Raw genomic sequence first — 57,671 nt, 5'->3', positions numbered from 1 at the left:
TCATCATCACCTTCAGTCTCAGTCGCGTTCTTGGCTTCAGTCTGCGCTTTTGACGTCTTCTCGCCATCGTCAGATTCGGGCACACCATCGATATCGTCGGCGCTTTCGCCTTCCTCTGCGAGACGTGCGATGACCGCATTCACCTTCACATTCTCGGTCCCTTCAGGCACGAGGATCTTGGCGAGCGTGCCTTCATCGACAGCTTCGACTTCCATCGTCGCTTTGTCCGTCTCAATTTCAGCGATGACGTCGCCTGACGAGATTTCGTCGCCTTCTTTCTTGAGCCAGCGCGCGAGCGTGCCCTCTTCCATTGTCGGCGACAGGGCCGGCATCAGAATATCAATAGCCATCAGGCCGACTCCACTTCTCGCAACACATCTGTCCAGAGTTCTTCCGGATCCGGCTCAGGACTATCCAAGGAGAAATCCGCAGCGTCCTTCACGAGTTCCTTGATCTCCTTGTCGAGATCCTTGAGCTCTTCCTCGGTGGCAATTTCCTGTTCGAGGATACGTCCTTTGAGACCATCAATCGGGTCATGATGGGTGCGGATATCGTCAACTTCTTCACGCTTGCGGTACTTTGCCGGGTCGGACATGGAATGGCCGCGATAGCGATAGGTCTTCATTTCGAGGATGTATGGCCCTTTGCCGGACCGCGCATATTTCACGGCCTTCTCGCCAGCCGCTTTCACGGCATAGACGTCCATGCCGTCGACTTCCTCGCCTTCTATCTCGAAGGAAATACCGCGCTTGAATAGCTCGGTTTCGGCCGATGCGCGGGCAACGCTCGTGCCCATCGCATACTGGTTGTTCTCGATCACATAGACGACGGGCAAGTCCCACAAGGACGCCATGTTGAAGCTCTCATAGACCTGCCCCTGATTGGCCGCGCCGTCGCCGAAATAAGTCACGCAGATATTGTCGGTACCGCGATATTTGTTGGAGAAGCCAAGACCCGTACCGATGGGCACCTGCGCGCCAACGATGCCGTGTCCGCCGAAAAAATTCTTCTCCCGCGAGAACATGTGCATCGAGCCGCCCTTGCCCTTTGAGTAGCCGTCCTTACGGCCGGTCAGCTCCGCCATGACGCCTTTCGGGTCCATGTCGCAGGCGAGCATATGTCCGTGGTCGCGGTAGCCGGTGACGATCTGGTCGCCTTCTTTCAGGCAGGCCTGCATGCCAGTAACGACGGCTTCCTGACCGATATAGAGGTGACAGAACCCGGCAATCTTGCCCATGCCGTAAAGTTGACCGGCCCGTTCCTCAAAACGGCGGATCAACAGCATGTCGCGATAGTATTTCAGCGCTTCGTCACGCTGCAGCTTTGGTGGAGATTTGGAAGTCTTGCTTCTGGACGGCGTTTTGGCCATGAGGCCTCCCTTTATCAAGCCTCCTTTATGTACCCCGAAGGTAGCCTTCGTCCAGTTTTAGCACCTATGTCAAAATGCAGCCCCGGAGCTGTCATTTATGATAATAATCTCATCGGCGTAGACCAGATTAAGGTCTTCACGCGCCATGATTTCAACGAGATCCGGATCGACCCGGCCCGGCGTCAGGCGCGCAATGTCCCGGCGCAGCACGTCATTCGCTGCCGTGATGGCATCAAGCTCCGCCTGCTTCTCTGACAGTTCCTGTTGCAGATCGGTCCAGCGCCCAAGGCCCTGCTCACCCGCAAAGGCGTGATACGCAAAGTATGCGATCAGCGCGGAGATGCCTGCTGCTGCATATTTGGGGGTCATAAAAGAAACCTCTGCCGACAAGCGAATCGGCAGAGGAATCCATTTGGGTAAATTTACTCTTAATGGGCGCGTGGCTGCCCTAGGCGTTGATCAACGTACGCCCTGCATAGAGCGCGGCCGCACCCAGCTCTTCCTCAATGCGGATCAACTGATTGTACTTGGCCAGACGGTCAGAACGCGACAGTGACCCGGTCTTGATCTGTCCACAGTTTACCGCAACGGCGAGGTCAGCAATCGTATAGTCCTCGGTCTCGCCGGAACGGTGAGACATGACCGCGGTGTAGGCGTGGCGATGCGCCAGCTCAACCGCATCGAGTGTTTCAGACAGCGTGCCGATCTGGTTGACCTTGACGAGGATCGAGTTCGCAGCGCTGCGCTCCAGGCCTTGGGCAAGGCGCTCTGGATTCGTGACAAAGAGGTCATCACCGACGAGCTGGCACTTGTCACCGACCGTCTCGGTCAGGATGCCCCAGCCTTCCCAGTCATCCTCGGCCATGCCGTCTTCAATGGAAATGATCGGATAGCGATCAACGAGGTCTTCGAGGTAGCGCGCCATCCCAGCCGCATCGAGCGTCTTGTTTTCGCCCTTCAGAATGTACTTGCCGTCCTTGTAGAACTCGGTCGAGGCGGCATCGAGCGCGAGCGCAACTTCGTCGCCCGGCGTGTAGCCCGCTTTTTCGATAGCCTTCATGATGTAATCGATAGCCGCTTCGGTAGAGGAGATATCCGGCGCGAAACCGCCCTCATCACCCACAGCAGTGTTAAAGCCGTCAGCGTGCAGCAACTTCTTCAGGGACTGGAACACCTCCGAACCGACCTGGACGGCATGCGCGATGCTTTCGGCCGCGACCGGCATGATCATGAATTCCTGGATGTCGATCGGATTGTTCGCGTGCTCACCGCCATTGATGATGTTCATCATCGGGGTTGGCAGGATACGTGCGTTCGAACCACCGATATAGCGGTAGAGTGGCAGGCCGCAGCTTTCGGCGGCTGCCTTTGCAACGGCCATAGAGACGCCAAGAATGGCGTTCGCGCCGAGGCGCTTCTTGTTGTCAGTGCCGTCGAGTTCGATCATCAGTCCGTCAATCAGGCGCTGCTCTGTCGCGTCGAGGCCAACCAGTTCGTCATTGATCTCGCCATTGACGGCATCGACCGCCTGGTTGACGCCCTTGCCGCCATATTCCTTGCCGCCATCGCGAAGCTCATGGGCCTCATAAGCGCCGGTAGAGGCACCGGATGGAACGGCGGCGCGGCCCGTGGAGCCGTCATCCAGTGTCACATCGACTTCGACTGTCGGGTTGCCGCGGCTATCGAGGATCTGGCGGGCATAGATATCGACGATTTCGCTCATTGGGGCGCACTCTCTCTTACGTCTTCAGCAGATATGACAACGCCCCCGGTCTCCCAGGGGCGCCATGTCGGTTACTTTGTGTCACCACGCAGCGCAAGACTGCGCGTGGCGTTAGTCCTTTGGCTCAAGGATCTGGCGGCCGCGATAGACACCGGTCTTCAGATCGATGTGGTGCGGACGACGAAGCTCGCCGGAATCAGCGTCTTCGATGAAGGTCGGGGCGGACAGACGGTCGTGCGCACGGCGCATGTTGCGCTTGGACGGCGTCGTTTTTCGCTTAGGGACTGCCATTTTGTCGTTCCAGTTTGTGTGTAGTGGGAACACTACGTGAAAATCAAACCGCGCGTATATCCGCGCGACTCGCCAAATGCAACCCGTCAGACAAGACGCGACTGCACTTTGGCTGCCTCGATAAAGCTCGCGAAAAGCGGGTGAGGTTCAAACGGGCGCGACTTCAGTTCCGGGTGGAACTGCACGCCGATGAACCATGGGTGATCGTCGAGCTCGATAATCTCCGGGAGCAGACCGTCTGGCGACATGCCGGAAAACCGAACCCCCGTCCCCTTCATGCGATCAATATAGGAGCGGTTCACCTCATAACGGTGACGGTGACGCTCTGAAATCTCTGTCGTGCCATAGATCTCGGCGACCTTGCTACCGGGCTCCAACAGGGCTGGGTAGGCGCCAAGACGCATTGTGCCGCCCTTGTCAGTGCTCTCATCGCGCGTGATCTTCTGATTGCCCTTGGTCCACTCTTCGATGAGGCCCACGACAGGTTCATCGGTTGGCCCGAATTCAGTGGTAGACGCGTCCTTGATCTCAGCGAGATGGCGCGCCGCCTCAACGACGGAAAGCTGCATCCCGTAGCAGATGCCGAAGCATGGGATATTTTTCTCCCGCGCGAACCGCGCCGCTCGCATCTTGCCGTGCGCGCCGCGTTCGCCGAACCCACCGGGCAGCAGAACGCCATGCACGCCATCAAGGATATCAAGCGGGTGATGCTCATCATCAAACTGCTCGGAATCGATCATCCGGACCTGGACCCGCACCTTGTTTGCCAGACCGCCGTGAACCAGCGCTTCTGACACGGACTTATAGGCGTCAGGCACATCCGTGTATTTGCCGACGAGGCCGATGCAGACTTCTCCATCCGGATTGTGGATGGTGTTGGCGATACCGTTCCAGCGAGAGAGATCCGGCAGAGGCGCGTCATTGATCCTGAAGTGCCACAAGACTTCAGTATCGAGCCCTTCGGCGTGGTAAGCTGCCGGAACGTCATAGATATGGCCAACATCGCGGGCTTCGATCACGCTTGATGGGCGTACATTACAGAAGCTGGCGATCTTGCCCTTCTCGTTTTCGGGAATCGGCCGGTCACACCGGCAAAGCAGAATCTGTGGCTGGATGCCGATGGAGCGCAGCTCCTTGACCGAGTGCTGCGTCGGCTTTGTCTTCATCTCGCCGGCCGCTGGAATGTAAGGCAGCAGGGTCAGGTGAATGAAACAGGTGCGCTCGGGGCCTAGCTCCTGTCCTACCTGACGGATCGCTTCAAAAAATGGCAGACCCTCAATGTCCCCCACTGTGCCGCCAATCTCACAGAGGACGAAGTCAACGCCCTCGCCCGGATCGGAAAGGATGAAATCCTTGATGGCATCCGTTACGTGGGGAATGACCTGGATGGTCGCGCCGAGAAAGTCGCCGCGGCGTTCTTTCTCAATGATGGACTGGTAGATGCGACCGGTCGTGATGTTGTCTGACTGACGAGCTGACACGCCTGTGAAGCGTTCATAGTGGCCAAGGTCGAGATCAGTTTCGGCGCCGTCATCTGTCACGAAGACCTCGCCATGCTGGCGCGGCGACATCGTCCCCGGGTCAACGTTCAGGTACGGATCAAGCTTTCGCAACCGGACCTTATAGCCGCGCGCCTGCAGCAGCGCGCCCATGGCTGCCGAAGCAATACCTTTACCCAGCGAGGAAACCACGCCGCCTGTGATGAAAATGTAGCGGATCATGGGAAGTCAGTTTGCCCGATTCGCGTCACGGCGCACACGCGCAATGACGTTGCTTTGCGTTAGGGCTGCGTCGGCGCGTCAGCCGTATCTTCGCCCTGCTCTGTTTCGACGCCACTTGGCTCCCTGATGTCAGCCGGAACGTCAGCGGCGAGCGGGTCACTCGTATCCCGTTCCGTTTCTGGAAGCACCGGCTCAGCGTCCTGCTGAGACGGCATGGCGACCGGATCGTCATCCAGAAGCGGCGACGTCGGATCGTCGAGATCAAACCCACCGGCGTCTGAGCCGCCAAACTCATCATCCAGCGCCCGCTCTACATCGGTGCGTTGGTCACCAAGATTACGAGTCGTGATCGTGGTCAGCACCAGACTCGTAATGAAGAATATCGCACCAAAGATAATCGTCGTTCGAACAAGTGCGCCAGCTGCGCCGCGTCCTGACATCAGGCCACCGCCGCCTCCTCCGCCGCCACCGCCTACACCAAGAGCGCCGCCTTCGGAGCGCTGCATGAGTACGACACCGACCAGCACGAGGCTTGCCAGAATGTGAATGACGAGAATAACGGTCATGGATCGTCCCTGAATATCTCAATCGCGCCCGATAGGCTTTTCAGACGCCAAGGCCAAGCCCTGAAGCTCACTTTGCGCTGACACAAGCGCCGTAGATGGCCAGAAAGTCATCGGCTTTCAAGCTTGCTCCGCCAATGAGGCCCCCATCGACATTGCTGACAGCCAGAAGTTCAGCAGCATTGCCAGGTTTCATGGAGCCACCATAGAGAATTGGTGTCTCATCAGCCTGACCCGGAAAGCGCCCTCCAAGAATCTCGCGAATCTTGTTGTGCACTTCCTCAACCTGATCGACGGACGCGACCTTGCCCGTGCCGATTGCCCAGACAGGTTCATAGGCGACAACAAAGGCCCTGCCGAAAGCGCCAGCAGGGATCGACCCTGCCAGCTGAGAGGAGACGACTTCGATCGTCTGCCCCGCTTCGCGCTCATCAAGCGTCTCGCCAATACAGATAATCGGCACAAGACCGGCGCGAAAGGCAGCCTCCGCCTTGGCAGCAATAATCTCATTGCTTTCTTGGTAATCAGCGCGGCGCTCGGAATGTCCAACGATGACGTAGGTCGCACCGATGTCAGCGATCATCTCTGCTGAGACGTCGCCTGTATGCGCTCCGGAGACATTGGCGTGGCAATCCTGTGCCCCGACCTTCAGGCGCGTGCGCGATGCGGTGTCGGCGGCTTTCGAAATGAGAGTCGCCGGCGGACAGATCAGGCAGTCAGCCACGTCATCCAGACCTTCCAGGCCCTTAGCTATCTGCGAAATGGTATCGCTGTCGCCTGACAGGCCATTCATTTTCCAGTTACCCGCAATCAAGGGCCTGACCATGCCGCTCTCCATCTCTTGCAACTCCCAGCGCGCTCGCCTAGCAAGCAGTTCGGCTGCTTACAAGGTTATAGGCGAGGCTATCGGCATATGCTGACCATGATCCGCAACATGCTCCGTTCCAAACTGGCGGGGCTTCTCTTCCTCCTAATCATCGTTGCCATGGGCGCGTGGGGCGTAACAGATGTCTTCTCGGGCGGGATCGGCAATAATCTCGCCTCCGCGGGTGATGTCGAGCTGACGGAGGCTCAATTTGATCGGGAAGTCGAACGCCAGTTGCGGACGGCCACGGATGATCGCGGGCGCGCCATCAGCAAGGCTCAGGCAACAGAACGTGGAATTGTCGACCAGATTTTCCAGCGTGAGCTCTTCCAGACCATTCTGATCGCATACGCCGACAGTATCGGTGCTCGCGCAACTGATGAGGCAGTCCTTCAGACCATTCGTGAAGACGAGGCTTTTCAGAGCGATACCGGGTCCTTCGATCCCGTTCTTTACCGAGGTTTGCTGAACCAGAGTGGATTCACTCCAGCGAGCTTCGAGAGCTTCTTGCGCCGCGACCTGTCTATTGGTCGTATCAGGCGCTCTGTTGGCGCCGCTCTGCAATCGCCAGATTCAATCGTACGCCTGCAGTCCGGCTTCGCCAACGAGGAACGCAAGGCGCAGTGGTTCTTCCTGACTTTTGACGACCTGCCAGACCCCGATCCCATTACGGATGAGGAACTCACAACTTTTTACGATGAACGGCGTGCCGAACTGGAAAACCCGCAGCGCCGTCGCATCAGCCTCATCCAACTCAGTGTAGATGATTTTCTGAACCAATCGGAATTCGCCGAGGACGAGCTGCTCGCGTACTATGAGTCCGTCAAAAGCCGCGAGTATGCTGGGCCTGACACGCGTACCTGGACAGAATTTGTGTTCGCAAGTGAAGAGGCTGCGAGAGCTCAACTCGGTCGCATCGCCGGCGGCGCGGATGCCTCCACGGTCAGCGACCTTGTCTCCTCTACCGAGCGCTCAGGGCTCCAGACCTCCGTGTCTAATGAGTCGCTCGCAGAACGCCTTTTTGCGCCGACTGCGTCGGTGGGTGGCATTTTCGGACCTTTCGAATCTGGTCGCTTCTTCACCGTAGCCCGCCTGGAAGGAATCACGCCTGGTGACGTGGAGCCGTTTGAAGACGTGCGGCAGGAAATCGTCGACACGCTTTCGCGTGAACAGGCTGTCGGCCTATACTACGACTCCATTACGCGTCTCGATAATCTGATCGGTACTGGCGCAAGCCTTGAGGAAATCGGCGAGGAGATGGGCACGCCCGTGCTAAGCTTTGCGCCTGTTGAACGCAACGGGACGACCCGTGTCGGCCGCCAACTCGGCGTGCTTCAGCAGGATGCTGCGATCCTGCAGCGGGCCTTCGAGCTTACCGAAGGTGGAAAGACCTCCCGCTTCGGACAGGACGAAAGTGCTTTCATCGTTCGCGTCGACGAGATCATTGAACCATTTACGCCTGATCTGGAAGAGATCCGCGATGATCTTCGCACCGGCCTTGCAGCTCAACGGCGCACAACCGCGCTGGCCGAGGCTGCAGATGCAGTCAAGCAACGCGTCGAAAGCGGCGAGGCGACCTTCGCTGAGGCTGCAGCCGAGTACGGTGCGGAGCTTTCGTCACCAGACATTCTCTTTACCCGCAATCCTTCGCCAGAAAGCGGAATTCCGCCAGCACTTGCAGGGGCTGTCTTCTCGCTGCGCGAGGAAGGCAATGTCGTCAACGCGCCGCTTAGCCTTGGCGACACGGTTGCGCTTATCCAGCTTGTCGAAATCAATCGGGTCGACCTCGCTTCAGACGAGGCCGCTATATCCGCGTCGCAGGAGCTTCAGGATTCGATTGGCAACGATCTGTTCAGCGCTTTCCTTGCAGGCATCCAGAGCGACGTAGAGCTTCAGGTCAACGAGAACGCACTTGCTTCCTACAAGGCCCGGGTCAATCCGGACACATGAACCGGGACAGACTGATCGTAAGGCGCCGGATCGGCGATATCGAAACGCCGGTTTCTGCCATGCTGAAGCTTGGCGCGGATCAGGCCGGCTCGTTCCTGTTCGAATCGATACATGGCGGTGAGCGACTCGGCCGCTACTCCTTTTTGGGCGTCGAACCGCTGAAATGGTTTCGCATTCTGAATGGTCAGGCACAGCTTTCTGGGGATGCCAGCTTCAGCGCACCAGAAGCGTTGGAGATGGAGCCCGTCGCCGCGCTGCGTCACTTCGTTGAGCTGGCAAAGGCCGAAACAGACGAGCCCGGCCTGCCCCCAATGGCCTCGGGCGCATTCGGCTATATCGGCTATGATATGATCCAGTATGTCGAGCCGGTCGAGATTACCGCGCGCGACGACCTGAAGGTCGCTGAATGCGTGCTGGTCATCCCGGGTGTCGTAATCGTGTTCGACCACCTCTACCAGGAACTCGTGCTGATCGGGCGCCATGCGCCAGGCGACGAAGCGGCCGCAGACGCGCTTCTCAACCGAGTCGAACAGCAGCTTCAGACAACGGCACCTATTTCTCCACGGGACCAGTCCACCGATGCGCTGGAATTCTCGTCGAACACCAGCAGGGAACGCTATTTCGAGATGGTCCGCGAGGCGGTCGAATATTCTCGGGCCGGCGACACATTCCAGATCGTTCCGAGCCAACGCTTTTCAGCGCCGTTTAAACGCCAGTCGATTAGCCTTTACAGGGCACTTCGCAGACTGAATCCGTCGGCCTTCATGTTCCATATGAATATGGGCGACGTGCGACTTGTCGGTTCCAGCCCGGAGATCCTTGTGCGTCTGCGCGATGGCCGTGTTGCGATCCGGCCGATTGCAGGCACCAGACCAAGGTCCGGTGACCCTGTCGAAGATGAGCGCCGTGCTGCAGACCTTCTCGCCGATCAGAAAGAATGCTCAGAACACCTCATGCTTCTGGACCTTGGACGCAACGATGTCGGCCGGGTTGCCGCTTATGGCAGCGTTGAGGTGAGCGAGCAGTTCATCGTCGAGCGCTACAGCCACGTGATGCATATTGTCAGCCATGTGGAGGGGAACCTTAGAGAAGGTCTTGACGCGGTCGACGCCCTGCTGGCTGGGCTTCCTGCAGGAACCGTGTCAGGTGCGCCGAAGATCCGTGCGATGCAGATCATCGACCAGCTCGAAACCTCGCGGCGCGGCATTTATGGCGGCGCCGTTGGCTACTTTGGCTGGAATGGCGACATGGATACCTGCATCGCGCTCCGCACCGCTGTCCTGAAAGACGGACAGATCCATGTTCAGGCAGGCGGCGGTGTGGTGCTGGACAGCGATCCGCAATACGAGTTTGAGGAAACCGTCCACAAGGCTGGCGCCCTGAAGCGAGCTGCAGATCTCGCAGCCATCTATGAGTTCGACCAATGATTCTCGTCATCGACAATTATGACAGCTTCACCTGGAATCTGGTCCACTATGTCGAACAGGCAGGCGCGACCACCAAAGTGGTGCGCAACGACGAGCTGACAGTTGAAGAAGCGCTGGGTCTGAAGCCCGCAGGCGTCATTCTGTCACCAGGCCCATGTTCGCCGCGTGAAGCCGGCATCTGCGTCGACTTCATCAAACAGGCACCGGGCAATCTGCCAATCCTCGGTGTCTGTCTTGGCCACCAGTCTATCGGCGACGCATATGGCGAGCCGGTCGTCCAAGCCGGCGCTATCCTGCACGGCAAGGTATCGACAATTCGCACGACCCAGACCGGCCTCTTCAAGGGGCTGCCCGAGACCTATGACGTTGTACGCTATCACTCACTGGCGATCCCGAGAGACAGATTGCCTGAGGCGCTCATTGCCGATGCGTGGACGGAAGACGGGGAGATCATGGCCGTCCACCACCGCGACAAGCCGGTCTACGGCGTCCAGTTTCACCCGGAATCTATCCGCACCGAATACGGCCATGAATTGATCGAGAATTTCGTGGGGCTTACGAAATAGGCTGCGCTCGAACCTGGAGGACGACATGGATCAGCTCACAAAGGATGCGGAAACCCTCCTCGATGAGCTGAAACCGCGTTCCCCAAGTGCAGCGCCCGGTCAGAACCTCCTTCCCCCGCAAACCCGCTTTGACGTGCAAGGCAAATCTCTGTCGACGCCAGCCTGGCGTGCTGGCGATGGCGCTCCGACGCTCTTCGTGCATGGCTGGGACGATACTCACCGCATCTGGCGCCACTTCGCCATGGACTTTATCCAGAATGGGCGTCCGACCTTGCTGATGGACCTACCGGCCCATGGGGCCTCCAGCGCAGAGACCTGCACCTGGAAGCTGGCCGGCCAGTCCGTTCTCGATCTCTGTACCGACCAACAGCCCATAGATGCCATTATCACGCACTCTTTCGGCTCGCTCGCGGCGGCCGACGCAATCTCAGAAGGTGCCCAAGCGGACTATCTCGTGATGATTGCGCCGCCGATCGAGCACTGGAGGGAGCGCCAGCGCCGCAAGGGCGTTCCTGATGAGGTCATCTCGCGCGCGGCCGAATTGCTTGCAGAACGACAAGGCGAAGATCTGGGCCCACCAGACCTGGCCACCCTCCTGGCCGACTTCAAAGGGCGCATACTGCTTGTCGGTTCCCATTCGGACGAGAGCTGCCCTGCCCCGCAAATCGAAGCATTGGGGGCATCACTGGAGAATGCGGAAACCCTGATCGTTAACGATCTAGGTCATCGTGACCTGGCGCTTGATCCTGCCATCCTGTCGCAGATTACCGCTTTTCTGGGCTACTAGAGACGTCGCCCGCTTGATTGGCGGTCACATCGTCTCTATCGCGCACCAGAATAAATGCCGGAAGACAGACGAATGACCCAATCTCTTAATGACGCCATCAAGGCCCTCGCCCGGTCCGAAGAGCTGCCGGTAGAGGTTCTCGAAGCTTCCTTCGACACGCTGCTTTCCGGCGAAGGTGCCCCCGATCAGGTCGGCGCCTTCCTCATGGGGCTGGCAGTTCGCGGCGAGACATCGAATGAGCTCTATGCAGGCGCAAAAGCCATGCGTCGGCATGCACGCACCGTAAACGTGGCTGGTCCTCTCCTCGATACGTGTGGCACGGGGGGGCTGCCGTGGAAATCGCTTAATACGTCGACCGCGAGCGCAATCGTCATTGCCGCCGCCGGTGGGCGCGTCGCCAAGCACGGCAATCGCTCAGTGCCTCCAAAGACCGGTTCTGCCGATGTGCTCGAAGCCCTGGGTGTCGAACTCGACATCACGGCGCAGACATTCGAACACTGCCTTGAAAAAGCTGGCGTTGGCTTCCTGTTTGCCCGCAATCACCATTCCGCAATGCGCCATGTCGCGCCGATCCGTGCAAGCCTCGGCATCCGCACCATCTTCAATCTTCTTGGGCCCCTGTCGAACCCCGCCAATGCGACCCACCAGATCCTCGGTGTGTATGATGAGCGTTGGCTCGACCCGATGGCTGAAACGCTTCTCAAGCTCGGCATAGAAAAGGCGTGGGTCGTTCACGGTGTCGACGGCATCGACGAGATCTCTATCTCCGGTGAGACCAAGGTCCGCGAAGTTATCGGCAGCCAAATCAACTCGCTCACGATAACACCGGACGACGCAGGCCTCGACATCAGCCTGCTTTCCGCGCTCGAAGGGGGCCTGCCGGAAGACAATGCCGGGGCCATTCGAGAGTTGCTCGAAGGCCGGCCCGGTCCATTTCGCGATATGGTTTTGCTCAACGCCTCTGCAGGACTCTCCCTGCTTGGCATCGCTGAAAACCTGCGCCACGGCGTCACGCTTGCTGCCGACGCCATTGATAACGGCCGCGCCCTTCACACACTCTCTCTTCTGGCAGATATCAGTTCAGGGAAGGCCTCCTGATGGCAACCGCGCTCGACCGCATCATTGAATACAAGCGAGGCGAAGTCGCCGAACTCAAACGTCAGACGACGATGGATGAACTATTGAAGGCTTCGAAGTCAGCGCCCGCACCACGCGGATTTGAGCGACGTCTCGCCGAGGTGGCATCCACTGGGGATGCGGCTTTAATCTGCGAACTCAAGCGCAAGTCGCCATCCGCTGGTGATATCCTCCCCGGAGCCGACCCAATCTCAATCGCACAAGAGTACGAGAGCGCAGGTGCGGCCTGTCTTTCAATTCTTACGGACTACCCGAGCTTCGGCGGGTCGCTCGATGATCTTCGCGCCATACGCGACGCGGTCAGCATTCCGCTGCTCCGCAAGGAATTCATGATCGATCCGATCCAGGTCGCAGAATCTCGCGCCGCTGGCGCCGATGCAATTCTGGTTATCCTGTCCGCGGTCGACGATGCGCTAGCCACTGATCTACTGGCGGCAACTTCCGCACTCGGCATGGATGCTATCGTGGAAGTACACGACGAAGATGAGCTTGCGCGCGCCAATGCGTTGGCGTGCTCCTTGGTCGGCGTCAACAATCGCGACTTGAAGCGTATGGTGACCGACCTCTCGACCACCGAAAGGCTCGCCCCGCTGCTAGGCGACGGAAAGACCCTCATTTCAGAGAGTGGTATATCGAAACCCGAGCACATCTATCAGCTCGCGCAAAGCGGAGCCCGACGCTTCCTCATTGGAGAAAGTCTCATGAAAGCTCGAAACCGTGCAGCTACCTGCGAACAACTCAGGAAGTCTCTTGGCGATTGACCTGAAACGGGAACGCATGTAGAACACATGTGAACAAACAGGTTTTGATCCGGAGGCCAGACTGTGCTGACCAATAAACAGAAAGAGCTGCTGCTCTTTATCCATGAGCGAATCAAACGCGATGGGGTCTCACCTTCTTTTGACGAGATGAAGGAAGCGCTCAACCTCGCTTCCAAGTCGGGTATTCACCGCCTTATCACGGCGCTTGAAGAACGAGGCTTCATCAAACGGCTGGCTAACCGGGCACGTGCGCTCGAGGTCCTGAAGCTTCCAGACTCGGCAGCCCCTGCCGCGCCGCCACGCGGGCGTCAGGTGTTCCGCCCCAGTGTCGTCGGCAATGCCATGCCGGCGCCAGCAATGTCCGGCCGGACAATCCCAGTTCTCGGACGTATCGCCGCCGGTGTTCCGATCGAAGCCATTCAGCACGAAACCAATCGGATTCATCCACCAGCCGACCTTCCAGAGGGCGACGAGCATTTTGCCCTTGAAGTGAAAGGCGACTCAATGATCGACGCTGGTATCCATGACGGTGATCTCGTCATTCTGAAGCGTACGGAAGATGCACATAGCGGGGATATCGTCGTCGCACTTATCGACGAGGAAGAGGCGACACTGAAGCGACTTCGCAAGAAGGGCGCATCGATCGCGCTTGAAGCTGCGAACCCCGCCTATGAGACGCGCATCTTTGGCCCGGATCGCGTACGCATTCAGGGGCGCCTCGTCGCTCTCGTACGCCGGTACGACTAGCTAGTTCTCAGTTCTGTCAATGCAGGGTTGCCATTTGCGCCTGCCGCACGCCACGTCGCGAATATGGCTTGCGCCGCCCCAGCCTCTGACGAGACTTAGTCCGCCAGCTTCCTGAACATCTTCCCAAGTGATGATACGTTCTTTCGGCCAGCAATGGCCGCGACTCGCCTCCACAAGAAGGGTTAGCGCCGTATTGGGGATGCATGTCGCCAGTCCCCCAATGATTGCGATGGTGCCGGCGGATGTTTCGAATTCGCACGTCTTCCCAAGGCATTCATTTGACACTGGCAGGTCGTTTAAGGTCAGCGGCGACAGACCGTCACCCTCCGCGATCGCCAGCTTCAACCAACCATTCTCAGCGTCGCGTAACAGGACTTCGCCAGAAGCTGACCAATGAAGGACAAGTGCCGGCACGCTGAGCCAGACCACACTCGCGGCGAAGACGGTTCCGACACCGGCCAGAAGTCTATACCGGACACCTTTCACTAGGCAGACAGCAATCAGCCCCATACTCAGCACAAGAAGCACACCTGCCGGCATGGGGTCCCTGATCATTAAATCGCTTCCGGGCTGGTTCGACACCCAGTGCGCGATCTTCAGAACCTGCTCAAGCGACCAGCCGAACAGGCGAAGAAATGGCTCATCCAGCCCGATCGGTGCTGTCGCGAGTGCCAGTCCCGCCAAAGGCGCGCTTACAAATGTGATGATTGGCATCGCAAGAAGATTCGCCCAAAGCCCACCCGGTGCCACACGGTCGAAGTGATAGAGCGCGAATGGCGCCGTAGCTGCTGCCCCAACAATCGACGTCACCACCAGCGACTGCAGCGTGAATACGAAGCCGTTGCCGGACGTCCTGTCGGTCTGGACCTGACGTCTCTCCCGCCAGACGAGATAGGTGGCAATAAGCGCGCCCGTGGCAGCAAAAGACATCTGGAAGCCGGGCGTCATGACACTGTGCGGCTGGATAAGGATGACAGCTGCCATGGCAACGGCAAAGGAACGGAAGCTGAGAGGCGATCTGTCCAGAAGGATGGCGCCGAAGAACACCGCGGCCATGATGAAAGCCCTCTGCGTCGAGATACTCGCGCCCGAAAGCACAAGATATAGCGCAGTCATGGTCAGCGCGACGGCAGCTGCCGGTTTCTGTACGGGGACACGCAACGCAAACCATTCCCAAAGCGACAGCACGCGCCGCACGCTGACATAGACAAGGCCGCCTACAATTCCGAGGTGCAGGCCTGAAATCGCGAGCAAGTGCGCAAGTCCTGCGCGGCGGAGTGCCTCGACATCCGCCCGCTCCATAAAGCTGCGATCTCCCGACGCCAGCGCTGCCGCAAAGCCTCCAGCACGGTCCCCGGCAGCATCACGCACATGAATGGCGAGCGACCGGCGCATTACGCTCACGGTGCTGCGCAGCTTTTCCATGAAGCCCAGCTGCGCGCCCAACGTCCCACCCCGGCAACGCCCCTGCACATATCCGACACCATCCAGCCCATCAAAGAATGCCTGCCGGTTAAACGCATAGTCACCAGGCATACCCGGTTGCGGCGGCGGCCGCAGAACAGCCCAACAGCGCACAAATCGACCGGGCGAGACATTCAACGACAGAGAGTGCGTGAGCCGGATACGTTTCGGCAGCCGCTCAGGATCTATGCCACCGATCGCGTGAACGTCGATCCTCAAGCGCACGCCTTTCTCGCCGGGCTCCACCGCATTCACCCAGCCTTCAATCATGGTCGGCCCGATCATCTGATGAACAGGCGGTACCGGTCGGACCATCGTATGGATCTTAGAGACCATGGCACCGCATACGGCCCCGATGATCAGGATGAGTACGAGACGGAGCGCGAAGCCCTCTGCATTCCTAAGCCCAAAGAATACAGCGCCGTTCGCGGCCGCCGCCAGAACGAGCAGAACTAGCAGCGTCGGCTCGAAAGGGAGTGTAAAATAGACGATTGCCCCGAGACAAAGTCCCAGTGCGAAATAGAGCGGGCCATTCAGAACGAGGTGTAACACACGGCTCTCGGCAGAGCCTCCGCGAAGGAATTCAGCGCGCCCCTTGCCTGATGCCCTTTCAGAGTGTTCATGGCGCCCAGATACCTGATCAGAAGCAGAACCGGACAGTTTGTCAGACTGATGACGACGATAACGCGATTTGCCCCCTCCCCGACTGGCATGCTCCACATTGGCGGCGCACGCACAGCTCTTTTCAACTACTTGTTTGCACGCCGCAACCAGGGAAAATTCCTGTTGCGGATCGAGGATACCGACAAGGCGCGCTCCACCCAGGAAGCTGTCGATGCGATTCTCGATGGCATGAGCTGGCTCGGCCTCGATGCCGACGAGGCCCCTGTCTTCCAGAGCGCGCAGGCTGGACGCCATGTCGAATGCGCCGAAGCCATGGTTGCGAATGGCCGTGCGTTTCGGTGCTATGCGACCCCTGAAGAGCTTCAGGCCCGCCGCGATGAAGGTGAAGCCGCACGCGCGGCCGCAAAGCAGGAAGGCATCAGCGATGCGGACCGCCAGTCGCTGCTGCGCAAGGCTGAAGAACTGCTGGCCCCGTTCCGTTCGCCCTGGCGCGATGGCGGGGGTGCGCCCCCACCGGACGCCCCCTATACCATCCGCCTTCGCGCGCCCGACGATGGACAGATCATCGTTCAGGATGGCGTCCAGGGCGAGGTAAAGGTCGCCGCACGCGAGATCGACGATCTCATCCTGCTCCGCGCAGATGGCTCCCCCACCTACATGCTGGCCGTCGTTGTCGATGACCATGATATGGGCGTCACCCATGTTATCCGCGGCGACGATCATCTGCGCAATACATTCCGGCAGATCCCGATCTATCAGGCTATGGACTGGGACGTTCCGCACTTCTCACATGTGCCAATGATCCACGGGGACGACGGCGCCAAACTGTCCAAGCGTCACGGCGCGCTCAGCACGACCGCCTACCGCGATATGGGCTATCTACCGGAGGCGCTGAATTCCTACCTCCTGCGTCTTGGCTGGAGCCATGGCGACGAGGAACTCTTCACGCTGGAATCCGCGGCCAAAGTCTTCTCGATCGAGGCGATCAACCGCTCTCCTGCCCGGCTGGACCTTGCCAAACTGAACGACGTCAATGCGCACTTCATCCGCGCCTGCGACGATGCGCGCCTTCTTGAGCTTCTGAAGCCATGGCTTGAGCAAGCCAAAGGCGCGCCGCTGGACGACACAGTTATGGCGCGCGTCACTGCTGCCCTTCCGACCATGAAGGATCGCGGCGCGACCCTCCCAGAGCTGGCAGAAGCGTTCCGGTTCCTCTGGAGCGCCAATACCGACAATCTCAACAAGAAGGCCCGCAAGGCCCTCTCCTGTGACAGCCTCGAACGTCTTTCTGATTTGCGGCAAGCCATTGCCAATGTAGAGGAATGGCGCGATACCGCACTGCAACAGGCGTTACAGTCTTACTGCGCTGACAATGAATTGTCCTTTGGCCAGGTTGGCCCGCCCGTGCGCGCGGCCCTGACCGGGGGACTTCCCGCACCGGACCTTGCTCCGGTCATGGAATGGCTCGGCCGCAATGAGACCCTGTCACGCATTGATTTTCACCTCGCTCGCACTGACATGCAGAGTGAATAGACCGACACGGATGAGAGAGCAGACATGATCAACAAGACGAAACCTGCCGGGACGGCGAAAATTGAAATCGATGGCAAGACCCATGAACTGCCAGTCCTGAGTGGGACCCTTGGTCCAAACGTTGTGGACGTGAAAAAGCTTTACGGCGATGCAGGCGTCTTCACGCTTGACCCTGGCTTCACCTCGACCGCGAGCTGTGAGTCGCAAATCACCTTTATCGATGGCGAAGAAGGTGTTCTCCTGCACCGCGGCTATCCAATCGACCAGCTTGCCGAACAGTCCGGCTATCTCGAAGTCTGTTACCTTCTGCTGAACGGCGAGCTGCCGACAGGCGCGCAATTCAAGACCTTTGCGCGTGAAATTACGCAGCACACCATGCTGCATACGCAAATGGACAGGTTTTTCGACGGCTTCCGCCGTGACAGCCACCCGATGGCCATGCTGACCGGCACGGTCGGTGCTATGTCAGCTTTCTATCCAAGCTCTATGGACAGTGCTGATCCCGAAGAGCGGCGCCTGGCGTCTATCCGCCTGATCGCGAAGATGCCGACGCTGGCAGCGCGCGTCTACAAGTACTCGATCGGCCAGCCCTTCGTGAACCCGCGCAACGATCTCTCCTATGCAGAGAACTTCCTGCGCATGTGCTTCTCGGTGCCCGCTGAGGATTACAAGATCAGCCCGACGCTCGCCAAAGCGATGGACCGTTTCTTCATCCTGCATGCGGACCATGAACAGAACGCGTCGACGTCCACGGTTCGTCTCGCCGGTTCATCGGGTGCCCATCCTTACGCAGCCGTTGCAGCGGGCGTTGCCTGTCTCTGGGGCCCGTCGCATGGCGGCGCGAACGAGGCTTGCCTCAACATGCTGCACGAGATCGGCTCGGTTGATCGCATTCCCGAGTTCATCGCCCGCGCCAAGGACAAGGAAGACCCGTTCCGCCTGATGGGCTTTGGTCACCGCGTCTACAAGAACTACGACCCGCGCGCCAAGGTGATGCAGGAAACCGCTCACGAGGTTCTCAACGAGCTTGGCATCAAGGACACCCCAATCCTCAAGGTCGCGATGGAGCTTGAGAAGATCGCGCTCGAAGATGAGTACTTTGTCGAGAAGAAGCTCTATCCAAACGTCGACTTCTATTCGGGCATAATCCTAGATGCGATGGGCTTCCCGACCGAAATGTTCACGGTTCTTTTCGCCCTGGCCCGCACTGTCGGCTGGGTGTCTCAACTTAACGAGATGATCGACGACCCGACCCAGCGCATTGGCCGCCCGCGCCAGATCTATACCGGTGCACCGCTGCGTGACTTCAAGCCGGTGTCAGAGCGCGGCTAGTCCCGCGCGAGCAGCACCTTCGCTGCAATCTCCGCTGATCGAAGATCGCCCTCGCCCATACGCGCGAGGGCGTTTTTCTGTGCGGTGATCTGGCCTTGGCGGGCCTCTTCATCGCCGAGCATACGCAGCGCTTCCTTTGCCATACGCCCGGCCTTGAATTTCGTCTGCACAAACTCCGGCACGACTTCCGTATCGTCCGCCGCAATGTTCAGGAGCGTGATGTGGGTCGGCTTGAACAGGAAGAAGCGTGCAAGCGACCAGGTCACCCAGCCGGTCTGGTAGCCAACAAGGAATGGTGTGTCCTGAAAGGCGAGTTCGCTCGTGACGGTCCCCGAACAGGCAAGCGCATAAGTCGAGGCTGACATGACATCAAAGCGGTCGGCACGCTCTGGGCTGAGCTCGGCCCAATCAAACCTGTTTCCATATTTTTCAATGAAGTATGGACGAATATTAGACGCAGGATGAAGGATGACGCGCACATCCTCACGTGCCTTCTTTACCTGCTGAGCCGCTTCGAGCAATGCAGGCGCAACGCTGTCTATCTCGCTGCGCCGGCTACCCGGAAGTACGAGAAGTACTGGCGCTTCACCGACGCCCATTGCTTGCCGCCCGGCTTGCGGATCGCCCTTATGACCGCGTGACAGCGCTGGATTGCCCATCACGGTCACAGGTAACCCGAAGGGCTCATAGAATGGCGCTTCCATTCCATGGATGCACACGAGGTGATCGACAGTCTCGGCGAGTGTCCTTGCCCGGCCAGGGCGGGTCGCCCAGACTTGCGGCCCGACGACCTTGACCAGTCTGATATTCGGCGCGCGGGCGCGCACACGCTGGGCGACACGAAGCGTGAACCCCCAGGAGTCGACCAAGGCGACAGTATCCGGCGCCGCTTCGATAATAGCCTCTGCTGCCGCATCCGCGAGCGCGACGACTTCGCGGTAAATCTTCACGCCTTCCAGCAAGCCGACAACAGACAGCACAGACACATCTATTGGAGATGGAAGCCCGCGCGCGGCAAGCTGGTCACTACCAATGGCGTTTAGCGTAACATCCGGCTCGAGACACCGGAGTTCGTCGACGATCTCTGCAGCCAGTAGGTCGCCGGAGGCTTCAGCGGCAACAAGATAGATGCTGGATGCCATAGATGATCAGGTCCAATCTTCCGGAAAAGCGAAAAGAAAGACTCCGGTTTCAGCGCATTGTCTGCCGATCTCATCCCGGTTCAGCAAGAGTGCGCCCCCCGCTTCGACACCTACGCCGACCAACCCGGCCTCGGCGGCTTTCACGATCGTTGCAGGTCCAATCGTCGGAAGGTCTATGCGGCGCTCCTGAATAGGCTTTGGTCGCTTGACCAGAACGCCGCGACGCGAAGTCGGCGTGCCCCTGATCTCGTCTTCCAGGTCATTTATCCGGGCAAGCATGCGGTCGGTGCCTTCCTGGGCTTCTACGGCGAGAACAAGCCCATCGCAAACAACACATCCCTGCCCGATATCCAGACGCCCGGTTTCACCTGCAATCGTCGCTGCCTTACGAAGATCCGCCAATTCGCTCTCAGATGGCGCTCGGCCAAAGATGACCCCTTCACCCACTGTCAGGTCCCGCGCTGCAGTTTCTGCCGCAATCACCTCAAAGCCTTCGGCTTCGAGTTCACCCACGATGACACGCAGAAGCGCGTCATCACCATTTCGCGCTGCTTTGAGCACGCGCGGCAAGAGCTTTGCTCCGCGCATGTCGAGCTTGATGTTGGAGAAGTTCGGGCGCTTGACGATGCCTGCGAACACCACTTGCTCGCACCCAACCTTCTTGAGGCGCTTGATGAGATGACCGATCTGTCCAATACCCACCGTCTCATGATCGAAGCCTTCCAGCCTATTTTCTTCAAAGCCCGAAAGCCGGAAGACGTGAAGGCCTTGCCCGCGTTCCTGGGCGGCTAATGCGATAGAAACCGGAAGGTCTCCCAGTCCGGCAATGATAGCGAGCTTCTTCATGGTGGTGGCCTATTCCGGCAGGCAGAGAGACCGGTTCTTGCTTGAGCGTATAAAGCGGATGATTTCCATCAACTCTGCACATTCGCCATAAGTCTCTTCGGCGTCTTTCACCCGTTCGCTGAATGTGCCCTCCTTGGCAAACAGCATACGATAAGCTGCACGAAGATCGTGAATGGACTGACGGCTGAACCCGCGCCGCTTCATGCCAACAATATTCAGACCTGCGAGATGGGCATGATTACCTATCACTGAACCGTATGGGATCACGTCGGCGACAACGATGGCACCGCCGCCGACAAATGCATGTTGGCCTATGCGGCAGAACTGATGCACGGCAGCTAGGCCACCCATCCAGACCTGGTCCTCAACAACAATATGGCCGCCGAGCGCGACATTGTTCGCCAGAACGCATTTGTCGCCCACCATGCAATCATGCGCCACGTGTACATCCACCATGAGCAGACAATTGGACCCAACCTTCGTCAGGCCGCCGTGCGCCGGGGAGCCACTGTGGATCGTAACGTGCTCGCGAATAACAGTTGAAGCGCCAATAATGAGACGAGAAGTGCCGTCATCCTTGAAATTCAGAATCTGCGGCGGCGTTCCGATGACGGCGCCAGGGAAAACTTCGACATGGGCGCCAAGTTCTGTTCGCCCCGTGACAGTTGCGCGTTGATGAATGTGGCACCCATCGCCAAGCGTAACCTCTGAGCCAATATAGGCAAAGGCAGCGACTCGAACACCTTCTCCCAGGCTCGCGCCCTCTTCGACAATCGCCGTCGGATGGATGCTCGTAGTCAAGATTTGCGCCTTTCCCTTGATGTCTGTTTCTGCACCCAGGCGATTTCCCGCATCCAGTCACGAAGCGGTCGCGCGGGCGTGCCTCCCCAGGTTTCCCCGGCCGGGATTTCCCGGAACACCCCAGCGGACGCTGCTATCTGTGCGCCATCTCCGATAACGACGTGATCAGCAATACCAACACGCCCGCCAAGCTGCACACCGTCACCGACGGTAACAGTGCCCGATATGCCGGCAAAGGATGCCATCAGGACGTCGCGGCCCAGCACGACATTGTGAGCGATCTGGCAGAGATTATCGATCTTGGTATTCTCGCCGATAATCGTGTCGTCAAAGGCGCCGCGATCAACACAGCTATTTGCACCAACGGTTACGCCATCCTGGAGGATGACACGGCCAAATTGCGGCGCATCTTCGGCGCCTGCTGGCCCAGGCATGACGCCGAAACCCGCCTCACCGATGCGCGCGCCGGAATAGACTTTAACGTGATTGCCGATCAGAGCGCACTGGATGCTGACGTTCGCACCGATGACGCAGTCTCGGCCTATCTGAACGCCGGGCCCAACAACGGCGTTTGGCGCTATGATTGATCGATCTCCAATCGCGGCACCTTCGCCAATATGCGCCGTTGGCGCAATCCGGGCTCCAGGGTGGATATTAGTCGCTTCGTGTGGCGCTTCGACATCGCCCCAATCACGAAACTGTATCAGCTTCTTCGCCGCAACAGCGTGCGCATGCCTCGGCAGGGGCGTAACAAGCGCATCGACACCGTCCGGCAATGCCACAGCAAAATCTTCCCGAACGAAACAGGCCGCCGCCTCCGAACTTATCGCATCAGCCGCTGGCGGCCTCTTGCCTTCGTAATAGCAGATCTCGCCAATGCGGGCACGCGCTGCGGCAGCGACATTGGTGGCGAGAGTATCCGGGTCGCCCCTGAGCTCAGCGCCAGTCGCGGCGGCCAGCTCCCCAAGGCTTAGGGGCCCGATGGAACGGAAGAACCTTGGGTCTGCTGGCACGGCGAAACGCTACTGCTGCTGTTGTTGTTGCTGCTGTTGCTGGATCAGGCGCTGACGATCTTCAGCCGAAAGACGCTGACGTGTGACTTCAACTGTCGGAAGCGAAGCGTTCATCTTCATGATCACCGATCCCGTGACATCCACGGCCTCTGATGACCAGACAGTCTGAGACGTATCGAGCATCACGTTTGCGCCGGTTTCAGTGATGACTTGTTCCAGCACAGGCTGCAGCGCCTGATAGAAACGCTGCCATGCGGCCCGCTCGGTTGCCTGAAGTTCCGCGGCGGCGAACTGGCGATCAAGGCTGAACTGCTGAGCCCGTTGCGCGTAAGCTTGGACCTCGGTGCGAAGAGCCTGATCAGCTGCGATAGCTTCCCTCGACATATTTGCCGTGCGGGCCTCTAGCGATTGGGCCTGCTGCTGGAGAGCGTTTGCTTCCGGCGTCAGCTCATTCTGGATCGACGTGCCGATCTGCTCGAGCTTTTGTGCAATGTCCTGTCCAGCTGTGCTTTCAGCCGTGACGCGCTGCTGGTCGATAACGACGACTTCGGAATTCTGCGCTTGCGCCACTGGAGCAACGACAATTGCAGACGACATCATGACAGCGACTGACGCCGCTGCGGTTTTAATGAGTTTCATGAGTTCCTCCTGAGAACTTCTAGAAGCGTGTTGAGGTACTGAACCTGAACGTCTCGGTCCGGTCGTACTCTTCTTTCTTGAGGATTTGTGAGAAATCGAACCGGATTGGTCCGAACGGCGAGTCCCAGCCCACCGAAAGACCTGCCGATGCCCGAAGAGGCATGGAAGTCTGAGATTCTTCAATCGCAAACAGGTCTGGCCCAATTTGCGTAATGTTTGTTGGTTCGGTGTCGATATCGTCGAGCTCACCAACAGAACCTGCCTCGAGGAAGAGAGCGGTATCGATGCCGTATTCGTCTGGCAGGAAGTTCGGGAAGGTCAGCTCAGCAGTAGCCTGATAGTAGGCCTTACCACCGAGCGCGCGGCCCTTGCGGATACGCTGTGTATTTCCGTCGGCATCCACTTCACGAACAATACGACGTGGGCCAAGGCCCGCAACGTCGAAGCCACGGAACGTACTGCCACCGCGGAAGAAGCGGTTATTGATCCGAATACCTTCGTCACCGCCCCAGGAGCCGATATAGCCACCCGAGAGACGAACGCTGGCACGAACACCTTTAAAGATGCCCTGATAAGCTGCGGCCGACGACTCGGTCCGGATGTACTGAACATCACCGCCGACGCCAGCGAGATCCTGGCTGAACGAGAAGTCGAAACCACCTGTGGGCTGGATCGGATCGTTCCGGCGGTCCCAATTGAACGTATAGCCGATGATCGAAGAAAGTTCGGCGCGCTCATTCCGGCAGTTCGAAAAGCTGCGATTATTGTAGAGCGGCGAACACGCATCAACGACGAGCGCGCTAGCAGGCAGGTCATCCGAAGCCGTTGCCGGGCGATCAAAAACAGTGTCATCACTCGGGTCGTCCGGGGTGCCACCATCGAACGTATCCGTGATGATCAGCAGGTCGCCACTCCCATCAATCACGACATTCCCGAGATTGATGTCGAGCTCATCCTGCTGGAGCCGGTAACGCAGGCCGAGGTTTGTATTCTCCGTCAGCGGGAAGCCGAGATTCACGCCAGCACCAATCGTGTCGGAGGTAAAGCCACCGAACCCGATGTTCGAGAAGTCAGACCGCGACGAGAAGATATCGATACCTGCTGCAAGGTTGCGATCAAGGAAGCGCGGCTCACGGAAGCGCAGGTCCACATATTGTTGACGTTGCGAGGCGGAGATACGCGCCACGGCCGTCTGGCCGCGGCCACGAAGGTTGCGCTCGGAAACGCTTACATCGAACAGGAAGGCGTCCACAGAGGAGTAACCGGCGGCGAATGAAAGCTCACCTGTAGGCTGCTCTTCAACCTTTACATCGACAACCGTGCGGTCCGGCTCAGAGCCGGCATTCTCGGTAATTTCGACTTCCTTGAAATAGCCAAGTGCCCGGACGCGGTTACGCGACCGGTCAAGTAGGACGCGGTTGAACGCATCGCCTTCAGACACACGAAGCTCACGGCGCACGACCCGGTCCAGCGTACGGGTATTTCCGACGATGTTGATCCGCTCAATGTAAACGCGCGGGCCTTCATCGATGGCAAAAGTGACGTCTACCGTATTGGTTTCCGGGTTCGGACGCAGGTCCGGCGTGATGTCGACAAATGCGTAGCCGGCGATACCAGCAGCATAGGTCAGCGTGTCGATTGCATCCTCGATCCGGTTTCCGCGGAAAAGATCACCTTCCTGAATGGAGAGTGTATTGCGCAACGCATCGCTATTGAGCTTGTCGAGCTGGGTCGACACGTTCACCGTACCAAAATTGTACTGGACGCCTTCATCCACCGTATAGGTGATGTAGAAGTCTTCCTGGTCCGGCGTCAGGTCAGCCACAGCCGACACGACACGGAAGTCGTAATAACCATTATTCTGATAGAACTGACGCAGAAGCTCACGGTCATATTCCAGACGGCCCGGGTCATAGTTGTCGTTCGAGCTGAAGAAACGCCACCAACGCGACTGGCGCGTGGCGATTTCGCTGCGAAGACGACGGTCGGCATATTCTTCGTTGCCGATAAAATTGATCGAGCGGACACCTGTAACGGGGCCCTCATTGACGACGAAGACGAGATCGACGCGGTTCTGCTCCAGCGGCTTGTATTGCGGTTCGACCGTTGCGGCAAACCGGCCCGACTGGCGGTAAAGCTCGAGGATGCGCTGAACGTCGGCCTGAACGCGCGCTGCGGTGAAGATACCGCGCGGCGCAACCTGGATCTCTTCACGCATCTTGTCGTCATCGATTGAGCTATTCCCCTCGAAGATGACGCGGTTGATGATCGGGTTCTCGACCACGCGAACGATCAGGTCAGATCCAGACTTCTCGAAGGACGCGTCTGCAAACAAGCCTGTCGCAAAAAGCGTCTTCAGCGAGAGGTCGATCCGCTCTGCGTCGAATGGGTCACCCGGCTCGACCAGCAGGTAGGACTGGATCGTGCGGTCCTCGATGCGCTCATTGCCTTCGACCTGGATCGTACGGATCCGTTCGGCAGACTGAGGCGCCTGCGCCTTCGCAGACAGCAAGGCTCCGACCGCTGTTGACGTGCCGAGCATCGCGGCAACACTAATCATGGAAGCAACGAAGACTGATCGCATGGCGTCTCTCTCAATTTACAACGGAATTCGGCTATCAGCCTCGAGCGCCGTTGAACAGCCCTGTTTCCAGTACATCGCCCCAGGTAATGAATACAAACATCCCCAGAAGCAGGAACATACCGGCCATCAGGGCCCCCTCCTGTATGCGCGCTGGCAAGGGTTTGCCCGCAAACGCTTCATAGCAATTGAATACAATGTGGCCACCGTCAAGCACAGGAAGTGGAAGTAAATTAAAGAAGCCAATTCCTACAGACACCGCCGCGCAGATAGTCATCATGCTCCAGAACAGCGCATTGATGCGAGTCGTCAGCGGCACTTCACTGTTCGCCATCGTGCGATTGACGACCCGGCGACTGATATCTCCGATGGCAACGGGCCCGCTTAGCGAGCTCAGCGCTTCCTTGCCCGTGATCATGCGGCCAATCATGTCAGTGGTCTTCGCAACCGTATCCCATGTCTGCACGCCGCCCATCGCGAGGGATTCTACCGGATTGTAGTGGATACGCTGGGCGGTATCGCGAAGCTCCTGAAGCGTAATACCAATCGTGCCGAGCGCCTGAACCTGGCCAACGGCGTTTTCACGCATCTGGCGCTGCGGCGTAACGGTCAGCTCGATCTTCTCACCATTGCGCTCCACGATGGTAAGCAACTCCTTGTTGCTCGACATGGAGACGATCGTCTGCAATGCGCCCGCATTATCGACGGCTTCCCCGCCCATTGAAACAAAGATGTCGCCGGTTTCAATACCCGCTTCAGCCGCTGCTCCACCTTCCACCACGCTCGTGACACCAACGCGGGCCTGGTAGGCACCGTTGAAATAAAAGAAGACTGCAAAGATCAATGCTGCGAGTATGAAATTCGCCACCGGTCCCGCCGCAGCAATGGCCGTGCGCGGCCAGACACCAATCTCATGGAACGGTTTGCCGACAGGGCCTTGCTCTATCTTGCCGACATCGCCCGGTAGCTGGCTTTCGCCAACAAACTTCACAAAACCACCAAGGGGGATCCAGTTCACGCGCCACCTGGTACCGCGGCTGTCACTACGCTCGAAGATGGGTTTACCGAAGCCAACCGAGAACGACTCAACACCGGCGCCAAAATAGCGTCCCGCGAGGTAGTGGCCGAGCTCATGTATGACGACCACGATACCCAGCATGAAGACGAGGCAGACAATGAAAATTGGGCCCTGGCTTAGAAATCCATCGAACATCATCAATCCTTCGCGCCGGCCATGCTTGCTGAGACCAGCTCACGCGCAAGCTTCCGCGCTTCCCTGTCTATATGGCTGATTCCATCTAGACTTAGACATTCGCCGCCATGAGTGAACCGATGGCTCAGCTGGGAAACAGCCTTTTCATTCACCCGGTTGATATCGGTGAACTTGCACCGCCCACCGAGGAACGCCCCTACGGCCTCCTCATTCGACGCGTTCAGAACGATCACCGCAGCATCTGATTCGTTAAGCGCGGCGCGTGCGAGCCTAATTGACGGAAATCGATGATCATCAACGTTTTCGAACTCCAGGCGAGAAATGGCCGCGAGATCCAGCCGCTCTACAGCGGTCGGAACGCGGCCATTTGGCCATGAAAGAGCGTGGGCGATTGGAGTCTGCATGTCGGGTGAGCCGAGCTGTGCAAGGAACGAGCCATCGATATAGCTGACGAGCGAATGAATGATCGACTGCGGGTGTACCAGCACATCGATGCGGGACTCGGGCACGTCGAACAGATAGCTCGCCTCGATCAGCTCAAGCGCCTTGTTCATGAAACTCGCACTATCAACCGAGATCTTCCGCCCCATCGACCAGCGGGGATGCGCGCATGCCTCTTCCGGTGTCACTTTCGCGAGCTTCCCAAGCGGCGTCCGCAGGAACGGTCCACCGGACGCCGTCAGAATGAGGCGGTCCACATCTTCGGCCCGTTCCATGACCTGGAACATGGCGTTGTGCTCGGAGTCCGTCGGCACGATGCGCGCGCCCGTCTTCGCGGCGACCTGCTTCAAAAGCGGCCCGGCGCAGACCATGCTTTCCTTATTGGCCAACGCAATATCGTTGCCCGCTTCCAGCGCCGCGTGGGTCGAAGCGAGGCCTGCGATACCAACGATGGAAGCAACCACACGGTCAACTGGCACCCGCGCCACATCTTCAATGGCTGAAGCACCCGCCAGAGCCTCGATCCCGGTTCCCGCCAGTCGAGATTTCAGCGCACCATAAAAGCGCGCTTCGCCAATAACGGCCGTGCGCGCACCAAACTCGATGGCCTGCGATGCCAGAAGCTCGACATTTGTGTGCGCTGTAAGGGCCTCGATCTCGAAGGCTGGTTCAGACGCAACAGCGTTCGCATGCGAGACGACTGACAGGGATGACTGTCCTATCGACCCGGTTGAACCAAGAATGCTGAGCCGACGCGACATTAGCTGGCCTGTAGTCCAAGCAATCCGTGAAGGGGCGCAACAAGCGCCAACGTGGACGCGCAGAACACAGCCGCCATACCCAGACCGTCAACCCGATCCATGACGCCGCCATGACCCGGCAGGAAGCCACTCGTATCTTTCACGCCATAGCGGCGTTTGAGCGACGATTCAAAGAGGTCGCCCCATTGGGCAACAATTGAAATTGCAAAGCCGGCGAACAGCCAGGAGATACGCGATGCGTCCAGCAATCCTGCTGCAATGAGACCACAAAGCCCACTGCAGACCATGGCGCCGAGTGCGCCGCTCCAGGTCTTCGATGGCGAATCCTTGGGCGCGAGTGGCGGCCCTCCAAAGCCACGCCCCGCAAAGTAAGCGCCTGTGTCCGACGCCCACACCGTACCCATAAGGATGAGCGCCGCTGCCTGACCGAACCACGTGCCTTCACGTAGGAAGAACAGCCCCAACGGCAGGCCAGCACTGTAGAACACACCGAAGGCAGCCACAGCGCGGTCGTTTATCCGTGACGGGTGGATAAGAAAAATGAGCCCGGCAGAGATGAGCAAAGCGATGAACGAGACGCTCCAGTCACCAAAATAGGCCGCAAACACACAGATCGCAGCGAGCACAGTTGTGGCCGGCATGATCGGCGAAGCCGTCATCCGCGCCCATTCATAGCCCATCACGGCAGCGAAAATCGCACAGGCAATCGCAAGCACCAGTCCGCCCGTAGCAACAACGAACAATGCGAACGGAATGAGCACGAGAGCAGACACCAGCCTGAGGGCCAGCTCTTTCGACTTGTGACTGCCGGGCCTCGACGCAACCATTCAGCCCGCCTCCTTGCCCAGACCGCCAAAACGGCGCTCGCGCGCGCCGAACTTCTCAAGCGCTTCTCTCAGCTGCGATTCACCAAATTCAGGCCAGAGCACATCCATGAAGACGAGTTCTGCATAGGCGCCCTGCCAGGTCAGAAAGTTGCTTAGACGGTGTTCCTGCCCAGTCCGGATGATCATGTCCGGATCTGGAAACGAGTGCGTATCAAGATGCCGTGAGATAGCTTCTTCGGTAAAGTCTTCGATAGCTATTTCGCCCGAGGTGACCTTCCCGGCCACCAGCTTTGCTGCCCGGACTATTTCTTCCCGGCCGCCATAATTGAACGCGATCCCAAGATTGAAGCGAGAATTTTCAGCAGTTTCCTCAACGGCCATGTCGAGAAGTGAACAGATATCCTCTGGAAGGCCCGCACGCGTACCGAATACGCTGATTTTTACATTTTCGCTCTTAAGCCGCTTCAGATCTTTCTTGATAAAATGCCGGAGCAGCGCGAATAGCGCCGTCACTTCGGCCATCGGCCGACGCCAGTTTTCCGTCGAAAAAGAATAGACGGTCAGATAGGAAAGACCGAGCTTCTGGGCCGCCCTGACTGTTTCGCGCAGGGCATCAACGCCGCGCTCATGTCCTATCGAGCGCGGCAGGCCGTTCCGGGTCGCCCAGCGGCCATTCCCGTCCATGATGATTCCGACATGGGCTGGCAGGCTGGACGGGTCGGCAAATTGGGGGGTCCCGTTAGAAGCCGGCTGCGCTATCAAACCTGCATGATCTCCGCTTCTTTTGCCTTCACGATCTCGTCGATGCGGGCAATATAGGTGTCGGTCATCTTCTGGACATCATCGGACAGGCCGTGAGCCTCATCCTTGCTGATCTCATTGTCCTTCTCGGCCTTCTTGAGCTGGTCCATACCGTCGCGGCGCACATTGCGCACAGCTACACGGGCCTGCTCGGCATACTTGCCGGCAATTTTGGACAGCTCAGCGCGGCGCTCTTCATTGAGTACCGGGATCGGGATGCGCAGGGTTGTGCCGTCCGTCACCGGGTTGAGACCCAGACCCGATTCGCGGATCGCCTTGTCAGCGGCACCAACTACGGATTTATCCCAGATGTTCACCGCCAGCGTACGTGCATCGAGCACCGAAACCGACCCGACCTGGTTAAGCGGAACAGTCGAACCGTAAGCTGGAACGTTTACCGTATCGAGCAGGTTCGGCGATGCGCGGCCTGTCCGCAGGCCAGCAAGATCGGATTGAAGCGAAGTGACAGCGCCTTCCATCCGGCGCTCAAGATCTTTTTTATTTATACTCATGGCACTTGTTCTCGCACATTAAGAGATGAGCGTCGATGTTCCGACACCACGCAGAACGTCAAGCAACGCGCCCTTCTTGTGGAGTGAGAACACGACGATTGGAATGCTTGTATCGCGCATCAGACTGACTGCGGAAGCATCCATGACGCGAAGGTCGCGCGCGAGGACTTCCTGATAGCCAAGCTTCTCATAGCGTTCGGCGTCAGCATGCGTTTTGGGATCCGCCGAATAGACACCGTCAACCTGTGTGCCCTTGAACATGGCTTCGCAGTTCATTTCAGCCGCTCGAAGAGCCGCGCCAGTATCCGTGGTGAAATACGGATTACCAGTACCGGCCGCAAAAATCACGACACGGCCTTTTTCCATATGGCGGATCGCGCGGCGGCGGATATAGGGCTCACACACCGTATCCATCGGGATCGCAGACTGGACGCGGACCGGCGTGCCGATCTGTTCCAGCGCACTCTGCATGGCCAGCGCGTTCATTACGGTCGCGAGCATGCCCATCGAATCGGCCTGGGAACGGTCCATGCCATTGGCCGCACCGGCAAGACCGCGAAAAATGTTGCCGCCGCCGATGACCAGGCACAATTCGACATTAGTCTGGCGGATCGCACCAGCGATTTCTTCGGCAAACTGTAGGCAGGTCGGCATATCGATGCCGAATTCCGACGGCCCCATCAGGGCCTCTCCCGAAAGCTTCAGGAGGACGCGCTTATAGACGAGCTCGCTACTATGGTCGGTCTCTATTGTCATGACTGTCTCCCAAGGCCGCTTAGCTCGTAAAGGATTCCCGGCTGCCTGTCATGGGCAGCCGGGAGACTTTAAGATGAGTTTTGCAGGCCTTAGGAGCCGGAGGTCATGGAAGCGACTTCAGCAGCGAAATCGTCTTCTTCCTTCTCCACGCCTTCACCCAGACCAAAGCGCACAAAGCCCTTCAGCGTCGCGCCCTGCTCTTCCAGGAACGCGCCGACCGTCTGATCCGGATTCATGACGAATGGCTGCTCCACAAGGACGACTTCCTTGTAGAACTTGTTAAGGCGGCCTTCGATCATCTTCTCGATGACATTGTCCGGCTTGCCGCTTTCGCGGGCCTGATCGGTCAGGATCTGACGCTCACGCTCGACCAGCTCAGGGTCGAGGTCTGCCGTCGTTGCAGATGCCGGGTTCGTTGCAGCAACGTGCATCGCAACCTTGCGGGCAGCGTCAGAAAGCTTCGCCGTGTCGCTGCCTTCGACAGCCACCAGCACGCCGATCTTGCCCATGTTCTCAGCTTCTGGGCTGTGAACGTAGGCCGCAACCTGGCCGCCTTCGGCGGTCAATTTCGCCACGCGGCGCAGCGTCATGTTCTCACCGATCGTCGCAACGAGGCCGGTGATCATGTCGTTGACCGTACCATCGCCCTGAGGCGCTGGAGCGTTCTGAACCGCTTCGAGCGAACCATCGGTTTCAAGAGCAGTCTTGGCGATACCAGCAAGCGCGGACTGGAACTTCTCGTTGCGAGCAACGAAGTCGGTTTCAGCGTTCAGCTCGACAAGCGTGCCGGACGTGCCATCGGAAGACAGCAGCGCAGCGACCAGACCGTCAGCCGCAGCGCGGCCAGCTTTCTTGGCGGCCTTCGAGAGACCTTTCGCACGCAGCCAGTCAACAGCGGCTTCCGTGTCACCATCATTTTCGACGAGCGCTTTTTTTGCGTCCATCATGCCCGCACCAGTGCGGTCACGCAGGTCCTTGACCAGAGCGGCGGTGATCTGTGCCATCTCTAAGATCCTTCCAGATTGAGTGTTGGGTTTAGCTTTCGGCCTTGGCTTCTTCGCTTGCGCCGGCGTCTGCCTCAGAAGCTTCGCCAGCGGCAGCATCAGCGGCGGCAACATCGCCTTCGACCATCGCGTCAATATCTTCGGAGTCGCCGAGGTCGATGCCGAGGCCAGCTGAAGATTCAGCCAGGCCATCGAGGACCGCATCTGCAATCAGGTTGCAGTACAGCGAGATCGAACGGGCGGCGTCGTCATTGCCCGGGAACGGGAAGTCGACATCGTCCGGGTCGCAATTGGTGTCGATCACAGCAATGACCGGAATGCCAAGCTTCTTGGCTTCCTTGATCGCGATCTGCTCCTTGTTCGTGTCGATAACGAACATAAGGCTCGGCAGGCCGCCCATGTTGGAGATACCGCCAAGGGCCCGCTCCAGCTTGTCACGCTCGCGCTCAACGACGAGGAGCTCTTTCTTGGTGAGGCCGGATGCGTCACGGTCCGAAAGCACTTCGTCAAGTTCGCGAAGACGCTTGATCGATTTGGAAACCGTCGTCCAGTTGGTCAGCGTACCGCCAAGCCAGCGATGGTTCATGAAGTATTGTGCAGAACGCTCTGCAGCTTCTGCGATCGGCTGCGCAGCCTGGCGCTTGGTGCCAACGAAAAGAACGCGGCCGCCTTTTGCAACAGTGTCGCGAACCTGGACCAGCGCTTGGTGAAGAAGCGGCACGGTCTTGGACAGGTCCATGATGTGAATACCCGCGCGATCGCCATAGATGAAGGGCTTCATCTTTGGGTTCCAGCGGTGGGTTTGGTGACCGAAGTGAACACCTGCTTCGAGCAGCTGACGCATCGTGAATTCAGGCAGAGCCATGGTATAATTTCCTCTTCCGGTTGACCGGCACGGACACTATCGGGCTCAAACCGCTGAGCTCGACACCGGATGATCCGCGCATCGGGGGTTTAGAGCGCTGCCATATACGTAAAACAGGCCTAATTGCAACCGGGCTTTGTCAGGCTGCGAGCGTATCCACGCGCGATACACCGGACGCCATCTTCAGGGCGCGCAGCGCCTCAAGCCCCGTCGCATAGACTGCTGGCAGCTTCATTGAAACGATCCGGCCATCGGCCAGCGGTAGCTCAAGGAATATCTCGCCCCGGTCCGCGCCCGGCGCATTGACTAGTCTTTCTGCCACGGCAGCGAGTTCATCAAAGTTCGCGCCACGTGAAAGACGCACAACCAGCGCTTTCGCTTTCTTGCCGATCCGCGCCTTCTCGATGGGCTTTACATGCTTCACCGAAAGACGAATTTCCTCTTCCTGGCGGCGTACATTGACCATGACGCAGATACTGTTTGCCGGCGACATCAGGTCCCTGAAATTATCGAGCACTTCCGGCATCACCATAAGCTCGACCTCTCCGGTCGGATCGGACAGGGTAAGGAAAGCAAATTTGCCGCCATTTCGCGCCGGTTTCTCAACACGACGGCGTACAACGCCAATCAACTCCAGCGGTCGGCCGTCCACGGCAACATCCGCAATCTCGTTTGATAGCGTGATGCGTCCGTGTTCGAGGCTATCGAGGACATCATCCAGCGGGTGACCACTCAGATAGAAGCCGACGGCGGCAAATTCTTCGTCGAGAATTTGATGACCGTTCCATGAGGACACTTCCTGCAGCGTCGCTTTCACGGCTGGCTCTGCATCGCCGAACAGTCCGCCCTGCCCGCCGGCGCGATCCTCCGCGGCTGACACCGCCATTGCGGACAGCAAGTGCGCAGACGCAAGACAAGTCGCCCGGTTCGGCTCAATCGAATCAAAGCCGCCGGCGCGCGACAATTGCTCGAAGCACTTCTTGTTTACGGATTTCGGATCGACGCGCTCAGCAAAGTCATGCAGTGACTTGAAGGGGCCCCGCACCGCGCGCTCGGCTTCCAGCTGACGCATGGCCTCAAGGCCTACACCTTTCAGCGCGCCCAATGCGTAGACCAGCGCGCCATTCTCCACATCGAAGTCGGCCGTCGACCGGTTCACATCCGGCTGGATGATCTCGATCTCGAGGCGTCGGCATTCCTGCACAAAGGCCGCGAGCTTGTCGGTGTTCTGAAGGTCGAGACTCATTGAGGCAGCGAGAAACTCGACCGGGAAGTGGCGCTTCAGATAGGCCGTTTGATAGCCGATAAGGGCATAGGCGGCAGCGTGCGATTTGTTGAAGCCGTAACCCGCAAACTTCTCCATCGTGTCGAAGATCTCGTTCGCGAGCGGTGCCTCAATACCTTTCAGCTTCTTCGCACCGTCGAGGAATCGGGCGCGCTGTGCCACCATCTCCTCGACCTTTTTCTTACCCATGGCGCGGCGAAGAAGGTCAGCTTCACCAAGCGAATAGCCTGCAATCTCCTGCGCCATACGCATGACCTGCTCCTGATAGACAGGCACGCCATAGGTTGCCTCAAGGATCGGCTCGAGGTCCGGATGCTGGTAGTGAACGTTCTTCGGGTCTTCCTTGCCCGCTACATAGACAGGAATGTTGTCCATCGGGCCAGGACGATAAAGCGAGATGATCGCGATAACGTCTTCGAGGTTGTGCGGACGCACCTTGCGGAGCGTATCGCGCATGCCCTGACCTTCCAGCTGGAACACGCCCAGCGTCTGGCCGCTGGCCATCAACTCATACGTGTCCTTGTCGTCGAGCGTATCCCATTCGGGGCCGACATCGCGTCCGTCGCGTCGGATGAATTTCAGCGCCCGGTCGATGACTGTCAGTGTCTTGAGACCGAGAAAATCGAATTTGACGAGGCCGCCAGCTTCGGCCCACTTCATGTTAAACTGTGTAGCCGGAAGATCAGAACGCGGATCGTTATAGAGTGGAACCAGCTCCGTGAGCGGACGGTCGCCGATAACAACACCAGCCGCGTGCGTACCTGCGTTGCGGTATAGCCCTTCAAGGGCCAGCGCCGTTTTCAGAAGTTCGCCGACGCGCGGATCCTGCGCAACTTCGTCATCGAATTTCGGCTCATCGTCGATGGCGTCCTGCAGCTTGGGCGGATTGGCCGGGTTGAATGGGATGAGCTTGGCCAGCCGGTCGACCTGGCCGTATGGCATCTGCATGACGCGGCCGACGTCACGCACCACAGCCTTTGCCTGCAGCGTACCGAAGGTGATGATCGCGGCCACACTGTCGGCGCCATACTTGTCACGCACATAGCGGATGACCTCGCCGCGCCGCTCCTGACAGAAGTCGACGTCGAAGTCCGGCATCGACACACGTTCCGGGTTGAGGAAGCGCTCGAACAGAAGGTCAAAGCGAAGCGGGTCAAGATCCGTAATCGTCAGCACCCAGGCAACGACAGAGCCCGCACCAGAACCACGGCCCGGCCCAACGGGGATCCCCTGCTCCTTGGCCCACTTGATGAAGTCAGCAACGATGAGGAAGTAGCCCGGAAAGCCCATCTTCTTGATAATGCCGAGCTCATAGTTGAGCCGCTCGATATAGGTCTCTTTCGGCGCATAGAGTTGCGGCGCTTCGGCAAGGCGCTGCTCCAGCCCCTCCTCTGCCTGCACGCGCAACTCTTCAAACTCCGAACGTGAGCCATCGCCAAAGTTCGGCAGGATCGGATCATGCGTGCGCGCGCGAACGGCGCAGCGTTTCGCGATCTCCACGGTCGAAGCGACAGCCTCCGGCAGATCGGCAAAAAGCTCGATCATGTCGGACGGCGCTTTCAGATACTGATCCGGCGAGACCCGTTTGCGGTCGTCCTGACCAAGATACTCGCCATTCGCGATACACATCATCGCATCATGCGCGTGGGCGTGCTTCGGGTTCAGGAAACGCGCATCGTGCGTGGCTACGACTGGCAAGCCCAGCTTGTAGGCCGCCTCCAGAAGGCCCGGCTCGCTTTCTACCTCTTCTGGCAGGCCGTGTCGTGTAAGCTCGACATAGCAGCGCCCTGGATAAGCTTCCGCGAAGCTCGACAGGGTCGCTTCAGCATCGGCCTGCTTGTTCTTCAGGATGTACTGCGCGGCCTCACCCCGCATGCCGCCCGTCAGGAGGATCAGGCCGTCTGTCTTCTCAAACAGATGCTCTCTCTTCAAGCGCGGCACGCCATCCGCCGCCTCGAGATAAGCGTAGGAAGACAGCTCCATAAGCCGCTTGTAGCCAACCTCATTCTGCGCATAGACCGACACCTGCGTCAGCCATTCCTGATGCCCACCATCGGTGACATCGAAGCAGCACGCCATGATCGGCTGAACGCCAGCGCCAGACAGCGTCTCTGAAATCTCCAGAGCCCCGAACAGGTTGTTCCTGTCGGTCACGGCAACGGCCGGAACACCATTACCAACGGCCCACGCCTTCAGATCCTTCGGCGTGATCATGCTCTCGAGAAGCGAGAAGCTGGTTCGCACGGCAAGGTGGATAAAAAGCGGCTCGGACAAGGCGGGCTCCTCTCAAGCGAGGATTATGCCCCGTATTGCCGGTGAGTCGAAGGGCTCAGCCTGCAAAGGCTGTGAGTTTTCCTGCCTTCAGTGTCAGCACCCGGTCCATATGCTGGTTGAGCGCCATGTTGTGGGTCGCGACCAGAACGGCAGCACCCTCCATACGCGCAATCTTGATCAGGCTCGCAAAGACGCGTTCGGTGGTAGCCGGATCGAGATTGCCAGTCGGCTCATCGGCGATGACAAGTTTGGGGTCATTCACCAGGGCACGGGCAATCGCGACGCGTTGCTGCTCGCCGCCGGACAGCGCGCCCGGCTGGTGTTCAACCCGCTCAGAGAGCCCCATCTCCGCCAGAAGTTCGCGTGCCTTTTCGCGCGCAGGGCTTCGCTTCACCCCATTCACCATGAGCGGCATCGCGACATTATCGAGCGCGTTGAACTCCGGCAGCAGGTGGTGGAACTGGTAGACGAAGCCGAGCTTCTCGCGGCGCAGGCGCGTGCGTATAGCGTCGGACAGGTTCAGAACCCCCTCGCCATCCAGCAGGACCTCACCGCCCTCAGCCCGCTCAAGAAGGCCAGCCGTATGCAACAGCGTCGACTTGCCAGAACCCGACGGCCCGACAAGGCCAACCAGCTCACCGCGGTTCAGGGTCAGGTCCGCATGGTCCAGAACCTTGAGGAGATTTGGGCCAGAGCGGTACTCGCGAACGATGCCGCGAAGCTCAAGAACGGGTGCAGCGCTCATCACTCGAACCTCAACGCATCAACAGGATCGAGACGTGCCGCGCTCCAGGCCGGCCAGATCGTCACGAGGATCGACATGCTCATTGCCCAAAGCGTTGTGAACACAGCCTCCGCCCAATCGAGCTCTGCTGGTAGGCCATCAAGGCCATAGACTTCAGCATCGAAGATATCCCGGCCCAGAATGGAGCTCAGGAAGCCCTCAACTACACCAATATTCAGCACGATCAGCACGCCCAGCGCGAGACCGATCAAGGCGCCGGTCAGACCAAGGATTGCGCCAATCATGATGAAGACCCGCATGATCGCGCCGCGCGGCGTGCCAATCGTCCGCAGGATCGCGATGTCACGTGTCTTGTTCTTCACCAGCATCACGACGCCCGTGATGATGTTTAGCGCGGTGATCGTGATGAGGATCAGCATAATGACCCGCATCATGCCACGTTCGACATTGAGGGCATTGAAATAAGAGGCACGCCGCAGCTTCCAGTCCTCTACGCGAAGTCCGCCTGTCAGCGACCGGATCTCTGCCATGACCGGCTCAGTTCGCATCGGATTGTAGAGGCGCGCGTCGATCGCCTGATACTCGCCGCGCTTGTTGAAGAAGAGCTGCGATTGCTCCATCGGCATCAGCACATAAAGCTTGTCGAGTTCAACACTGCCGGTCGTGAACGTGTCACCGATCGTATAGGCCTTTGAACGCGGCGTGACGCCGAACGGCCCGGCCACACCCTCAGGCGCGATCAACGTAATCTTGTCGCCGATACGAAGTCCCAGATCCTGCGCAAGGAAGGCACCAATCAGGACGACATCGCCGCCATTACGCCCCTCGCCAAAGCCAGCTGCATCAGCTGTCGACTGGCCACCTTCCAGATAAGGCAGGTTTCCGATGTCCTCAGTGCGAACGCCGCGTACGATGGCGCCCGTCCGGCCATATTCAGACGTCGCCAGAACTTGTTGCTCGATGATCGGGAAAGCATGCTCGACGCCTTCCAGTTCGATGATCTCATTCGTCAGGACATCGACATCGCTCTCAGGCAGGCCGCCAACCGAAACAAAGACATGCCCCTGCCCGCCAAGAAGCGCATTCAGAAGCGTCGAGCGAAAGCCCGCCATGACGGACATGATGACGATCAGCGCCATCACGGCCAGCATGATGCCAAAGAAGGAAATGATAGAGATCAGGGACACACCGCCATGCTGGCGGCGTGCGCGCAGATAGCGCCAGGCGAGCGCGCGCTCTACCTGGCCGAAAGGCGCAGCTTTCGCCATCAGTCGGCCTTCACCATCTGGACGGCCTGCTCCAGCGTCATGTCAGACTTCTCGCCGGTCTTGCGGTTCTTCACCTCAACCATGCCAGCCGCGACACCGCGCGGGCCAATCACGATCTGCCAAGGCAGACCAATGAGGTCCATCCGGTTGAACTTCGAACCCGGTCGCTCATCGGTCTCATCATAAAGCACGTCGAGACCTGCCGCCTGAAGCGCCGCATAAGCGCCGTCAGCAACACCAGAGACCGTTTCGTCCTTCGGCTTCATCGAGATGAGACCGACATCAAACGGCGCGACCGCTTTCGGCCAGACAATGCCATTCTCGTCATGGCAGGCTTCAATGATCCCGCCGACAAGGCGCGAGACGCCGATGCCATAGCTGCCCATCTGTACCGGCACATTCTCACCCTCAGCGGTTTGCACGGTGGCATTCATCGCCTTAGAATATTTCGTGCCGAAGAAGAAAATGTGGCCAACCTCGATGCCGCGAGCCGACACCTGGCGGCCTTCCGGCACCTTGGCGAATTCAGCCTCGTCATGCTTCTCCTCGGTCGCCGCATAGTATTGCGTGCGCTTTTCCATGACGTCCGACAGCTCACCATCAAAATCGAGGTCGAGACCTGGCGCAGGCACGTCCAGCAGCGCGCGATCACAGAAGACGGCGCTCTCGCCCGTATCGGCAAGGATGATGAATTCATGGCTGAGGTCGCCGCCGATCGGCCCGGTGTCCGCCTGCATCGGAATAGCGGTCAGGCCCATCCGGTCGAAGGCGTTCAGATAGGCGCAGAACATCTTCTGATAGCTCTTGCGCGCACCTTCCTCGGTCAGGTCGAAGGAATAGGCATCCTTCATCAGGAATTCGCGCCCCCGCATCACACCAAAGCGCGGGCGGATCTCATCGCGGAACTTCCACTGCGTGTGATAGAGGTTCAGCGGCAGCGCCTTGTAGCTCTTCACATAGGCGCGGAAGACGTCGGTGATCAGCTCTTCATTGGTCGGGCCGAACAGCATTTCGCGCTCATGGCGGTCCGTGATGCGCAGCATTTCCTTGCCGTAGGCTTCGTAGCGACCGCTCTCCTGCCAGAGTTCTGCCTGCTGGATCGTCGGCATGAGCATTTCGACCGCCCCGGCCCGGTCCATCTCCTCGCGGACGATCTGCTCGATCTTGTTCAGGACACGAAGGCCGAGCGGCAGCCAGGTATAGATACCGGCGCCGTTCTGACGGACCATGCCGGTGCGCAGCATCAGCTGGTGTGAAACGATGGCCGCATCAGCTGGCACATCCTTGGAAACTGGCAGGAAATATCTGGACAGGCGCATTGAGACTGGCTCACTCCTAACAAGGCGGGTCGCGGCCCCCTGTGTTATTGTCAGTCGCTGCAATTGGCTAGTGTGCGCCTGCAAGCACGCAGCGCTTTTTCATGCCCGGTCGGTCAGGCGCCGTAATAGCGCAGCAATGGCACGACGATGATGCCTGCGATTGCCGTGCACACCACCGCGCCGATCGTGGCCCAGATTGCCTTCTTGGCCAGCATTGGCTCAGCGGGCGCGCCCTCTTCCGTGCCTTCAGGGAATTCGCCATCCTCGAACTGGCCGCGCACGCCAATCGGCAGAACGACGAACAGACACATCCACCAGGAAATGCAGAAGATGACGATGCCGCCGACAAGTGACATTAGTGATCGCCCTTCGGCGTCTCCATCAACTCGACGAGGACACCGTTCGAGTTTTTCGGATGTACGAAAATGATAGGTGTGCCGTGCGCTCCAATGCGTGGCTCACCCAGAACGGTCGCGCCGCGCGCCTTCATGACGTCGACGGCCTGATGGATATCAGCCACTTCGAAGCAGACATGGTGCTGGCCGCCCTTCGGGTTCTTCTGGATGAAGTTATGGATTGGGCTTTCTTCGTTCAGCGGCTCGATCAGTTCGATCTGACTGTTCGGCAGGTTCACGAAGCAGACTTTCACGCCCTGGGCCGGCATATCGAACGGCTCGGTAATGTCGGTTGCGCCATACAGCTTCTTGTAGGTCTCGATCGCATCGGGAAGCGACGGCACAGCAACACCCACATGGTTCAGCGGGCCCAGTTTGAAGTCTTCTGCCATTTTATCCCTCACACTCTCATAACCATGACATCGACCAGCGGCTTGCGGCCGAACGTCCTTTCGCACGCCTTGCGGATGGCCCGCACCAGCGTGGTTTCAACTGCATCGTCATCTAGGCGCTTTTTGCGCGAAAGACCATCGAGCGCCTCGTCGCAGGCCGCCTCGATGGCATCGACAGACTCGTCCGCCAGGCTGCCATCTTCTTCCGACATGCCGCGTACCGCCAGATACGGACCGTCAGCTATACTTCCGGCTTCATCAAAGGAAACGGTGGCTGACACATAGCCGAACTTCGAGATCGCGATCCGCTCCTTCAGGCCCTCGGAGCCTGCAGGCACCAGACGGTTACCATCAAGGTGCAACCTGCCATGCGGCACCGTGTCGATAACTTCTGCCTTGCCGGGCGCCAGCCGGATCATGTCGCCATTGCGCGGTGTCACGGCCTCTGGCACCTGCATGGAGCGGGCGAAGCCTGCATGCTCCACGATATGCCGCCGCTCGCCGTGGACCGGCACCGAAATGCGGGGGCGCACCCACTGATACATACGCTCAAGCTCATCGCGCGCTGGGTGGCCGGACACATGGATGACATCTTTGGTCATCCTGTCGGTGATGATGCGTACGCCTTTCTCGGCAAGCGCGTTCTGCATCTCGAAGATGCCTTTTTCATTGCCTGGAATGACACGCGAGGAAAAGATGACCGTATCGCCAGCGCCAAGCGAGACATGCCGGTGCGTATTGGCAGCAATGCGGCCCAGCGCGGCGCGCTCCTCCCCCTGGCTGCCTGTGCACAGGATCAGGATATTGTCGGCTGGGAAGCTGCCGACATCGGCTTCGTTGACAAGGTCCGGCAGGTTTTTCAGCACGCCCGTCTGTACGGCCGCATCGACAATCTTGTGCATGCTGCGTCCGGCAAGGCAGACGCTCCGACCAGCCTGACGCGCTGCTTCTATGACCGTGGATACGCGCGCGACATTGGAGGCAAAGGTTGCAACGGCCACCCTGCCCTTCAGACTTCCGATCAGCTTGATCAGGTTCTTGCGCACGGTCGCTTCCGAGCCGCTTTCGCCATCGACGAAAACGTTCGTGCTATCGCAGATCATGGCTAGCACGCCCTCATCGCCGAGCTTCTTCAGCCCGTCGATGTCCACGCCTTCGCCGATCAACGGATCCGGGTCGATTTTCCAGTCACCCGTATGGAGTATGGTCCCCACAGGCGTCTCGATTGCCAGCGCGTTCGGTTCCGGAATGGAATGGGTCAGCGTCATGTAGCGGACCTTGAAGGGGCCGGCTTCGACCTCTCCTTCGAGCGGCACCACATTCACATCGACATGTTTCAACCCGCGCTCGGCCAACTTCCCGGCGACGAGGTGGGCGGTGAACGGCGTAGCATAGAGCGGGGCGCGAAGCCGCGGCCAGAGCAGGCCGACCGCCCCAATATGGTCTTCATGCGCATGGGTCAGAAAAATCGCGTCGATCTGATCGGCATGTTCGACGATGAATTCAGGATCAGGCGTAATGAGGTCGATGCCCGGCGTCGTATCGTCGCCAAAGGTCACGCCCAGATCCACAAGGATCCAGCGTCTGTCATGCGCTGGTCCATAGCCATAGGCGTTCAGGTTCATACCGATTTCGCCGCAGCCCCCAAGCGGGAGAAAGACGAGTTCGGGCGTGTCCTTATTGGGCATCGGGTCCTTTCCGGTTCCGGCGGTAGATCTCAAGCAGACCGGACTCCATCAGGGTCTGGTCGTAATGATCGATGGTCGCGCTCGCACCTTCAAATAGCGAGGCAACACCGCCCGTCGCAATCACTGTCATCGGCTGGCCGTATTCTTCCTTCACGCGCCTGACAAGGCCATCGATGAGGTCGATATAGCCCCAGAAGACACCGGTCTGCATCGCGGCAACGGTCGAGTCGCCAATAATCTTCTCAGGTCGCTGGATCGCTATTCGTGGCAGCTGCGCGGCTGCATCGTGCAGCGCGCGCATCGAAAGGTTGATACCAGGGCTGATTATACCGCCCTCAAACCCGCCATCCGGTCCCACGATGTCCAGCGTCGTCGCCGTGCCACTGTCGATAACAATCAGCGCGCCAGGATAGGCTATATGCGCGCCGATAGCGGAAACCAGACGGTCAGCACCAACCTGTTCCGGCCGCGGAATGCGGATAGGCACACCAAGCTCAACCGACGCCTCACCGACAACCAGAGGCTCTGTCGCGAAGTAACGGCGCGCAAGATTTCGGAAATTGAACAGCGCCTGTGGCACGACGCACGAAATCACGCAGGCATCGATGTCGTAGTTTGAGACCTTGCGCATATTCATGAGTGGCTCGAGCCAAACGATATAGTCGTCGGCCGTCCGGCGTGCGTCTGTTGCGCTGCGCCACATCGCCACCCAGTCCTCGCCATCGTGAAGCGCGAAGACCGTGTTCGTATTGCCGACATCAATCGCGAGCAGCATGACCGCCAATCTCCTTCACCAGCTCTACATCGCCTGCTCGAATGGTGTGCGTCGTGCCGTCGCCGGACGCAAGCAGCAGCGCGCCATCAGGGCCAACACCTTTGAAAATGCCGATCTGCGCGTCAGCGCCTTTGCCGACCGTTACTTCTTCGCCTAATCCTTCGGCATATTTCTGCCAGTCGGTTAGCAAGCTTGCGAAATCCGATGAAGCCTGCGCGCAACGCTTTACGAAGGCGGGACGAAGCGCATCGAGAAACATCTCGGCAGTGATGATCTGCGGCGCACCAAGGTCCAGCAGGCTGGTTGCCGCTTGCCCTGCCCCGTCTGGAGCGAACCGCACATTCACACCCATACCGCAGGCGACCCAACAGGCTTTTCCCGATGCAGCACCAGCCTCTACCAGGATGCCGCTGATCTTCTGCCTGCTGGCACGCACATCATTAGGCCATTTGACTTGCAATTGACCGCTATCGATGAACTCCGACGCAGCATCAAGAATGGCGAGGCCCGCCGCAAACGGATATCGGGTAGCCTTCACTAGGCCACCCTCTTCCTCGAAGAGAGCCGTTACAAACAGATTGCCCGTTGGTGAATCCCATTGGCGTCCAAGTCGCCCGCGACCGGCGGTCTGCTTGCGCCCAGCAATCCAGACAGGACCGAAATCGTCAGCCTGTGCCCGTCGTCGGGCTTCTTCATTGGTACTGTCGATCTCGTCGAACCAGAGAACTGGCGCGTCTGGTCTCACTGAATGAACCCGGCCGATGCCTGCGTTGCCCATTCAAGGAATGGCGACGCAAAGACGAAGAGGACAAGACACGCAGCAGCCGCGGCATACACGGACAGGGCAACAGTCGAGCCGACAGGCTGAAAGCGCTCGACCGGCTCCTTCACCCACATCACGAGAATGATGCGGAGATAGTAACCGAAGGCGAGCACTGAGCTCAGCACGAGCACGATCAGAAGAGGCAGCAGACCTGCGTTCCAGCCAGCCTGGAAGACCACGATCTTGCCGATAAAGCCTACGGCGAGCGGGAATCCTGACACAGAGATAACAAGAATGGTAAGCGCAAGGGCGAGGCCCGTACGCCGGCGAACGAGACCCGCCAGCTCGTCAATGCTCTCAACCATGCCGCCCTCACGGCGCATGGACAGCACACCGCCGAAGAGGCCAATAGATGCGATCACATAACTTGTCATGAAGACGAGAAGCGCAGCCGCGCCATATTCCGCGCCCGCGGCGACGGCGACCAGCGCATAGCCCATATTGGCGATCGAGGAGTAACCGAGAAGCCGCTTCAGATTGCTCTGAATGAGCGCGCCGAAAGCACCAATGAGCATGGAAAGCGTAGCGATGATGGCAATGATCATCTGCCAGTCTTCGAACACACCGGAGAAAGCCGTGAACAGAAGATTGGCGAAGACCACCATGCTCGCCATTTTCGGCGCGGTCGCAAAGAAGGCGACAACCGGGCTTGGGGCGCCTTCATAGACGTCCGGTGTCCAGACGTGCATCGGCGCAGCCGAGACCTTGAACGCCATGCCCGAAATCATCAGCACCATGCCGAAGACGAGGCCAATGGTGCGCTCGGAACTGGCGATATCGCCATAGTCGGTCGAGCCGGTGAAACCGTAGACCAGCGAAATACCGTAAAGCAGAATACCCGATGCCAGCGCACCCAGCACGAAATACTTCAGACCAGCCTCAGAAGACCGGATGGAGTCGCGGTGGAATGACGCCAGCACATAGGATGAGAGGCTGAGCGTCTCGATCCCCATGTAGAGCGTCATCAAATTCGATGCGGACAGGATGATCCCCATGCCGAGAGAAGCAAAGATCACCAGAAGCGGGTACTCGTAACGGATCGTCTCATGACGCTTGAGGAAGCCCTCAGCCATGAGCAAGGTCACAGCGCCCGCGACGAAACTGATACATTTGGCAAAGTTCACGAATGGGGTCGTCGTAACGAGGCCGCCAAAAGCCTCGCCGCCTTCCCAGTTCATGATAACAACCAGCGCGGCCAGCAGGAGCGTTGCCGCGCCCAGCTTGAAGGACAAGCCGTTGAAACGGTCGCCCATATACGCACCAGCCAGAACACCAGCGAGGCCAGCGAGCGCAAGCAGCAGCTCCGGGCCAATGGCAGAGATCATCGCCTGAAAGTCGAGCATAATGTGCCTCTATCCTCCGGTGATCATCTGAAGCGCGCGCAGGCTGCTTTCGCGCGTGATGTCAAATACGAGATTTGGTGTGATGCCGAGCAGGATGGTGCCGATGATCAGCGGTGTGATCGTGATGAGATCCTTCTTGCCGACATCGGTGATGTTTTCGAGCGCCGGATTGGTTACGGGGCCGAACACCGTGCGGCGATAGAGCGTCAGCATGTAGACCGCCGAGAAAATCACACCGAGCGCCGCGCCAGCCGCTGCCCAGGTCGACGCCTGGAAAGCACCCGTCATGGTCAGGATTTCACCGACGAAACCGCTAGTCCCCGGCAGACCGACATTGGCCATCGTGAACAGCATGAAGATCGCCGCATAGATCGGCATCTTGTTCACGAGGCCGCCATAGGCTGCGATCTCACGCGTATGCATCCGGTCATAGACCATGCCAACAATGAGGAAGAGCGCGCCGGAAATAAGGCCGTGCGAGATCATCTGGAAGATCGCGCCCTGCACGCCAACCTCGGTGAAGGAGAAGATGCCAAGCGTCACGAAACCCATATGGGCCACCGACGAATAGGCGATCAGCTTCTTCATATCGGTCTGGCGGAAAGCGACCAGCGACGCATAGACAATGGCGATGACCGACAGCGCGAACATCATTGGCTGGAAGAACTGGCTCGCATCCGGGAACATGGGCAGCGAGAAGCGCAGGAAGCCATACCCGCCCATCTTGAGCAGCACACCGGCAAGGATCACAGAGCCAGCCGTTGGCGCTTGAACGTGCGCATCGGGCAGCCAGGTATGTACCGGGAACATCGGGAGCTTCACGGCAAAGGACGCAAAGAAGGCCAGCCATAGCCAGGTCTGCACCTCGGGCGCGAAAGCATAGGTCTCAAGCACCGTAATGTCGGACGTACCGGCCTGCATGTACATGAAGACGATGGCCGCCAGCATGAAGAGCGATCCGAGCAGCGTGTAGAGGAAGAACTTGAACGAGGAATAGATGCGCTCTGCTCCGCCCCAGACGCCGATAATGATGAACATCGGGATCAGACCGGCTTCGAAGAAGACGTAGAACAGAACCAGGTCCATCGCACAGAATACGCCGATCATGAAGGTCTCGAGGACGAGAAACGCGATCGTGTATTCGGTCAGGCGATGCTTCACCGTGCCATAGGACGCAATCAGGCTGATCGGCGTCAGCAAGGTGGTCAAAAGGATGAGAAGCAGCGACATGCCATCGATGCCCAGCTTGTACTGGATACCGGCAAACCAGCTCACTTCTTCGACAAGCTGATAGCCCGGCGCGTCGACTTCGAAGCTTACCAGCATCACCAGTGAGGCAAGGAAGGTTGCGGCCGAGAAAATCAGGCCGGCCATGAGCGACTGGCGCCCACGCGTTTCTTCATCCTGGCCATTGCTGCCTGTGGCTGTCTGCACAAGCATGATCAGCAAGGCACCAGCCAGCGGCAGAAAAGTGACCGCTGTCAGAATTGGGAAATTGCCCATCAGCCCGCGCCTCCAGCACGCCAGAAGATCACCGCGCCAAACACGAGGGCCGCAAGAATGATCACGAATGCATAATGATAAAGATAACCGGTGTGCATGGCCGACAGACGGCGCGAGCCCCACCGAACGAGCGACGTCACACCATCCGGGCCGAACCCGTCAATGATACGCTTGTCGCCGGTTTTCCAGAAGAAGCCGCCAAGCCAGTGCGTGCCCTTGACGAAGGTCGCGTTATAGATCTCGTCAAAGTACCACTTGTTGGCGAACAGGCTATGCAGCGGGCCGCCCGATGCCGCAATCTTCGCTCCGAAACCTCGGTTGAAGAAATACGTAAAGGTCGCGATCAGGAAGCCGGTCACGGTCACGAAGAGCGGTGCCCAGAACACCCATTCCGGCACATTGTACTTGTCAGCCAGAACCGTGTTGTCCGCCGCATTATAGATCGCGCCAGCCCAGAACTCGGCCTGATAGTGACCGACGAACGAGTCGTAGAAAACAAAGCCGGCAAAAATGGCGCCGAGAGACAGGAGGCCGAGCGGGATCAGCATGACGAGTGGGCTCTCATGCGGATCCTCATGGTGGTCGTGATGGTGACCATGATCGTCGACCGACAGATGTTCGTCCGCGTGGCTGTCGACTTCCGGCGTTTCCGGCAGGATCGAATCCTCACGCGGGCCGTGGAACGTCATGTAGATGAGGCGCCAGGAATAGAAGCTCGTCAGCAGCGCCGCCACGATACCGAAGATGAAGGCCAGCGTGCCGAAGCTGACGCCATTGGACCCGGCCGCGAACGTCGTCTCGATGATGGCATCCTTGGAGAAGAAGCCCGCAAAACCGAACGAAGTGTGCGGAATACCAAGACCGATGATCGCAATCGTACCGATCATCATGGCAGCATAGGTCAGCGGCATGAACTTCGCGACACCGCCCATGCGGCGCATGTCCTGCTCATGGTGCATGCCGTGAATGACAGAGCCTGCCCCGAGGAAGAGAAGCGCCTTGAAGAAGGCATGCGTGAACAGGTGGAACATCGCCGCCTGATAGGCACCGATACCGGCCGCAAAGAACATGTAACCAAGCTGCGAACAGGTCGAATAGGCGATGACGCGCTTGATGTCGTTCTGTGCCATGCCCACGGTCGCCGCATAGAGCGCAGTCACGGCACCGATAAGCGTGACCATGCCGGCTGCGAACGGTGCGTACTCATAGATCGGCGACACGAGACAGACGAGATAGACACCCGCGGTCACCATGGTCGCGGCGTGGATGAGCGCGGAAACAGGCGTCGGGCCTTCCATGGCGTCTGGCAGCCAGACGTGAAGGAAGAACTGCGCCGACTTACCCATAGCCCCGATGAAGAGGAGCACGCCGATCAGCTCCAGCGCCGGCACATTATAGCCAAGGAATGGTACGATCAGCTCGCGGATCGGCGCCGCGTCGGCCAGCGCGAGCGGTGTCACGATTGCATTCTCGCGGATGGCGCTCAGCACAGGCTCGAACTCTACCGACCCGAACACCACGAAGACGCCCATGATACCAAGCGCGAGACCGAAGTCGCCGACCCGGTTGGTCACGAAGGCCTTGATGGCTGCGCTGTTCGGTGCCGCTTTCGTGTACCAGAAACCGATCAGCAGATAGGAAGCGAGGCCCACGCCTTCCCAGCCAAAGAAGAGCTGGATAAAATTGTCCGCCGTCACCAGCATGAGCATCATGAAGGTAAACAGCGACAGATAGGCAAAGAAGCGCGCGCGATGCGGGTCTTCGCTCATATAGCCCCATGAATAGAGGTGGACGAGGCCAGAAACGCCCGTGATCACTGCCATCATGACGATGGACATCGCATCGACGCGGATTGCCCAGTCCGCCTGGAACTGGCCAACATCCATCCAAGTCAGCAGCGTGATGATATGCTGGACCGGCGCAACAACGGCCGCGCCGTGATCGCCAGCTGCAGGCGCTGCGGTATGAACCGCCTCAACAACACCGCCGCCAAAGGCGAACATGAAAAGCTGGATGACCGACAGGATGCCGGCAAGGCCGACCGTACCGGTCGTGATGACCATGGCGCCGGTATCTGTCACGTATTTCTGGAAAACCCCGGCGATCAAGGCTGCGAGGCCCGGCGCCAGGACGATGAAGAGAAGTGCGAAATCAGGAAGCATATCCGGTCTAGCCCTTCATCAGGTCGATGCTCTCGACGGCGATGTCGCCGCGATTGCGGAAGAAAACAACGAGAATGGCGAGCCCGACAGCCGCTTCGGCTGCTGCAACTGTCAGCACCAGCATGGCAAAAATCTGGCCGACAATCGTGCCTGAGAACACCGAGAAGGCGACCAGGTTGATATTGACGGACAGCAGGATGAGCTCGATCGCCATGAGGATGACGATGATGTTCTTGCGGTTCACGAAGATGCCGACGACACCCACAGTGAACAGGATAGCCGAGACAGCAAGGAAGTGATTGACAGTAATATCCATGACCTAAAGTCCCTTGCCTGACTCAACGTCGATGCGGCGGATCGCATCCTTACGGGTACGAGCGGTCTGCTTCGCGATGTTCTGGCGTTTGACGTGCGGCTTATGGCGAAGCGTCAGCACAATGGCACCGATCATCGCGACCAGCAGGATGATGCCGGACATCTGGAACAGCAGTAGGTATTCGGTGTACATCACCTGCCCGATGGCTTCGGCATTTGTGGCCGCGCCGGGCTTGGCGTTGATCTCATCACCAGCGGCCGATCGCGCAAATGTTACGAGCGCGATTTCAGCAGCGAATGCGACACCGACCAGCGCAGCAAAGGGCCAGTAGCCGAGCGTGCCCTGCTTCAATTCTACGAAGTCGACATCCAGCATCATCACCACGAACAGGAAGAGCACGGCGACCGCGCCGACATAGACGACGACCAGAAGCATTGCGAGGAACTCCGCCCCGATCAGGACGAGCAGGCCCGCAGATGTGAAGAAGGCCGTGATCAGCCAGAGCACGGAGTGAACCGGGTTCTTGGCGGCAATCACGGCGACTGCCGAAACGGTCACGATCGCTGCCAATATGTAAAAGGCGATGAGTTCCACCGGTGTGAGCCCCAATGTTGCCAGCGGTCAGACCGCTGCAGGAAAGTGAAGGCGCCCCGCCCTAACGGTAAGGCGCGTCGAGTTCAAGATTGCGTGCGATGAGTCGCTCCCAGCGGTCGCCATTCGCAAGCAGGCGGTCCTTGTCATAATACAGCTCTTCGCGGGTTTCGGTCGCGAATTCAAAGTTGGGCCCCTCGACAATGGCGTCGACTGGGCAGGCTTCCTGGCAGAAACCGCAATAGATGCACTTCACCATGTCGATGTCATAGCGTGTCGTGCGGCGGGAGCCATCCTCGCGTGGCTCTGCCTCAATCGTGATGGCCTGCGCCGGGCAGATCGCCTCGCACAGTTTGCACGCGATGCAACGCTCTTCGCCATTCGGGTAGCGGCGTAGCGCATGTTCGCCACGGAAACGTGGGCTCAGCGGATTTTTCTCGAAAGGATAGTTCACGGTCGCCTTGCGCTTGAACATTTCCTGAATGCCGATTTTGAAGGCATGCAGGAAGTCCGTCATCATGGCGCCGCGGAGGGACTGAACGATGTTCATGCCTGGACTCCTGCGTAAACAACATAGCCTGCAACAAGGAAAACAGCGGCCAGCGAGGTCGGAAGGAAGATCTTCCAGCCAAGGCGCATCAGCTGGTCATAACGATAGCGCGGCACGACAGCCTTCACGAGTGCAAAAAGGAAGAAGAAGAATACGGTCTTCGCCATGAACCAGGCGAGGTGACCAAGATTGACCATCCAGACCGGGAAGTTCGAGACGAACTCTTCGCCAAACGGGATCGGACCGTGCCAGCCGCCGAGGAAAAGCAGCGTCATCATCGAGCACATAAGCACGATGTTGAGATACTCACCGATCATGAACAACAGGTATGGCGTGGAGGAATACTCGACCTGGTAGCCAGCCACGAGTTCGGATTCGGCTTCCGGAAGGTCGAATGGCGGTCGGTTTGTTTCAGCCAGCGCGGAGATGAAGAACATCACGAAAACGACGACCATCACCGGGAACAGGAGGATATTGTTGAAGCTGAACAGGTGCCAGGTCCAGAAACCGCCTGACTGGTTGTTCGCAATCTCACTGAGGTTCATCGACCCCACCAGCAGGATCACCGTGATAATGATCAGGCCGATCGATACTTCATAGGACACCATCTGCGCCGCGGACCGCAGCGACCCGAGGAACGGATATTTCGAGTTCGACGCCCAGCCGCCCATGATGATGCCGTAGACACCAAGCGACGAGACCGCGAACAGGTAGAGGATACCGACGTTCAGGTCAGCAACCACCCAGCCCGGCGCCACGGGGATCACCGCCCATGCGGCAAATGCCAGGGTTAGCGACAGGATCGGAGCCAGCAGGAAGACCGTCTTGTTGGCACCCGCTGGAATAATGATCTCTTTCAGGAGGAATTTGCCGAAATCGGCAAAGCTCTGCAGCAGGCCGAAAGGACCGACAACGTTCGGCCCCTTGCGCATCATCACAGCTGCCCAGACCTTCCGGTCCATAAGCAGGAGGAAGGCCAGCGAAAGCAGCAGGACAACCGTAAACAGCAGGATCTGACCGATGACGGTCAGCCAGCCAAAAAGCAGTCCATGTTCCTGGATGAATGCACTCATGGCGCTCGCCTACTCCGCTGCTACCGGCGTTTCAAGGCCACGCTTCATGAGCGAGCATTCCGCCATCGTCTTTGACGCCCGTGCAATCGGGTTGGTCAGATAGAAATCTTCGAAGGGCGCTTCAAAAGGACGCGCTCCGGCGAGGTTATTGGCCTTTTCAGGCGCTTGGGACAGCGCCTCATGGCCGCCAGCACCCGGCGCAAAACCGAGGCCAGCAAATATCGGATTATGCTCACGGATCTGTTCGCGAAGCTGGTCGGCCGAATCATAGGACAGCGTCTTGCCGGTCAGCTCTGACAGCGCGCGGAAGATCGCCCAGGCCTCGCGGGCCTCGCCCTTCGGCTGGACGGCCTTACGGGTCATCTGCACGCGGCCTTCCGTGTTTACATAGGTCGCTTCCATTTCGGTATAGGCCGCAGATGGAAGAATGATGTCAGCGCGAGACGAGCCGCGATCCCCATGCGAGCCGACATAGATCACCGTCGTGTCGCCAAGTTTGCTGAGATCAAGTTCATCTGCGCCAAGCAGGACCAGCGTATCGAGGCCGCCTTCGAGCATTGCCTTCGTGTCGAGCCCGTTTTCGCCCGGCACGAAACCGGTATCAAGCGCGCCAACACGACCAGCCGCATTATGAAGCACGCCAAAGCCGCTCCACTCATCGGTGATCGCGCCGGCGTCCAGTGCGATCTGGTGCGCGGCATTCAGCACATCGAGACCGTGCTCTCCAACCAGCGCATGTTCGCCAACCACAACCATCGGGCGTTTGGCATTCTTGAAGGCCGTCACAAATGCGCTGTCGCCTTTCAGCAGGCCATCGAGGTCTGCCGGGCCAGTGCCGAGGTGTTCATAGTCATAGGTGAGGTCTACGCCTTCGCCGATCAGACCGACCTGAAGGTCATTCCAGAGCCAGGCCTTGCGGATGCGCGCATTCCAGACAGATGCCTCTACGCGCGGATTGGTGCCGATCAGCAACAGCACGTCAGCTTCCTCGACCCCCATGAGCGTCGGGTTGAGAATGTATTTCTCACGGACGCCATCGGCGCCATAAGATGCGCCAGCCGGACGACAGTCAGTCGACGCGATGTCGAGGTTGCGGGCTAGATCAAGCGCCGCGCGGGCCTGTTCAACCTCAACGAGGTCGCCAGCGATGAAGCCGGTCTTTTCCTTGGAAGCCTTCAGCGCCTCTGCGGTCTTCTGCAGCGCCTCACTCCAGCTTGCGGGGCGCAGCTTGCCATTCTCGCGGACATAAGGCCGGTCGAGACGCTGGCGGGCAAGGCCGTCCCAGACGAAGCGCGACTTGTCTGACAGCCACTCCTCATTCACCTCTTCATTCAGGACAGGCATGATACGCATCACGCCCGCTCCTTTTGCATCAACGCGGATGCCCGCGCCCATCGCATCCATGATGTCGATCGACTCAGTCTTGCGCAGCTCCCATGGGCGCGCATTGTAGGCGTAAGGCTTCGACGTCAGCGCGCCGACCGGGCAAAGATCGATGACATTGCCGGAGAGCTCCGACGACAGCGATTCTTCAAGATAGGTCGTGATTTCAGCGTCTTCGCCGCGCGAAATCATGCCCAGCTCTTCGACACCGGCAACCTCTGCGGCGAACCGCACACAGCGTGTACACTGGATGCAGCGGGTCATGATCGTCTTGACCAGCGGGCCCATATTCTTGTTCTCGACCGCGCGCTTGTTCAGCGCATAGCGCGAACCAGACCGGCCATAGGCCATGGCCTGGTCCTGCAGGTCACACTCACCGCCCTGATCACAGATCGGGCAATCCAGCGGGTGGTTGATGAGCAGGAACTCCATCACGCCGTTGCGGGCCTTCTCGACATAGTCACCAGAGGTCAGAACGTTTGGCGGCGAACCATCCGGATTGAGGCGCATGTCACCAACGGTCTGGGCGCAACTGGCGATTGGCTTCGGCGCGCCTTTCCACTGAACCAGGCACATGCGGCAATTGCCAGCGACCGACAGGCGCTCATGATAGCAGAAGCGCGGGATCTCGGCGCCAGCTTCCTCACACGCCTGCATCAGCGTGTAGTGCTTGGGCACCTCAATGTCCTTGCCATCGATGTTCAGTTTGAAAAGGTCGTCAGCCATCGCTTTAGAACTCTTGTACGGGATTGAATTTCGTCTCGCGCGACAGCGAATTCCAGCGCGCAAGGAGATAGGTCGGAACGATCACGAGCAGGCTGCCCAGCATCGCGGAAGGACGCCAGACGCGCACCACAAGCAGGTCATGCGCCAGCGTCAGTAGAAGCGAGAGCACGGCTACAGCGAGGATCGCCCAGAGATACTTTGTCGAGACCAGCGACAAGATGCCGAGCACGATCATCGCGTTCATCTGCACCACTGGCAGCAGGACCGAATTCAGCGCCAGAACATCCACGCCAAAATGCTGCGCGGTAACGATCAGGGCGAACGTATTCGTCCCGATGATAACAGCGCACCAGATGGTGGTGAGGATGTTGCGGAGCGTGCTCATCAGTCGTGTCTGCCCTACTCCGCTGCCACGTTTGCGCCCTGCACCATGGTGCGCGGCGCCCGGTATTCGGAAATGCGGTCTTCGATCTCATGCCGGAAGTGGCGGATAAGGCCCTGCACGGGCCACGCTGCGGCGTCGCCAAGGGCGCAGATCGTGTGCCCTTCGACCTGACTGGCCACGTCGAGCAGCATGTCGATATCCGACATCTCCGCCTGGCCCTTCGCCATCCGCTCCAGCACGCGCCACATCCAGCCCGTACCCTCACGGCACGGCGTACACTGGCCGCAGCTCTCATGCTTGTAGAAGTAGGAAATCCGCGCAATCGCCTGGATGAGGTCGGTGGATTTGTCCATCACGATGACGGCCGCCGTGCCGAGACCTGAGCGCAGGTCCCGCAGCGTGTCGAAGTCCATATAGGCGTCCATGATCTGCTCGGCAGGCACCATCGGCACCGACGAACCACCGGGGATCACAGCCTTCAGATTGTCCCAGCCGCCACGGATACCGCCGCAATGGGTCTCGATGAGATCACGGAAGGTGATCGACATTTCTTCTTCGACGTTACACGGCTTGTTCACATGGCCGGAGACACAGAACAGCTTCGTGCCTGTATTGTTCGGGCGGCCGAAGCCAGCAAACCACTCAGCGCCGCGACGCAGGATGGTTGGCGCAACAGCGATCGACTCGACATTGTTCACCGTGGTCGGGCAGCCATAGAGACCGGCATTGGCCGGGAATGGCGGCTTCAGGCGCGGCTGGCCCTTCTTGCCCTCAAGGCTTTCGAGCAGCGCCGTTTCCTCGCCGCAGATATAGGCACCTGCACCGTGGTGGACGTATATGTCGAAGTCCCAGCCATTCTTGTTGTTCTTGCCAACCAGACCAGCCTCATAAGCTTCCTTCACCGCCTTCTCGAGCGCCTCACGCTCAGCGATGTATTCGCCGCGCAGATAGACATAGCAGGCGTGCGCGCGCATCGCATAGGACGCGACCATGCAGCCCTCGATCAGAAGGTGCGGATCATGGCGCATGATCTCGCGGTCCTTGCACGTACCCGGCTCGGACTCGTCAGCGTTCACAACCAGATAGTGAGGCCGGTCACGGACTTCCTTCGGCATGAAGGTCCATTTGAGACCTGTCGGGAAGCCAGCGCCGCCGCGGCCACGAAGGCCGGATGCCTTGATCTGGTCGCAGATCCATTCCGGCGTCTGCTGCAGCATCTCACGCGTGAGATGCCAGGCTCCGCGCTTCTTGGCCGCTTCGAGGCCCGGCGAGTGCGCGCCGTACAGATTGGTGAAGATGCGATCCTTGTCCTGCAGCATTAGCTTTTGTCCTCAGATGCGAATGTCTTGGCCTGCTCGATCCAGGATTCCCGCTCGATCCGGCCCCGGAAAGAGAGATACCCGTCGACCCATTTCACATTATCGCCGCTCCAGGCCGCGATCTGTGCAAATGTGTTCACGCCAAGCTCATTGAGCTGTTTCTCAATCTTTGGCCCGATGCCCTTGATTTTCTTGAGATCGTCGCCGTCTTCAGAGCTGGCTTCAGACGCCGCTGGACGCTCGCCTTCGAGCTCCATCTCGTCATCGGCCGCTTCGACCGCGGCCTTGGAGGTCTCTTCGCGATCGGTATTGGTCGGCTTCGAACGGGCCGGCTCACCCTTCGCTTCCGGCTCTGGCGTGTCGCCATTGGTCGCCTCTGGAAGGTTCGGCAGCCCGGCAGCGCCGTTGCGCGCCCCATCGAACAGACCCGCCTCTTTCAGCGTCGTCGCGCCGCCAATCGGCGCACTGTTCAGACGGTCAACGAACGTCCCCGGAGGCACGTCTACACCGCCAGCCAGCCGCGACAGGATCTCATCGAGAGATTCCGGCGTCAGATCTTCATAGTAATAGTCATTGATCTGGACCATCGGCGCGTTCACGCAGGCGCCCAAGCACTCGACCTCTTCCCATGACAGGCGGCCATCATCCGTCACGGCCATCTTCTTGCCGATGCGTTTCTCACAGACCTTTTTCAGATCATTGGCACCGCGCAGCATGCAAGGCGTCGTACCGCAAAGCTGGACGTGATTCTTGCCGACGGGCTGAAGGCGGAACATCGTGTAGAAGGTCGCAACCTCATAGACGCGGATATACGGCATCTCGAGGCGGTCAGCGACCGTGCGCATCGCCGGCTCGGACAGCCAGCCGCCATTATCCTTCTGAGCCAGCCAGAGCAACGGGATGACGGCAGACCGCTTCTTGTCCTCTGGATATTTGCCCATCCAGAACGCAATCGTCGGCTCTGTTTCGGCTTTGAAAGCGAAGGTTTCGCTCCCTGCCTCAAGATCAAAACGGCGTAGTGCCATTAGCGGTCGATCTCCCCAAACACGATGTCGAGCGAACCCAGTATGGCAGAGACGTCTGCCAGCATATGCCCCTTGCACAGGTGATCCATGGCCGCGAGGTGCGGATAGCCCGGCGCACGGATCTTTGCGCGATATGGACGGTTCGTCCCGTCAGAAACCAGATACACACCGAACTCGCCCTTCGGCGCCTCGACGCAGGCATAAACCTCGCCTTCGGGCACGTGGAAGCCTTCGGTGTAAAGCTTGAAGTGGTGAATGAGCGCTTCCATCGAGCGCTTCATGTCACCGCGGCGCGGCGGCGAAACCTTCGAACCTGCTAGCAGGACTTCGCCTTCCGGCATGTTCTCGATGCACCACTTCATGATGTCGCAGGAGATGAGCATCTCCTCCATTCGGCAGACATAGCGGTCATAATTGTCGCCATTATTGCCAACCACGACCTTGAAGACATCGCCCGGAATCTCGTCATAGATTTCGTAAGGCTGTGAGCGGCGAAGGTCCCATGCCAAGCCGGAGCCGCGAACCATGACGCCCGAAAAACCCCACTCCATGATCATCTTCTCATCGACAACGCCGATATCGACATTGCGCTGTTTGAAGATACGGTTTTCCGTGATCAGCCCTTCAATGTGCGCAATTGCATCTGGGAAACGGCTGCAGAAGTGCATGATATCGTCGAGCAGGTCTGGCGGCAGGTCCTGATGAACGCCGCCCGGCCGGAAATATGCAGAGTGCATACGCGAACCGGAGGCACGCTCATAGAAGCCGATCAGCACTTCGCGCTCCTCAAAGCCCCAGGTAATCGGGGCAAGCGCGCCGCAGTCCATTGCCTGCGTCGTGATGTTCAGCATGTGCGACAGGATACGGCCGATTTCAGAGTAAAGCACGCGGATAAAGCTGGCACGGCGCGGCACTTCCAGACCAAGCATACGTTCGATCGCAAGGCACCAGGCATGCTCCTGGTTCATCGGCGCGACATAGTCGAGCCGGTCGAAATACGGAAGGCCCTGCAGGTAGGTCTTGTACTCCAGCAGCTTTTCGGTGCCGCGGTGCAGAAGGCCGACATGGCTGTCGATCCGCTCGACGACTTCGCCGTCGAGATCCATGATCATGCGCAGCACGCCGTGCGCAGCAGGGTGCTGCGGACCAAAGTTCAGTGTAAACTTGCGGTCGTCGTCGGAGGACGAAATGTAAGCGCTATCAGCCATTGTCAGCCTCCTTCTCCGCCTTTTCATCACCCGGCAGCTCTTTGGTCATGCCTTCCCACGG

At 58.9% G+C, this 57,671-nt stretch carries 54 protein-coding genes (2 of these 54 cut by a window edge); 9 read left to right on the top strand and 45 right to left on the bottom strand.

What is annotated here, in order from left to right; translation table 11 throughout:
* The 8 genes from O4G74_RS13645 to tpiA form a co-directional block, all read right to left on the bottom strand.
* A protein-coding gene (locus O4G74_RS13645; protein ID WP_269403153.1) for a pyruvate dehydrogenase complex E1 component subunit beta crosses the window boundary here: on the bottom strand, positions 1–350 show its beginning. Its footprint begins 1,081 nt before the window's first position; the window shows 350 of its 1,431 coding nt (coding positions 1–350); it begins with the start codon at positions 348–350; its stop codon lies off the left edge, out of view.
* A complete protein-coding gene (gene pdhA / locus O4G74_RS13640; protein ID WP_269403152.1) occupies positions 350–1,369 on the bottom strand; it encodes a pyruvate dehydrogenase (acetyl-transferring) E1 component subunit alpha in 1,020 nt (339 codons plus the stop codon). The genes O4G74_RS13645 and pdhA overlap by 1 nt, the downstream gene beginning before the upstream one ends.
* Before the next feature lie 69 nt (positions 1,370–1,438).
* A complete protein-coding gene (locus O4G74_RS13635; RefSeq protein ID WP_269403151.1) occupies positions 1,439–1,738 on the bottom strand; it encodes an FtsB family cell division protein in 300 nt (99 codons plus the stop codon).
* Between the two features lie 79 nt (positions 1,739–1,817).
* Positions 1,818–3,092, bottom strand: coding sequence for a phosphopyruvate hydratase (eno, locus tag O4G74_RS13630; RefSeq protein ID WP_269403150.1), 1,275 nt, complete (start codon positions 3,090–3,092; stop codon positions 1,818–1,820).
* Between the two features lie 111 nt (positions 3,093–3,203).
* Complete coding sequence (rpmF, locus tag O4G74_RS13625; RefSeq protein WP_119378067.1) at positions 3,204–3,383, bottom strand: 50S ribosomal protein L32; 180 nt, start codon at positions 3,381–3,383, stop codon at positions 3,204–3,206.
* An 86-nt stretch (positions 3,384–3,469) separates the two neighbouring features.
* Positions 3,470–5,104: a CTP synthase gene (locus tag O4G74_RS13620; protein ID WP_269403149.1), complete on the bottom strand. Its 1,635-nt coding sequence runs from the start codon at positions 5,102–5,104 to the stop codon at positions 3,470–3,472.
* A gap of 59 nt (positions 5,105–5,163) precedes the next feature.
* Positions 5,164–5,670 carry a preprotein translocase subunit SecG gene (gene secG / locus O4G74_RS13615; protein ID WP_269403148.1) on the bottom strand — a complete coding sequence of 169 codons (507 nt, stop codon included), beginning with the start codon at positions 5,668–5,670 and terminating at the stop codon, positions 5,164–5,166.
* 67 nt (positions 5,671–5,737) lie between these two features.
* The gene (gene tpiA / locus O4G74_RS13610) at positions 5,738–6,493 is read right to left on the bottom strand and encodes a triose-phosphate isomerase (protein WP_269403147.1); all 756 of its coding nucleotides are present in this window, start codon (positions 6,491–6,493) and stop codon (positions 5,738–5,740) included.
* Positions 6,494–6,580: 87 nt separating this feature from the next.
* Between tpiA and O4G74_RS13605 the strand changes: the two genes are divergently transcribed.
* The 7 genes from O4G74_RS13605 (at position 6,581) to lexA (ending at position 13,907) form a co-directional block, all read left to right on the top strand.
* Entirely contained in the window at positions 6,581–8,482 is a 1,902-nt protein-coding gene (locus tag O4G74_RS13605; RefSeq protein WP_269403146.1) for a peptidylprolyl isomerase, read from the top strand.
* Complete coding sequence (gene trpE / locus O4G74_RS13600) at positions 8,479–9,909, top strand: anthranilate synthase component I (protein WP_269403145.1); 1,431 nt, start codon at positions 8,479–8,481, stop codon at positions 9,907–9,909. Before O4G74_RS13605 ends, trpE begins: the two co-directional genes overlap by 4 nt.
* A complete protein-coding gene (locus O4G74_RS13595; protein WP_269403144.1) occupies positions 9,906–10,475 on the top strand; it encodes an anthranilate synthase component II in 570 nt (189 codons plus the stop codon). Before trpE ends, O4G74_RS13595 begins: the two co-directional genes overlap by 4 nt.
* Positions 10,476–10,500: 25 nt before the next feature.
* Positions 10,501–11,262, top strand: a complete 762-nt coding sequence (locus O4G74_RS13590) for an alpha/beta fold hydrolase (protein WP_269403143.1) — start codon at positions 10,501–10,503, stop codon at positions 11,260–11,262.
* A 72-nt stretch (positions 11,263–11,334) separates the two neighbouring features.
* Positions 11,335–12,360, top strand: coding sequence for an anthranilate phosphoribosyltransferase (gene trpD / locus O4G74_RS13585; protein ID WP_269403142.1), 1,026 nt, complete (start codon positions 11,335–11,337; stop codon positions 12,358–12,360).
* Positions 12,360–13,160: an indole-3-glycerol phosphate synthase TrpC gene (trpC, locus tag O4G74_RS13580; RefSeq protein WP_269403141.1), complete on the top strand. Its 801-nt coding sequence runs from the start codon at positions 12,360–12,362 to the stop codon at positions 13,158–13,160. Before trpD ends, trpC begins: the two co-directional genes overlap by 1 nt.
* Positions 13,161–13,223: 63 nt before the next feature.
* Positions 13,224–13,907 (top strand): transcriptional repressor LexA, encoded by a 684-nt coding sequence (gene lexA, locus O4G74_RS13575; protein WP_269403140.1) that lies wholly within the window; start codon positions 13,224–13,226, stop codon positions 13,905–13,907.
* Here lexA and O4G74_RS13570 read toward each other — a convergent pair whose 3' ends face one another.
* Positions 13,908–15,923 (bottom strand): ComEC/Rec2 family competence protein, encoded by a 2,016-nt coding sequence (locus tag O4G74_RS13570; protein ID WP_269403139.1) that lies wholly within the window; start codon positions 15,921–15,923, stop codon positions 13,908–13,910.
* 120 nt (positions 15,924–16,043) lie between these two features.
* On the opposite strand from O4G74_RS13570, the gene gltX reads away from it, so the two are divergent.
* Together gltX and gltA are read left to right on the top strand one after the other, a co-directional pair.
* Positions 16,044–17,528, top strand: coding sequence for a glutamate--tRNA ligase (gene gltX, locus O4G74_RS13565; protein WP_269403138.1), 1,485 nt, complete (start codon positions 16,044–16,046; stop codon positions 17,526–17,528).
* 24 nt (positions 17,529–17,552) lie between these two features.
* Entirely contained in the window at positions 17,553–18,860 is a 1,308-nt protein-coding gene (gltA, locus tag O4G74_RS13560) for a citrate synthase (protein ID WP_269403137.1), read from the top strand.
* Here the strand turns inward: gltA and O4G74_RS13555 are convergent.
* From O4G74_RS13555 to O4G74_RS13380, 36 genes are all read right to left on the bottom strand, one after another.
* Positions 18,857–20,002: a lipid-A-disaccharide synthase gene (locus O4G74_RS13555; RefSeq protein WP_269403136.1), complete on the bottom strand. Its 1,146-nt coding sequence runs from the start codon at positions 20,000–20,002 to the stop codon at positions 18,857–18,859. The two genes, gltA and O4G74_RS13555, sit on opposite strands and share 4 nt — an antisense overlap.
* A 6-nt stretch (positions 20,003–20,008) precedes the next feature.
* Entirely contained in the window at positions 20,009–20,848 is an 840-nt protein-coding gene (locus tag O4G74_RS13550) for an LpxI family protein (RefSeq protein WP_269403135.1), read from the bottom strand.
* 9 nt (positions 20,849–20,857) lie between these two features.
* Positions 20,858–21,649, bottom strand: coding sequence for an acyl-ACP--UDP-N-acetylglucosamine O-acyltransferase (gene lpxA, locus O4G74_RS13545; RefSeq protein ID WP_269403134.1), 792 nt, complete (start codon positions 21,647–21,649; stop codon positions 20,858–20,860).
* Entirely contained in the window at positions 21,646–22,662 is a 1,017-nt protein-coding gene (gene lpxD / locus O4G74_RS13540) for a UDP-3-O-(3-hydroxymyristoyl)glucosamine N-acyltransferase (protein ID WP_269403133.1), read from the bottom strand. The genes lpxA and lpxD overlap by 4 nt, the downstream gene beginning before the upstream one ends.
* Positions 22,663–22,671: 9 nt before the next feature.
* The gene (locus O4G74_RS13535; RefSeq protein ID WP_269403132.1) at positions 22,672–23,301 is read right to left on the bottom strand and encodes an OmpH family outer membrane protein; all 630 of its coding nucleotides are present in this window, start codon (positions 23,299–23,301) and stop codon (positions 22,672–22,674) included.
* Positions 23,302–23,320: 19 nt separating this feature from the next.
* Complete coding sequence (gene bamA / locus O4G74_RS13530; RefSeq protein ID WP_269403131.1) at positions 23,321–25,885, bottom strand: outer membrane protein assembly factor BamA; 2,565 nt, start codon at positions 25,883–25,885, stop codon at positions 23,321–23,323.
* A gap of 34 nt (positions 25,886–25,919) precedes the next feature.
* Positions 25,920–27,095 carry a M50 family metallopeptidase gene (locus tag O4G74_RS13525; RefSeq protein ID WP_269403130.1) on the bottom strand — a complete coding sequence of 392 codons (1,176 nt, stop codon included), beginning with the start codon at positions 27,093–27,095 and terminating at the stop codon, positions 25,920–25,922.
* A gap of 2 nt (positions 27,096–27,097) precedes the next feature.
* Complete coding sequence (gene dxr / locus O4G74_RS13520; protein ID WP_269403129.1) at positions 27,098–28,297, bottom strand: 1-deoxy-D-xylulose-5-phosphate reductoisomerase; 1,200 nt, start codon at positions 28,295–28,297, stop codon at positions 27,098–27,100.
* Positions 28,297–29,124 (bottom strand): phosphatidate cytidylyltransferase, encoded by an 828-nt coding sequence (locus tag O4G74_RS13515; RefSeq protein WP_269403128.1) that lies wholly within the window; start codon positions 29,122–29,124, stop codon positions 28,297–28,299. Before O4G74_RS13515 ends, dxr begins: the two co-directional genes overlap by 1 nt.
* Entirely contained in the window at positions 29,125–29,886 is a 762-nt protein-coding gene (locus tag O4G74_RS13510; RefSeq protein WP_269403127.1) for an isoprenyl transferase, read from the bottom strand.
* Positions 29,883–30,437: a ribosome recycling factor gene (frr, locus tag O4G74_RS13505; protein ID WP_269403126.1), complete on the bottom strand. Its 555-nt coding sequence runs from the start codon at positions 30,435–30,437 to the stop codon at positions 29,883–29,885. Before frr ends, O4G74_RS13510 begins: the two co-directional genes overlap by 4 nt.
* An 18-nt stretch (positions 30,438–30,455) precedes the next feature.
* Positions 30,456–31,193, bottom strand: a complete 738-nt coding sequence (gene pyrH, locus O4G74_RS13500; protein WP_269403125.1) for a UMP kinase — start codon at positions 31,191–31,193, stop codon at positions 30,456–30,458.
* Positions 31,194–31,282: 89 nt separating this feature from the next.
* A complete protein-coding gene (gene tsf / locus O4G74_RS13495; RefSeq protein WP_269403124.1) occupies positions 31,283–32,197 on the bottom strand; it encodes a translation elongation factor Ts in 915 nt (304 codons plus the stop codon).
* Between the two features lie 31 nt (positions 32,198–32,228).
* Positions 32,229–33,062: a 30S ribosomal protein S2 gene (gene rpsB, locus O4G74_RS13490; RefSeq protein ID WP_331283526.1), complete on the bottom strand. Its 834-nt coding sequence runs from the start codon at positions 33,060–33,062 to the stop codon at positions 32,229–32,231.
* Between the two features lie 139 nt (positions 33,063–33,201).
* A complete protein-coding gene (dnaE, locus tag O4G74_RS13485) occupies positions 33,202–36,621 on the bottom strand; it encodes a DNA polymerase III subunit alpha (RefSeq protein WP_269403123.1) in 3,420 nt (1,139 codons plus the stop codon).
* A gap of 55 nt (positions 36,622–36,676) precedes the next feature.
* A complete protein-coding gene (locus tag O4G74_RS13480; RefSeq protein ID WP_269403122.1) occupies positions 36,677–37,366 on the bottom strand; it encodes an ABC transporter ATP-binding protein in 690 nt (229 codons plus the stop codon).
* Entirely contained in the window at positions 37,366–38,634 is a 1,269-nt protein-coding gene (locus O4G74_RS13475; RefSeq protein WP_269403121.1) for a lipoprotein-releasing ABC transporter permease subunit, read from the bottom strand. Before O4G74_RS13475 ends, O4G74_RS13480 begins: the two co-directional genes overlap by 1 nt.
* A complete protein-coding gene (gene proS / locus O4G74_RS13470; RefSeq protein WP_269403120.1) occupies positions 38,634–39,953 on the bottom strand; it encodes a proline--tRNA ligase in 1,320 nt (439 codons plus the stop codon). The genes O4G74_RS13475 and proS overlap by 1 nt, the downstream gene beginning before the upstream one ends.
* 113 nt (positions 39,954–40,066) lie before the next feature.
* On the bottom strand, positions 40,067–40,309 hold the full coding sequence (locus O4G74_RS13465) for a DUF1467 family protein (protein WP_269403119.1): 243 nt from the start codon (positions 40,307–40,309) through the stop codon (positions 40,067–40,069).
* Entirely contained in the window at positions 40,309–40,740 is a 432-nt protein-coding gene (gene mce / locus O4G74_RS13460; RefSeq protein WP_269403118.1) for a methylmalonyl-CoA epimerase, read from the bottom strand. The genes O4G74_RS13465 and mce overlap by 1 nt, the downstream gene beginning before the upstream one ends.
* 8 nt (positions 40,741–40,748) lie before the next feature.
* Entirely contained in the window at positions 40,749–42,428 is a 1,680-nt protein-coding gene (locus tag O4G74_RS13455) for a ribonuclease J (RefSeq protein WP_269403117.1), read from the bottom strand.
* A complete protein-coding gene (locus O4G74_RS13450; RefSeq protein WP_269403116.1) occupies positions 42,418–43,203 on the bottom strand; it encodes a type III pantothenate kinase in 786 nt (261 codons plus the stop codon). The genes O4G74_RS13455 and O4G74_RS13450 overlap by 11 nt, the downstream gene beginning before the upstream one ends.
* Positions 43,187–43,948 carry a biotin--[acetyl-CoA-carboxylase] ligase gene (locus O4G74_RS13445; RefSeq protein WP_269403115.1) on the bottom strand — a complete coding sequence of 254 codons (762 nt, stop codon included), beginning with the start codon at positions 43,946–43,948 and terminating at the stop codon, positions 43,187–43,189. The genes O4G74_RS13450 and O4G74_RS13445 overlap by 17 nt, the downstream gene beginning before the upstream one ends.
* Positions 43,945–45,369, bottom strand: coding sequence for an NADH-quinone oxidoreductase subunit N (locus tag O4G74_RS13440; protein ID WP_269403114.1), 1,425 nt, complete (start codon positions 45,367–45,369; stop codon positions 43,945–43,947). The genes O4G74_RS13445 and O4G74_RS13440 overlap by 4 nt, the downstream gene beginning before the upstream one ends.
* 9 nt (positions 45,370–45,378) lie before the next feature.
* On the bottom strand, positions 45,379–46,872 hold the full coding sequence (locus tag O4G74_RS13435; RefSeq protein ID WP_269403113.1) for an NADH-quinone oxidoreductase subunit M: 1,494 nt from the start codon (positions 46,870–46,872) through the stop codon (positions 45,379–45,381).
* Positions 46,872–49,034: an NADH-quinone oxidoreductase subunit L gene (nuoL, locus tag O4G74_RS13430; RefSeq protein WP_269403112.1), complete on the bottom strand. Its 2,163-nt coding sequence runs from the start codon at positions 49,032–49,034 to the stop codon at positions 46,872–46,874. The genes O4G74_RS13435 and nuoL overlap by 1 nt, the downstream gene beginning before the upstream one ends.
* A 7-nt stretch (positions 49,035–49,041) precedes the next feature.
* Positions 49,042–49,350, bottom strand: coding sequence for an NADH-quinone oxidoreductase subunit NuoK (gene nuoK, locus O4G74_RS13425; RefSeq protein WP_119378107.1), 309 nt, complete (start codon positions 49,348–49,350; stop codon positions 49,042–49,044).
* Positions 49,351–49,353: 3 nt separating this feature from the next.
* Positions 49,354–49,944 carry an NADH-quinone oxidoreductase subunit J gene (locus O4G74_RS13420; RefSeq protein ID WP_419715403.1) on the bottom strand — a complete coding sequence of 197 codons (591 nt, stop codon included), beginning with the start codon at positions 49,942–49,944 and terminating at the stop codon, positions 49,354–49,356.
* 61 nt (positions 49,945–50,005) lie between these two features.
* On the bottom strand, positions 50,006–50,491 hold the full coding sequence (gene nuoI / locus O4G74_RS13415; RefSeq protein ID WP_119454311.1) for an NADH-quinone oxidoreductase subunit NuoI: 486 nt from the start codon (positions 50,489–50,491) through the stop codon (positions 50,006–50,008).
* Positions 50,488–51,564: an NADH-quinone oxidoreductase subunit NuoH gene (gene nuoH / locus O4G74_RS13410; RefSeq protein WP_119378110.1), complete on the bottom strand. Its 1,077-nt coding sequence runs from the start codon at positions 51,562–51,564 to the stop codon at positions 50,488–50,490. The genes nuoI and nuoH overlap by 4 nt, the downstream gene beginning before the upstream one ends.
* 9 nt (positions 51,565–51,573) lie before the next feature.
* Complete coding sequence (nuoG, locus tag O4G74_RS13405) at positions 51,574–53,673, bottom strand: NADH-quinone oxidoreductase subunit NuoG (RefSeq protein WP_269403110.1); 2,100 nt, start codon at positions 53,671–53,673, stop codon at positions 51,574–51,576.
* A gap of 4 nt (positions 53,674–53,677) precedes the next feature.
* Positions 53,678–54,058, bottom strand: a complete 381-nt coding sequence (locus O4G74_RS13400; RefSeq protein ID WP_269403109.1) for a hypothetical protein — start codon at positions 54,056–54,058, stop codon at positions 53,678–53,680.
* Positions 54,059–54,072: 14 nt separating this feature from the next.
* Positions 54,073–55,377: an NADH-quinone oxidoreductase subunit NuoF gene (gene nuoF, locus O4G74_RS13395; protein ID WP_269403108.1), complete on the bottom strand. Its 1,305-nt coding sequence runs from the start codon at positions 55,375–55,377 to the stop codon at positions 54,073–54,075.
* On the bottom strand, positions 55,377–56,402 hold the full coding sequence (gene nuoE / locus O4G74_RS13390) for an NADH-quinone oxidoreductase subunit NuoE (protein WP_269403107.1): 1,026 nt from the start codon (positions 56,400–56,402) through the stop codon (positions 55,377–55,379). The genes nuoF and nuoE overlap by 1 nt, the downstream gene beginning before the upstream one ends.
* Positions 56,402–57,610, bottom strand: a complete 1,209-nt coding sequence (locus O4G74_RS13385; RefSeq protein ID WP_119378115.1) for an NADH-quinone oxidoreductase subunit D — start codon at positions 57,608–57,610, stop codon at positions 56,402–56,404. Before O4G74_RS13385 ends, nuoE begins: the two co-directional genes overlap by 1 nt.
* Positions 57,603–57,671, bottom strand: the final stretch of a protein-coding gene (locus O4G74_RS13380; RefSeq protein ID WP_269403106.1) for an NADH-quinone oxidoreductase subunit C. Its footprint extends 549 nt past the window's final position; 69 of the gene's 618 nt are visible here — the last part of the coding sequence; the start codon falls outside the window, past its right edge; the stop codon is at positions 57,603–57,605. Before O4G74_RS13380 ends, O4G74_RS13385 begins: the two co-directional genes overlap by 8 nt.

The organism is Henriciella marina (assembly GCF_027213945.1).
Taxonomy (GTDB): domain Bacteria; phylum Pseudomonadota; class Alphaproteobacteria; order Caulobacterales; family Hyphomonadaceae; genus Henriciella; species Henriciella marina_A.
The sequence above is the reverse complement of the archived record's forward strand: the minus strand, read 5'-3'. Positions and strand labels throughout refer to the sequence as shown.

What these genes read in the sequence shown, in the direction of transcription:
- rpsB (WP_331283526.1), bottom strand. Translation starts at nt 33,062, where the DNA reads ATGGCTCTGCCTGAATTCACGATGCGTCAGCTGCTCGAAGCAGGTGTT.
- O4G74_RS13465 (WP_269403119.1), bottom strand. Translation starts at nt 40,309, where the DNA reads ATGTCACTTGTCGGCGGCATCGTCATCTTCTGCATTTCCTGGTGGATG.
- rpmF (WP_119378067.1), bottom strand. Translation starts at nt 3,383, where the DNA reads ATGGCAGTCCCTAAGCGAAAAACGACGCCGTCCAAGCGCAACATGCGC.
- nuoI (WP_119454311.1), bottom strand. Translation starts at nt 50,491, where the DNA reads ATGAACATCGTTCAGTCCCTCCGCGGCGCCATGATGACGGACTTCCTG.
- O4G74_RS13385 (WP_119378115.1), bottom strand. Translation starts at nt 57,610, where the DNA reads ATGGCTGATAGCGCTTACATTTCGTCCTCCGACGACGACCGCAAGTTT.
- O4G74_RS13440 (WP_269403114.1), bottom strand. Translation starts at nt 45,369, where the DNA reads ATGCTCGACTTTCAGGCGATGATCTCTGCCATTGGCCCGGAGCTGCTG.
- pyrH (WP_269403125.1), bottom strand. Translation starts at nt 31,193, where the DNA reads ATGACAATAGAGACCGACCATAGTAGCGAGCTCGTCTATAAGCGCGTC.
- pdhA (WP_269403152.1), bottom strand. Translation starts at nt 1,369, where the DNA reads ATGGCCAAAACGCCGTCCAGAAGCAAGACTTCCAAATCTCCACCAAAG.
- dxr (WP_269403129.1), bottom strand. Translation starts at nt 28,297, where the DNA reads ATGTCGCGTCGGCTCAGCATTCTTGGTTCAACCGGGTCGATAGGACAG.
- nuoH (WP_119378110.1), bottom strand. Translation starts at nt 51,564, where the DNA reads ATGAGTGCATTCATCCAGGAACATGGACTGCTTTTTGGCTGGCTGACC.
- O4G74_RS13635 (WP_269403151.1), bottom strand. Translation starts at nt 1,738, where the DNA reads ATGACCCCCAAATATGCAGCAGCAGGCATCTCCGCGCTGATCGCATAC.
- gltA (WP_269403137.1), top strand. Translation starts at nt 17,553, where the DNA reads ATGATCAACAAGACGAAACCTGCCGGGACGGCGAAAATTGAAATCGAT.
- O4G74_RS13555 (WP_269403136.1), bottom strand. Translation starts at nt 20,002, where the DNA reads ATGGCATCCAGCATCTATCTTGTTGCCGCTGAAGCCTCCGGCGACCTA.
- secG (WP_269403148.1), bottom strand. Translation starts at nt 5,670, where the DNA reads ATGACCGTTATTCTCGTCATTCACATTCTGGCAAGCCTCGTGCTGGTC.
- tpiA (WP_269403147.1), bottom strand. Translation starts at nt 6,493, where the DNA reads ATGGTCAGGCCCTTGATTGCGGGTAACTGGAAAATGAATGGCCTGTCA.
- tsf (WP_269403124.1), bottom strand. Translation starts at nt 32,197, where the DNA reads ATGGCACAGATCACCGCCGCTCTGGTCAAGGACCTGCGTGACCGCACT.
- mce (WP_269403118.1), bottom strand. Translation starts at nt 40,740, where the DNA reads ATGGCAGAAGACTTCAAACTGGGCCCGCTGAACCATGTGGGTGTTGCT.
- O4G74_RS13475 (WP_269403121.1), bottom strand. Translation starts at nt 38,634, where the DNA reads ATGGCGAAAGCTGCGCCTTTCGGCCAGGTAGAGCGCGCGCTCGCCTGG.
- nuoE (WP_269403107.1), bottom strand. Translation starts at nt 56,402, where the DNA reads ATGGCACTACGCCGTTTTGATCTTGAGGCAGGGAGCGAAACCTTCGCT.
- O4G74_RS13605 (WP_269403146.1), top strand. Translation starts at nt 6,581, where the DNA reads ATGCTGACCATGATCCGCAACATGCTCCGTTCCAAACTGGCGGGGCTT.
- O4G74_RS13515 (WP_269403128.1), bottom strand. Translation starts at nt 29,124, where the DNA reads ATGGTTGCGTCGAGGCCCGGCAGTCACAAGTCGAAAGAGCTGGCCCTC.
- nuoL (WP_269403112.1), bottom strand. Translation starts at nt 49,034, where the DNA reads ATGCTTCCTGATTTCGCACTTCTCTTCATCGTCCTGGCGCCGGGCCTC.
- gltX (WP_269403138.1), top strand. Translation starts at nt 16,044, where the DNA reads ATGACGACGATAACGCGATTTGCCCCCTCCCCGACTGGCATGCTCCAC.
- trpD (WP_269403142.1), top strand. Translation starts at nt 11,335, where the DNA reads ATGACCCAATCTCTTAATGACGCCATCAAGGCCCTCGCCCGGTCCGAA.
- O4G74_RS13450 (WP_269403116.1), bottom strand. Translation starts at nt 43,203, where the DNA reads ATGCTGCTCGCGATTGATGTCGGCAATACGAACACGGTCTTCGCGCTT.
- bamA (WP_269403131.1), bottom strand. Translation starts at nt 25,885, where the DNA reads ATGCGATCAGTCTTCGTTGCTTCCATGATTAGTGTTGCCGCGATGCTC.
- trpC (WP_269403141.1), top strand. Translation starts at nt 12,360, where the DNA reads ATGGCAACCGCGCTCGACCGCATCATTGAATACAAGCGAGGCGAAGTC.
- trpE (WP_269403145.1), top strand. Translation starts at nt 8,479, where the DNA reads ATGAACCGGGACAGACTGATCGTAAGGCGCCGGATCGGCGATATCGAA.
- proS (WP_269403120.1), bottom strand. Translation starts at nt 39,953, where the DNA reads ATGCGCCTGTCCAGATATTTCCTGCCAGTTTCCAAGGATGTGCCAGCT.
- O4G74_RS13620 (WP_269403149.1), bottom strand. Translation starts at nt 5,104, where the DNA reads ATGATCCGCTACATTTTCATCACAGGCGGCGTGGTTTCCTCGCTGGGT.
- frr (WP_269403126.1), bottom strand. Translation starts at nt 30,437, where the DNA reads ATGAGTATAAATAAAAAAGATCTTGAGCGCCGGATGGAAGGCGCTGTC.
- O4G74_RS13590 (WP_269403143.1), top strand. Translation starts at nt 10,501, where the DNA reads ATGGATCAGCTCACAAAGGATGCGGAAACCCTCCTCGATGAGCTGAAA.
- nuoG (WP_269403110.1), bottom strand. Translation starts at nt 53,673, where the DNA reads ATGGCTGACGACCTTTTCAAACTGAACATCGATGGCAAGGACATTGAG.
- O4G74_RS13595 (WP_269403144.1), top strand. Translation starts at nt 9,906, where the DNA reads ATGATTCTCGTCATCGACAATTATGACAGCTTCACCTGGAATCTGGTC.
- O4G74_RS13535 (WP_269403132.1), bottom strand. Translation starts at nt 23,301, where the DNA reads ATGAAACTCATTAAAACCGCAGCGGCGTCAGTCGCTGTCATGATGTCG.
- O4G74_RS13525 (WP_269403130.1), bottom strand. Translation starts at nt 27,095, where the DNA reads ATGTTCGATGGATTTCTAAGCCAGGGCCCAATTTTCATTGTCTGCCTC.
- O4G74_RS13550 (WP_269403135.1), bottom strand. Translation starts at nt 20,848, where the DNA reads ATGAAGAAGCTCGCTATCATTGCCGGACTGGGAGACCTTCCGGTTTCT.
- nuoK (WP_119378107.1), bottom strand. Translation starts at nt 49,350, where the DNA reads ATGGATATTACTGTCAATCACTTCCTTGCTGTCTCGGCTATCCTGTTC.
- O4G74_RS13435 (WP_269403113.1), bottom strand. Translation starts at nt 46,872, where the DNA reads ATGGGCAATTTCCCAATTCTGACAGCGGTCACTTTTCTGCCGCTGGCT.
- eno (WP_269403150.1), bottom strand. Translation starts at nt 3,092, where the DNA reads ATGAGCGAAATCGTCGATATCTATGCCCGCCAGATCCTCGATAGCCGC.
- O4G74_RS13480 (WP_269403122.1), bottom strand. Translation starts at nt 37,366, where the DNA reads ATGAGCGCTGCACCCGTTCTTGAGCTTCGCGGCATCGTTCGCGAGTAC.
- O4G74_RS13455 (WP_269403117.1), bottom strand. Translation starts at nt 42,428, where the DNA reads ATGCCCAATAAGGACACGCCCGAACTCGTCTTTCTCCCGCTTGGGGGC.
- O4G74_RS13400 (WP_269403109.1), bottom strand. Translation starts at nt 54,058, where the DNA reads ATGAGCACGCTCCGCAACATCCTCACCACCATCTGGTGCGCTGTTATC.
- nuoF (WP_269403108.1), bottom strand. Translation starts at nt 55,377, where the DNA reads ATGCTGCAGGACAAGGATCGCATCTTCACCAATCTGTACGGCGCGCAC.